Here is a 55,926-nt window from a genome sequence, read left to right on the forward strand (position 1 = left end):
GCCGAGGCCGGGAAAATTCCCAGCCTCGACGTGCTGGTCGGCGAGGGCGATACCGTGACGCTCGGCGATCACGTCGCACGGGTGATGCAGGTGCCGGGGCACACCCAGGGCCACATCGCCTTCCACTTTGCCGATGATCGCGCGATCTTCACCGGCGACACCTTGTTTGCGATGGGCTGCGGCCGCTTGTTCGAGGGCACGCCGGCTGACATGTTCGCCAACATGCAGCGCTATGCGGCGCTACCCGATGACACCCGTGTCTATTGCGGGCACGAATATACCCAGTCGAACGGCCGCTACGCCCTGGTCGCGGAGCCCGAAAACCAGGCGATCATCGATCGCATGGCGGAGGTGGACACCGCACGTGCTCGCGGTGATGCCACGATCCCCACCACCATCGGGCTGGAGCGGACCACCAATCCGTTTCTCCGCGCCACGACGGTCGATCGACTTGCCGAGTACCGCCGCGCCAAGGATAATTTCCGCGGCTAAACCGGCGATCGTGCGTTACGCCACTGGAGGTCGACCATGCGCTACCTGATTGTCCCCTTGCTCGCGATGTTGGGCGCTTGCACGCTGACGCCGGCGCAGCAGGCCGCCGTCGCCCGGTCGGACGCTGCCAGCCAGCAGGGCCTGGCCAAGGAGCTCGCCGGGCTGGAGCCCGGCCAGCCGGTATCGTGCCTGACCAACTACCGCTCGCGGCAGCTCAAAGGCTATGGCTCGACCTTGGTCTATGTCGAAGGTCGCAACCTCAAATATCGCGTCGAGGCGCCGGGCTGCGAGGACGTCACGCGCGGCGACATCCTCGTCACCGTGTCGCCGACCGGCCAGTTGTGCAGTGGCGACATTGCACGCACTGTCTCGCAAACCTCGCGCATCCCGAGTGGCGGCTGCGGGCTGGGTGAATTCACCCCCTATCGCAAGCCGCGCTCGTGAGCCCGCTTCTCAAGCGGGGCCTGACCCTCGCCGTGCTGGCGCTGGCGCTCGCCGCCAACAAGTCGGATCCGCTCGCCGGCCGCGTTTCCGGCGCGCCGGTCGAATGCATCAGCCTGGCTCCCGGCGCCACCAATGGCCCGCAGATCGTCGACGATCACACCATCCTTTATCGGCAGTCTGGCAAGCGGATCTGGCGTACCGGCCCGGTCGGCACGTGTCCCGGGCTGCGCCCGCTCGCCACCATGATCGTCGATGTCTACGGCAGCCAATTGTGCCACAATGATCGCTTCCGCACGATCGAACCGGGGATGAGCATCCCCTCGGCCTCTTGCCGGCTCGATCGCTTCACGCCCTACGACAAAAAATAGCAGGTATCCCGCATCCGTCATCCCGGCGGACGCTGGGATGACAGTCGACAGCTACAGGCCTACAGCACGAACCGGCTGAGATCGGTGTTCTTGGCGATGCTCGCGAGCTGCCGGTCGACATAGGCCGCATCTACCGTCACCGGGTCCGTACGGTCCTCGGCATCGAAGCTCACTTCTTCGAGCAGTTTTTCCATCACCGTCTGCAGCCGCCGCGCGCCGATGTTCTCGACCTGCCCGTTCACCTCGGCGGCGATCCGCGCGATCGCGGCGATGCCATCGGTGGTGAAGTCAATGTCGACGCCCTCGGTGGCGATCAGCGCCTTATACTGCGCCGGCAGTGACGCCTTGGTATCGGACAGGATGGCGATGAAATCCTCCTCGGTGAGGCCCTTCAGCTCGACGCGGATCGGCAGCCGCCCCTGTAGCTCGGGCAGCAGGTCCGACGGCTTGGCGACATGGAAGGCGCCGCTGGCGATGAACAGGATATGGTCGGTCTTCATCGGCCCATATTTGGTCGCCACCGTGGTGCCCTCGATCAGCGGCAGCAGGTCTCGCTGCACGCCTTCGCGGCTCACCGAACCGCCGCGCACGTCGCTGACGGCAATCTTGTCGATCTCGTCGAGGAACACGATGCCATTGGCTTCGGCATCGGCCAGCGCAGTGCGGCTCACCTCGTCCTGGTCGAGCCGCTTGTCCGCTTCTTCCTCAACGAGCTTGTCCCACGCCGCGCGTACCGTCACCTTGCGCCGCTTGAGCTGCTGGCCGCCGCCGAACGACTTCATCATCTCGGAGATGTTGATCATCTGCGCGCCGCCGCCGGGCACCTCGAACGGCGTCTGCGGCGCCTGCTCCAGCTCGATCTCGATCTCGGTCTGATCGAGATGGCCGTCGCGGAACCGCTGCTTGAACGATTCGCGGGTCGCCTGGCTCGAATCCTTGCCGACCAGCGCATCGAGCAGCCGTGCCATCGCCGCCTCTTCGGCCTTGTCCTTCACCGCCAGGCGCCGGCGTTCCTTCTCCAGCCGAATGGCCTCTTCGACCAGGTCGCGCGCGATCTGCTCGACATCGCGGCCGACATAGCCGACCTCGGTGAACTTGGTCGCCTCGACCTTGACGAACGGCGCGTCGGCGAGCTTCGCCAGCCGCCGGCTGATCTCGGTCTTGCCGCAACCGGTGGGCCCGATCATCAGGATGTTCTTGGGCGTCACCTCGTCGCGCAGGTCGGCGGACAGCTGCTGCCGCCGCCAGCGGTTGCGCATCGCCACCGCCACCGCCCGCTTGGCGTCACGCTGGCCGATGATGTGCGCGTCGAGCGCGGCGACGATTGCCTTGGGAGTCAAATTCTCGTTCATTCTACCTCTTATCCCGGTCACACCGAGATCAATGTTCGTCATCCCAGCGAAAGCTGGGATCTCGTGCCACAGGGGTCCGTAACAACATGGAGGCCCTAGCTTTCGCTAGGGCGACGGTTCAGTTCACCGAATCCAGCGTCTCGATCGTCAGCCGGTCGTTGGTGTAGACGCACACCTCCGCCGCGATCCCCATCGCCTTGCGGCACAGCGTCTCGGCGTCTGGTTCATAGTCGACCAGCGCGCGCGCTGCGGCGAGCGCGTAATTGCCGCCCGATCCAATCGCGGCAATGCCCGCCTCGGGCTCGAGCACGTCGCCATTGCCGGTGAGAATCAGCGTCACCTCCTTGTCGGCGACGATCATCATCGCCTCGAGGTTGCGGAGGTATTTGTCGGTGCGCCAGTCTTTGGCGAGCTCCACCGCGGCGCGCATCAGCTGGCCGTGGTGGCGCTCGAGCTTGGCCTCGAGCCGCTCGAACAGGGTGAACGCATCGGCGGTGGCGCCCGCGAAGCCGCCGATCACCGAGCCGTCACCCAGCCGTCGCACCTTGCGGGCATTAGGCTTCATCACCGTCTGCCCCATCGATACCTGGCCGTCACCGGCGATGACGACCTTGCCGCCGCGCCGGACCGAAAGAATGGTGGTGCCATGCCAGACGGGCATGGCGTGTGGATCATTTCCGTGCATGCGCGGCATATGGGTGGCGCCCCGCGCAGTTGCAAAGCCCCTCGCCGTTACAACGCAAGCACGCTCAGCGCTCCACGCCGCGCGCCTTGCCCCAGCTGCGCGCCACCGTATAGCCGAGATAGCCGGTCCCGAAGAGCGCATAGAGCGGCTCGGGGATACCGTTGAGATAGGCGGTCATCCCCTGCGCGATCGCCGCCGCCGCCGCCGGCCGCACCGCGGCGATCAGCCCCATCGGGATCGACCACAAGAGCAATGCATACATCACGTAAAGGAACGCCGGCCGCGCCCGCCGCGTCCAGGCATCGGTATCGGCTTTCGGCGCCGCTATTTTGAGCAGTTCGATCTTGGCCGCCTCACGTGCCGCCGGATCCGCCACCACCCGATCGATCAGCGCCGCCGCCGCCCTCGTGCCCCCAGGCATGATGATCATCGTCTCATCCTCCGCGTCGATGCCCATTAACCGATCCGGTTGGCCAGCCAGCCATAAAGGAATGCCTCGTTTGCCGGCCGCCGCTCGGCCAACGCGAGGTATCGCTCGCCCTGCAGCGCCTCCATCGCCTTGACCAACACCCGGCCGGCCCCCGCTCCACGGCGATCCATGAACGCGTCCAAAGCAGCCAGCGTGCGCGTGCCCACCGCACCGTCCAGCGGCACGTCGGGATAATCCGCGGCGCCGCGGTTAAGCGCGTTCAGCGCGCGCTGCAGGAAGGACGCCGCCACCGCCGGGCCCATGTTGACGCCGGTGTCGAACAGCTCGGCGGCAATCTGGAACGAGCGCCGCGCCACCTGGTCGAACCCCGGTCGCAACCAGTACATCCGCCGGTAGATCGCCACCGCCTCGCCGCGCGACAAGGTGCGCATCGCACCGGCATAACCTTGTGCCCGCGCCACCGCGACGGTGATCCCCCAATTGGTCTCGCCGCCCTTGTCCGCGGGATGGTCGACATAGCCGCCCTCCCGGTCGATCACCTCGTCGATCAGTTGCTCGATGGTCATGCCAGCCTCCCAGATCAGGAGGCGAGCGAACCATAGAGGTTCGCTGTAGGACAGCACTAAATGCCCGTGGGCGTCGCATTCGCGTCGCCTCAGGCGGCGCGGCTCACCGCATCCTGCTCGGTGCAGCGGTCGAACAGCGCCTCGATCCGATCCTCGGCAAGCGGGCGGCTGAACAGATAGCCCTGGATGCTGCTGCATCCCTGCCCGCGCAGCCGGGCGAGCTGGTCGTCGCTCTCCACGCCCTCGGCGGTGGTTTCCATGTGCAGCGCCTCGGCAAGCTGCACGATCGCCCGCACGATCGCCGCGGCGCTGTCGTCATAGGCCACCGCGGTGACGAACGAGCGATCGATCTTGATCTTGTCGAACGGAAATTTGCGCAGGTAGCTCAGCGACGAATAGCCGGTGCCGAAATCGTCCAGCGCCACCCGCACGCCCATGTCGCGCAACCGGTGCAGCATCGCCACTACCGGCCCCTCGCCGTCGAGGAACACCGATTCGGTGATCTCGATCTCGAGCCGACCCGGCGCCAGCCCGCTCTGCGCCAGCGCCTGAAGCACGATGGTCTGGAAGCCGGTGTTGCGGAACTGCAGCGGCGAGACGTTGACCGCGATGCGCACGTGATCGGGCCATTCGACGGCGGCACGGCAGGCCTGGTGGAGCACCCACTCGCCGATCGCGACAATCAGCCCCGTCTCTTCGGCGACCGGGATGAACTCGGTCGGAGACACGCGACCGCGACTCGGGTGGTTCCACCGCAGCAGCGCCTCAAAGCCGCTGATCGCATCGTCCTTCAGCGCCACGATCGGCTGAAAGTTGAGCTGGAACTCGTTGTTCTTGAGCGCCTTGCGCAGGTCGAGCTCGAGCTGGCGGCGCTTGCGCGCGGCCTCGTCGAGCGCCGGCTCGAAGAAGCGGAAGGTGCCGCGGCCGTCCTGCTTGGCGCGGTACAGCGCGAGATCGGCGTTCTTGAGCAGCAGGTCGGCGTCGTCGCCATCAACCGGACCGATCGCGATGCCGATGCTGGTGCCGCTGGCGATCACATGGCCTGCCGCCTGCAACGGCTCCTGCAAGGCGTCGACGATCTGCTGCGCGAGCACACGAGGTCGATCGGCAAGGAAGCCGTTGGCGAGCACGATGGCATATTCGTCGCCGCCCAGCCGCGTGACCATGCCGTCCGGCACCATCTCCACCAGCAATGCGCCGATCTGCCGCAGCAGCGCATCGCCCACTGGATGGCCGAGCGTGTCGTTGACGCCCTTGAAACCGTCGAGGTCGAGGCACAGCACCGCCACCTCGCCCCCGGTCCGCGCCGCGCGCGCGATCGCCTGCTCCAGCGCCTGGCGGAACGACACGCGGTTGGGGAGCCCGGTCAGCGAATCGTGGAAGGCCAAGTGAGTGATGCGATGCTCGCGCTCGACGATCCCCGCCGACATCCGGTTGAAGCTGTCCGCCAGCCGGCCAATTTCATCCGCGCCTTCCACCGGCACCTCGGTATGCTCGCCGGCCTCCAGCGCCTTGGCGGCCCGATCGAGCACCGCGATCGGGCGAGCGATGCTGCTGGCGAGCCGACCGCTGCCGAGCAGGACCAGGATCAGCCCCATCAGCCCGGCGAGCCCGATGCCGATCTGCAGCGGGCGGTATTGGGCCAGGGCGGCGCCATGCGGGTAGCGGATCAGCAACGCCGCAGAGGCGTCCCCGGCCGGCCCATGAAGCGGCTTTGCCAGCGCAAAGGCGGCGCCGCCAGGCAGGTCGAGCGTCGTCAGCGTTCGCTTGCCCATCGATTCGCGAACCAGCCGGTCGAGCTGGAGATTGGCCGGTACCGAACCGTCCGCCGCCGACCAATGGCCGTCGGCCGTGCGCTGCAGGATCGTCGCGGTGAGCGGGATCGCCGATAATCGTTCGAGGCTGCGCATCTCGCCGCCGTCGAGCCGGATCGCGAAGGCCACCCAGCCGATCTCGGTCGGTGCTAGGATCGGTGATAGGATGATCCGATACACCGCACCGTCGACCGTGATCACCGCATCGCGACGCCCGTCGGCGAGGACGAACGGCAATTGCCCCACGGCTGCGGCGAGCGGCCCGTGGACGCCGATCACCGCGCCATCCTGGTCCACCACCATCGCCAGCGGCACGCCCGCCCGGTTGCGCAGGCTGACCAGCGCACTGTCGATGGTCGATCGGTCTCCGCTGGCGATCGCGCTGCGGAAGCCGAAGTCATGCGCCAGCACGTCGGCCGCGCTCGCCAGCGATCGCTCGCGTAACGCCCACAGCCGGTCATACACCGTTCCGCTCGCGGCCAGTTCCGCCATCACCGAGGTTCGCGCCGCATCCTGGACGATGACCTGGGTGACCCCGGCAATGCCGATCAGCGCGACCCCGAACAAGGCGGCATAGAGCACCGCCAGCCGCGTCCGCAGCGAGCGGAAGCGCAACCGCGACCAGAAGGGCGGCATCGTCAACGCTGGATCGCGACGGTGGTCGCCAGCCCGGCGGCGGCGACGATCTTGGGCTGCGCGAGCGTGTTGCCCGCGGCGCGAATCGATGGATGCCAGACCCGCAAGGTCACCGCACCGGCCGGCACCCCGGTAAGCGCCACCCGCCCGGCAGCGTCGGTCACCGCCGCGAACGGCGTCGCCGTGACATAGACGAAGCCGCTCATCTGGTCGTGGATGTTGCAGCCGAGCGCGACCACCCCGGGCTTGTCGAACGTCACCGCGCGCTGGTCGTCGCGGCCGTAGAGCTTGAGGTCGAACTTGCGCGGCTTTGAGAAGGAATAGACGTGGTGGCGCACCTTGTCGCGATTGGGAAAGCCCACCGACGCGCCAACCGGCACCACCAGCACGTGCGGCTCGAAGGCAATATCGCGCTGCTGGACCATGTAGGGACCCCGTGGCACCGCGGCGGCTCCGCCCGGCACCTCCACCGAGACCACCGCATCGGCGAGCGGGCGTCCGTCCGGTCCCTTGACAATCACCGTCACCGGCGCCGCCGCCGCGATCGCCGGCATCAGGAGCCCTCCGGCAGCGAACCAGCGGAGGGCGACGAAGGGGGCAAGGAAGCGCGACATCGCCTGCCTGTAGCTCAACGTCGTTTACCGTTCGTAAAGGTGGGTTTTACCGGCTGGCAACCACAGCGCGGCTAATCAGGTCGGCAATGATACGGATCCTAACCCACGATAGAATCATGGCAATTTCGCTGCTGGTGGCGGCGGTGACGGCCGCGCCGGCACTGGCCGAGGAGCATCGCGCCGGCGGCAAGCTACTGCTCACCAACGGCGTCTCCACGGTAGACGGCGCCGCCGGCGGCGGGCTGGCCAGCTGGGCGGTGATCGCCGGTAACGAGACCCGCGACGGCATCGGCGGCAGCGCCCATGCGACGCTCGTCGCACTGCCCGATTTCACCCTCAAGAGCTATGGCGCCGCGGTCGGCGTGTTCGATCGGCTGGAGGTTTCATACGCTCACCAGAGCTTCGACACCCGCGCCGCCGGCGCCGCTCTCGGGCTGGGCCGCGGCTTTACCTTCGCGCAGGACGTGGTCGGCGCCAAGCTGCGGATTGCAGGCGACGCGGTCTGGGCGCAGGACCGCCTGCTGCCGCAGATCAGCATCGGCGTTCAGCACCATATCGCCGAGAAGGCGGCGGTGATCCATGCGGTTGGTGGCCGCGAGAGCGAGGGCACCGACCTGTATGTCGCCGCCACCAAGCTGCTGCTCGCGCAAAGCCTCGTCCTCAACGGCACCGTCCGTTTCACCAAGGCCAACCAGTTCGGCCTGCTCGGCTTCGGCACCGACGGCCGCAACGCCCGCACCGCGCAATTTGAAGGCTCGGCGGGCTACATGCTGTCGTCGCGGCTGGTGGTCGGCGGCGAGTATCGCACCAAGCCCGATCGGCTCGGCTTCGCGCAGGAAGATGACGCGTACGATTTGTTCGCCGCCTGGGCGGTGCAGCGCCACGTGTCGCTCACCGCCGCCTATGTCGATCTCGGCGACATCGCCACCGTCAAGGATCAGCGCGGGCTGTTCCTGTCGCTCCAGACCGCCTTCTGAAGGAATGTTCGTGTCGATCCTGCTCGCCCTCGCCCTCGCCGCCCAGGTGGCAACCCCGCCCGGCGAGGAGGCGGTTGCACCCTACGCGCATGGCAACGCCAATGCCGGCGCCACGCCGTTCGCGGGCAACGGCATGTGGCATGCCTTTCACGGCAGCGACGGCGTCAACCGGCTGATCGATCGCTTCGTCGCCCGCAACGTCGCCGACCCGCGCATCGCCGACATCTTCCGCAACCAGGATCTGGTACGCCTGCGCCGCACGCTGAAGGAGCAATTCTGCTACATCCTCAATGGCGGCTGCGAGTATTCGGGGCGAACCATGAAGGACGCGCACACCAACATGGGGCTGCAGATGGCCGACATGGGCGCGCTGGTGGAAAATCTGCAATGGGCGATGCGCCAGGAGCATGTGCCGTTCGCCGCGCAGAACCGTCTACTCGCGAAACTTGCGCCGATGAAGCGCGACGTCGTCCAGCGCTGACTGCGCCGCTAGCGACACCCTGTTCGACCGTCATGCTGAACTCGTTTCAGCATCCATCGCCCATCCCGCGTCGCAAGCCCGCGGGCAGTGCAGGTCATGGATCCTGAACCAAGTTCAGGATGACAGCAGCGTCGGATTATTGGGAGCAGTCGCCCGAACATCTACGCCCCGCCAGCAAAAAGGCTCAACGGGACGTCAGTCCGAGAAGATGAATTGGTCGGGGCGACAGGATTCGAACCTGCGACCCCCACACCCCCAGTGTGATGCGCTACCAGGCTGCGCTACGCCCCGACCGGCTGGAAACCCGCGAGCAGCTCGCCGGTCATCCAGAACGCGGGCCTCTAGGCCGGTGTCGGCAGCGATGCAAGCGCGGATCGGCGAAGCGCCCGCAATTGGCGGAATGATTGCGCGCGCGGCCCACCAATGCTAGCGCGCGACGCTTCACGGGCGGGGACATTTTTCCTGCCGATCAGCCATGCACGGACAAGATGATCATCTCCCCAGCTTATGCCCAGGTCGCAGGCGCCACCGGTGAATCGAGCGGTTTCGCCTCGATCATCAGCCTTGCGCCGCTGTTCCTGATCTTCATCGTCTTCTACTTCCTCATGATCCGCCCGCAGCAGCGGCGCATGAAGCTGCTCCAGCAGTCGGTCGAGGCGGTGAAGAAAAACGACACCGTGGTCACCGCTGGCGGCATCGTCGGCAAGGTCACCAAGGTCGAGGACGGCTTCGTCGAGGTCGAGATCGCCCCCAACACCCGGGTCCGCGTGGTCAAATCCACCCTCACTGAGGTGACCAGCCCCAATTCGAAGCCGGCGAACGACTGATGCTCGATTTTCCTCGCTGGAAGGTCGTCTCGATCTGGACGCTGCTCGCGGTGCTCTGCGCGTTGGCGGTTCCGAGCTTCCTGCCCGAAAGCATCACCAACAGCTGGCCGGTGCACCCGCGGATCAACAAGGGGCTCGATCTCGCCGGCGGCAGCTACCTGCTGCTCGAAGCGGACACCCAGGATCTCGCCAACAGCCGTATCGAGGCGATGCGCGAGCAGATACAGGGCTCGATGCGCAACGGCACGCCGCGCATCGCGATCGGCGACATATCCACCCGCGACAACCAGCTGACCTTCCTGCTGCGCGACCCAAGCCAGGTCGACGCCGCGCGCGAGCGCCTGCTCGGCATCACCGGCGGTGGCGCGGGCATGACCGGTCAGCGCGAGTGGGACATCACGGTGGTCGACACCAGCCGTTTCGTCGTCACCCCCACCAAGGCAGGCCTCACCCAGGCGGTGAAGACCGCGATGGACGATGCGCGCGACGTCGTCCGCCGCCGTATCGACGAGCTCGGCACCCGAGAGCCGACCGTCGTCGGCCAAGGCGACAACCGCATCGTCGTCCAGGTCCCCGGCCTGCAGAACCCGCAGGCGCTGAAAGACCTGCTCGGCAAGACCGCCAAGCTCGAGTTCAAGCTGGTCGATACCAACGCCAACCCGGCGGATCTCGCCAAGGGCATCGCCCCGATCGGCAGCCAGGTGCTGCCCTATCCGGGCAACCCTGCCGGCCCGCCGTTCATCGCGGTCAAGCGCGGCGTGATCATCTCGGGCGACCAGCTCGCCGATGCGCGCCAGGCCTACGATCCGCAGACCAACCTTCCCAACATCACCATCAACTTCAACGCCGATGGCGGCAACCGCTTCGCGCGGGTGACGCAGCAGAACGTCAACAAGCCGTTCGCGATCATCATCGATAACAGCGTGATTTCGGCGCCCAATATCAACGAGCCGATCCTTGGCGGCTCCGCCTCCATCTCGGGCAACTTCACGGTCGAGAGCGCCAACCAGCTCGCGATCGCGCTACGCTCGGGCAAGCTGTCGGTCGGCCTCAAGGTCATCGAGGAATCGACCGTCGGCCCGGATCTCGGCAAGGACTCGATCCGCGCCGGCATCCTCGCCTGCGCGGTCGCAGTCGCGCTGGTGGTCGCCTTCATGTTCCTGACCTACGGCCGGTTCGGCCTTTATGCGAACCTCGCCGTGATCATCAACGTGTTCGTGATCCTCGGCGTGCTCGCGGTGCTCCACGGCACCCTCACCCTCCCTGGTATCGCCGGCTTTGTGCTCACCATCGGCACCGCGGTCGATGCCAACGTGCTGATCAACGAGCGCATCCGTGAGGAACGCCGCCGCGGCCGCTCGGTCGTCCAGGCGGTCGAGCTCGGCTATAAGGAAGCGAGCCGGACGATCTTCGAGGCCAACATGACCCACGGCATCTCCGGCGTGATCATGTTCGTGCTCGGGTCGGGCCCGGTGAAGGGCTTTGCGGTGGTGCTGCTGATCGGCATCGTCACTTCGGTGTTCACCGCGGTCACCTTCACCCGCATGCTCGTGGCCCTGTGGATCCGCCGCAACAAGCCGAAGACGATCAACATATGATCCGGCCCGCGTCGTCCCTTACCCAGCATACGTCACCCCGGCGCGCGCCGGGGTCTCCCCGTGACAACGAGACCCCGGCGCATGCCGGGGTGACGGAGTGAACCGATGAAACTGCTCAAGATCGTCCCCGACAACACCAACATCGATTTCGTCCGCTTGCGCGGGGTGGCCTTCGGCCTGACCCTGCTGCTCAGCGTGCTCGCGATCGGCCTGGTCGCGGTGAAGCACCTCAATTTTGGCGTCGATTTCGTCGGCGGCCTGATGATCGAGGAAAAGTTCGCCACCCCGCCGAGCCAGGATGCGGTGCGCAGCGCCGTCGACCGCCTCAATGTCGGTGAAGCCTCGCTCCAGCAGTTCGGCGATCCGCGGACGCTGACCATCCGCCTCCCCGTCCAGCAGGGGGCCGACGAGGGCGCCACCAACGCCGTCGTCAAGAAGGTGGAAACCGCGCTCGGCCAGCAGTTCCCCGGCGCCACCTTCTCGCGCTACTCCACCGTCTCGGGCAAGGTCTCGGGCGAGCTGATCGAGCATGGCGCGCTCGCGGTGATCCTCGCCATCCTCGGCATTGGCCTGTTCGCCGTGGTGCGCTTCGAATGGCAGTTCGGCGTCTCCACCATCGTTGCCATCGTCCACGATCTGCTGATGACGCTCGGTTTCTTCGCGCTGACGGGGTTCGAGGTCGATCTCAACATCGTCGCCGCGGTGCTCACCATCATCGGCTATTCGATCAACGACAAGATCGTAATCGACGACCGTATCCGCGAGAACATGCGCCGCTATCGCAAGATGGAGATGCGCGAGATCATCAACCTCTCGGTCAACGAGACGCTCCCGCGTACCGTGATGACCTCGGTGACAATCCTGCTCGCGCTGGTGGCGATGCTGTTCCTGGGAGGTCACGTGCTGCGCGGCTTCACCGCGGCGATGATCCTCGGCATCGTCGTCGGCACCTATTCGTCGATCTACGTGTCGTCGTCGCTGCTGATCACCCTCGGCCTCCGTGCCGATCCGCGCCCCGCCAAGGGCGCCGACCGGTCGATCGACAATGCCGAGCGGGTCGGGCCGCGGGACCGCTGAGGTGCGGATGAGTGAGGACTCGCCTCCCTCGGGCGGCCCGATCATCCGCGCCTTCGCCGGCACCGGCTTCCGGGTCGGTGAGACCGCGCACCGCGCACTGCTGATGACGGTTGAGGCCGCGACTGACTGGACGCCGCCCGCGTTCAGCGATCTCGCGATCGAGCATCTGCAATCGCTGGTCGCAATGCAGCCCGAGTTTATCCTGATCGGCACCGGCGCCACGCTGGTGCGGCCACCGGCCGCGCTGGTGAAGGCACTGGAGGCTCGGCACATCGGCATCGAGGCGATGGATAGCCGCGCCGCCGCCCGCGCCTGGGGCGTGTTGCGCAGCGAAGGCCGCCCCATTGCCGCGGCGCTCTACCCGCTCGACGCCTGACCGCCCGCCACCAGCCGGGCGAGATGCGCGGCCAGCGCCGTGGCATTCGCCTCCCAGCTGAACCCCGTCACGGTCGCCCGGACCGCATCGGGCGCCGGCGGCATGGCCAGCAAGTCGGCGATGCCGCCGGCGAAGGCGATCGGCGCGCGGTCGGCCACCCGGCCGGCCGCCTCGCTCGTCACCACCTCGCGCGCGCCCCCCGCATCGGTGATCACGATCGGCGTCCCGCAGCTCAGCGCTTCCACCCAGGCGTTGGCCAGCCCTTCTGATGCCGACGCCAACGCCATCACGTCCGCCGCCGCCAACAGTTCAGGCAGGGCCGCATGCGGCACCGCGCCGATCAGCCGCACCCGATCGGCGACACCCAGCCGCGCTGCCAGCGACGCCAGCCGGCCGTGCTCGGGCCCCTGTCCGGCCACGATCAGCGTCACGCCCGCGAGCCTCGCCACCGCCTCGATAACCACGTCATGCCCTTTGCGCGGGATCAGCGCCCCGAGCGACAGCACCAGCGGCCCGGCAACGCCCAGCCCCTGCTTGAGCGCCGCCCGGTCCCCCGGACAAAAGCGATCGCGGTCGATCCCTGTATGATGCACCCTGATCCTAGGGCCCGGCATGCCGAGAGCGACCATATCCGCCCGCATCGCCTCGCTCACCGCGAGCAACCCGTCGGCGGCTTGCCCCGCCGCGAGCACCTGACGCCGCGTCGCCGCCGCCCGCCCCCAATGATGAATATCCGCTCCGCGCGCCTTGATCGACACCGGCACGCCATAGCGCCGCCCGAGCGCCACCGCGGCGGGCCCATCGGGGAAGAAGAAGGAGGCGTCGATCACGTCGAAGCCGGCGTCGTCGCGGATCGCATCCAGCACCGGCACCAGCGCGCGTGCGAGCAGGCGGGCATGCCAGCGCCCGCCGGTTCCCGGCAACGCGATAAAACGCGGCCGATGAACGTCGAGCCCTTTCCAGCGCTCGCGTGCCGGCACGTCCAGGAACGCAGGACGCAGCAACCGCGTCAGCGGCGGTGGCAGCACGCCGATCGGCGCCACCACCGTGACCGCGACGCCCGGTTGCGCGGCGAAGCCGAGCGTCTGGCGCTCGACGAATACGCCAAAATTGGGTCGGGTCGCGTCGGGAAACAGCGTCGACAGGGTCAGGATGCGCAACATGGCGCGCATCATAGCTCCTGCCGGTTAACGCCCGCCCCTGCCCGCCCCGGCACGCCGCATCATCCGGCAGGGGCGGCCCGAATCAGACCCGCGTCACGCCCGGATAGGCGAACAGCACATCGGCGTCGGCGCTGGTCGTCACCGTCTCGCTGCCGGTCATCGTCACGCACTCGCCCGCCTTGAACGCAACGCCCCCGACCTCGCCCGATCCGGTGATCGGCACGATCCACGCCGTCTTGCCCTCAGGCAGCGTCACCGCATGGGTGCCCGCAGTCCAGCGCTCGAGCACGAACTTAGGGCCCTCGACCAGGATCTTACGGTCGTCGCTCACCACGCCGGGCGAGGTGATCGGCTGGTACGGCGTCAGATGCGACACCGCGACGCCGTCCTTGAGGTGCAACTCGCGATCGCTGCCGTAATCGTACAGCCGATAGGTCGTCTCGGAGTTCTGCTGCACCTCGATCAGCGTCAGTCCGCCGCCGATCGCATGAATCGTCCCCGAGGGCGCGTAATAGAAGTCGCCGGCCTTCACCGGCACCCAATCGAGATCCTCCTCGATCGAGCCGTCCTGCGCGTCGGCGCGCAACTTGTCCTGCGTGATCGGTGCCTTGGGGCCCAGCGCGATCGTCGAATCGTCGGCGGCCGACAGGATCGTCCAGCACTCGTCCTTGCCGCGCGGCAGCCCGCGGGCGTGCGCTTCTTCGTCGTTGGGATGCACCTGCACAGACAGTTTCTGGCCGGTGAACAGATATTTGATCAGCAGGTCCGGCGTGGTGTCGCCCGGCTCCTGAAACCAGATCTCGCCGATCGGGTCGCCGCCGGCGGGCGCGTCCTCGAAGCCGAAGCCAAGGTCATGCCGCCCCCAGGGTTTTTCGACGCGATGGGTGTGGAGCAGCTTGGCAGGCATGGGAATCCTTTCGTGGGTCGCGAACGCCGAACGCGTAACGCGGGGGATTGTTCGCCGCCACCCCCTTACGCTAAGAGCAAGGCCGATGCGTATCCCCCAGTCCAAGGCGCTGTCTCTCGCGCTGATCGCCGCCGTCGCGTTTCCCATCGCCGGCTGCGCCCGCAACCGTGCCAAGGGGGACACGCCCTATGTCGCTCGCGATGTCGGCACGCTGTACTCGACGGCGCGGCGCCGGCTGGATCAGGGCCGCTACAAGGAGGCTGCGATCCTGTTCGACGAGGTCGAGCGCCAGCATCCCTATTCGGTCTGGGCCCGCCGCGCGCAGCTGATGAGCGCGTTCAGCTATTATCTTGGCAACGATTACACCCAGTCGATCCAGTCCGCGCAACGCTTCCTCTCGGTCCACCCGGGCAATCGCGATGCGCCTTATGCCTATTACCTGGTCGCCTTGAGCTATTACGAGCAGATCAAGGACGTCACCCGCGACCAGAAGATCACCCGCCAGGCGCTCGACGCGCTCGGCGAGCTCACCCGCCGCTACCCGAACACGCGCTACGCCTCGGACGCGCGGCTGAAGATCGATCTCGTCAACGATCACCTCGCCGGCAAGGAGATGGAGATCGGGCGCTTCTACGAGACGCGCGGTCAGTGGCTCGCCGCGTCGATGCGCTTCCGCACCGTGATCGACCAGTATCAGCAGACCACCCACACGCCCGAGGCGCTGATGCGCCTCACCGAGACCTATCTCGAGCTCGGCGTGCCGCAGGAGGCTCAGCGCGCTACCGCGGTGCTCGGCCACAATTATCCCGGCAGCGATTGGTATGCCCACGCCTACAAGCTGATGCAGGAGCATCCGCCCAAGGCCGTCGCCGCGCTTGCCCCCGGGCAGGAAGCGGTCCCGCGCGGCACGCCCGGCTCGCTCGGCACTCAGGGCAATGCGCTGCCGGGATCGTCGGGCACCGCGACGCCGACGGCCGAGGCCCCCGGCGCGCCGACTCCGGCAAGCCCCAGCGGCGGCGCCGGCAGCACGGCGCCGATCACGCCCGCCGGCACGCCCACGACCTGATCCGCCCGGAACGAGCGGCCAAACACAACTTTCGTCGTAAGCCGGCACCGTTTAACGATCATCATTCCGCACGATCGGAACGTTTAGGGATCAACATTGCCGCGCGGCACGCTATATCGGCGGCGATGCTGACCGCGCTGGCCATTCGCGACGTCGTCCTGATCGAGGCGTTGGACCTTGAGTTCAGGGCCGGACTCGACGTGCTCACCGGGGAAACCGGCGCCGGGAAATCGATCCTGCTCGATGCGCTGGGCCTCGCGCTCGGCGGCCGCGGCGAAACCGGACTGGTGCGCCATGGCGCCACCCAGGCGGTGGTAACCGCCACCTTCGATCCGCCCGCCGGCCCGATCGCTGCCTTGCTCGAGGACAATGGCATCGAGCTCGAGTTCGGCGAGCCACTGCTGATCCGCCGCATCGTCAAGGCCGACGGCGGCAGCCGCGGCTTCGTCAACAATCAGCCTGCCGGCGCCGCGCTGCTACGCGAGATGGCGCCGATGCTGGTCGAAATCCACGGCCAGCATGACGATCGCGGCCTGCTCAACCCCCGCGGCCATCGCGCGCTGCTCGACAGCTTCGGCCGGGTGGATCCCGGCGACACCGCACGCGCCTGGACCACGCTGCGCGCCGCCGAGGCCAGGCTGGCGGACGCCCGCGCCGACATCGACACCGCCGCGCGCGACCGTGAGTGGCTCGAGCACGCCGTCGGCGAACTCACCGCGCTCGCCGCCGAGCCCGGCGAGGAGGAGGCGCTCGCCGACAAGCGCCGCTCGATGCAACGCGCCGAGAAGATCGCGTCCGAGCTCGAGGCGATCGACGACTATCTCGAAGGCTCCGACGGCGGCTTGGCCCAGTTGCGGCAGGCGGCGCGGGTGCTCGAGCGGATTGCCGAGGACCATGCAGCGCTCGGCGAAGCGCTCGCCGCGGTCGATCGCGCGGTGATCGAGGCCACCGCCGCCGAGGACAGCCTGCGCGAGGCGCGCCGCGACCTTAATTACGACCCCCGCGCACTCGAGGACGACGAGACACGCCTGTTTGAGCTGCGCGCGATGGCGCGCAAGCACCGCGTCCAGCCCGACGATCTCGCAGCGCTCGCCGAGGAACTGACCGCGCGACTCGAGCGCCTAGAGGCCGGCGAAGGCGGCATCGCCGTGCTCGAGACCGCGGTCGCCGCCGCTCGCGCCGACTATGACGCCGCGGCGTCGATTCTTTCCGCCCGTCGCCACGCCGCCGCCAAACGGCTCGATGTTGCGGTTGCCGGTGAGCTCGCGCCGCTCAAGCTCGATGCCGCGCGCTTCCGCACCACCGTGGTCGACGTTGGCACCGAGGGCTGGTCGGGCGCGGGCAAGGACCGCGTCGAGTTCGAGATCGCGACCAACCCCGGCGCCCCATTCGCGCCGCTCGCCAAGATTGCCTCAGGCGGCGAGCTGTCGCGCTTCATCCTCGCGCTCAAGGTCGCGCTCGCCGAAGTCGGCGGCGCGGCGACGATGATCTTCGACGAGATCGACCGCGGTGTCGGCGGCGCGGTCGCGAGCGCCATTGGCGAGCGCCTCGCGCGACTGGCCGAGCGCACCCAGCTGCTCGTCGTCACCCACTCGCCCCAGGTCGCCGCCCGCGGCGCCGAGCATTTGCTCATCGCCAAGAGCCACGACGGCACCGTTACCCGCACCGGCGTCCGCGTCCTCGCCGAGGCCGAACGTCGCGAGGAGATCGCGCGGATGCTGTCCGGTGCGACGGTGACGGACGAGGCCCGGGCCCAAGCGGATCGGCTGCTGGAGACGGCCTGACGCGCAGTCACGATCCGTCACCCCAGCCTTCGCTGGGATGACGGTGAATAGATCGAGGGTACAGGCCTATGCCACCCCAGTTCCGCCGGTCGCGCCGAACAGGCTGCCGCTAGTGAAGCTCATCGCCGGATCCGCCAGTGTCACATACAGCCCGGCGAGCTCCGCCGGCTGCCCGGCGCGGCCGAGCGGCGTGTCCTGGCCGAACTTGCCCATCTCGCCCGGCAGCTGGCCCCCGGCGACCTGCAATGGCGTCCAGATCGGCCCCGGCGCCACCGCGTTGACGCGAATACCCTTCTCGGCGAGCTGCTTGGCGAGCGCCTTGGTGAAGATCAGGATGCCGCCCTTGGTGGTGGCATAATCCAGCAGCTCCTTTTCCGGGCTCACCGAATTGACCGAGGCGGTGTTGATGATCGACGCGCCCGGCTTCATCAGCGGGATCGCCGCCTTGCACAGGTGGAACATAGCATAGAGATTGGTCTTCATCGTCCGGTCGAACTGCTCGAAGCTGATCTCGAAGATCGACGCCTTGGACTGCTGATAGGCGGCGTTGTTGACGAGGATGTCGAGCCCGCCGAGCTCGCGGTTGGCGCGCGCCACCAGGTCGCGGCAGAACTTCTCGTCGGTGAGATCGCCCGGGATCAGCACCACCTTCCGCCCCTCGGCGCGCAGCAGCTTGGCGACGTCCTGCGCGTCCGGCTCCTCGGTCGGATAATAGTTGATCGCGACGTCGGCGCCCTCGCGCGCGAACGCGATCACCGCGGCGCGACCAATGCCCGAATCACCGCCGGTGACGAGCGCCTTGCGCCCGGTCAGCCGACCCGATCCCTTGTAGCTGCGCTCACCGCTATCCGGCACCGGGTTCATGTCGCGCTGCAAGGCGGGCCATTTCTGGCGCTGCTCGGCGAACGGCTGCGAGGGATATTTGGTTGTCGGATCGGCGAGTGGCTGGGCGGTCTGGGCAAATGCGGGTGCCGCGGCGGCGGCCATCCCGGTCACGGCGGCAACCTTCATCACGTCGCGGCGGCTGGCTCCATCGGTCATGCGCATTCTCCATCTGTTTGCAGGGAAAAGCGATGAGACGGGCCAAATATCCCCGCTGGCGCGTATTACTCATTGATCCAGGTCAACGAGGTCCGTTGAGGAGATACGCATGATCAGCACGACGAGCCCGCCCCCGATGCTACGTCAGGGCCACCACTCGCGCACGGCGCGAGCGATGCGGCCGCTGGGCGGCGCGATGATGCTGGTTTCTGCCGGCGCCTTTGTCCTGATCACGCTGCTCGCGGTCGATACGCTGCTGCGCCATGCGAGCGCCGCCGGGCTGTTGCTCGCCTGGTGCCTTGCCGCTCTGGTCGCCGCCGGGCGCAACACCCTGAAGTCGATCGAGGCGATGACCACCTTCGCGTGCCGACCGATGATGGAGGTGATGATCCTCTCCGCGGTAATTGTCGCCGCTTACCCGGGCTGGTGGCTGCACCGCTAACGCGCCCCTTGCCGACCCTGCCATGCCTACCCTACCCCGCTGAACGATGACCGCCGCGCTCCCTCCCGCCGATCAGGCCGCCGCTGAACTTGAAGCGCTTGCCGCCGAGATCGCGCACCACAACCGCCGCTACCATCAGGACGACGCCCCCGAGATCAGCGACGCCGACTATGACGCCCTCGTCCGCCGCAACGCCGCGCTGGAGGCGGCCTACCCCGATCTGGTCCGCGCCGATTCGCCGAGCCGCCAAGTTGGCGCCGCGCCGGCCGGCCACCTCGCCAAGGTCGCCCATGCCCGCGCGATGATGAGCCTCGATAACGCCTTCTCCGACGAGGAGGTGGAGGAATTCGTCGCCCGCGTCCGTCGCTTCCTGCGCCTCGCTGATGACGAGCCGGTCGCGCTCACCGCCGAAACCAAGATCGACGGCTTGTCCTGCTCGCTGCGCTACGAGGCCGGCGTGCTAGTCCAGGCGCTCACCCGCGGCGACGGCCAAGTCGGCGAGGATGTCACCGAGAATGTCCGCACCATCGCCGACATCCCGGGCCGCCTCGCCGGCGACGCCCCCGCCGTGTTCGAGATCCGCGGCGAGGTCTACATGGCCAAGGCCGATTTCGCCGCGCTCAACGCGCGCCTGCTCGCCGAAGCCGCCGATCCCGCCAAGGCCCGCCAGTTCGCCAACCCGCGCAACGCCGCCGCCGGCTCGCTGCGCCAGAAGGATGCGCGCGTCACCGCCAGCCGCCCGTTGCGTTTCTTCGCCCACGGCTGGGGCGAGACCTCGGCGATGCCTGCCGACACCCAGGCCGGCGTCGTCGCCCAGATCCAGGCCTGGGGCCTGCCGATCGCCGAAGGCTTCGCGCGTGCCGCAACCGCCGCCGATGCGCTCGCCGCCTATCGCGCCATCGAAGCTCGCCGCGCCGATCTGCCCTTCGACATCGACGGCGTCGTCTACAAGGTCGATCGGCTCGACTGGCAGGCCCGGCTCGGCCAGGTCGCCAAGGCACCGCGCTGGGCGATCGCGCACAAATTCCCCGCCGAGCAGGCGCAGACCACCTTGCGCGCGATCGACATTCAAGTCGGTCGCACCGGCAAGCTGACGCCGGTCGCGCGGCTCGAGCCGGTCACCGTCGGCGGGGTCGTCGTCACCAACGCCACCCTCCACAATGCCGACGAGATCGTCCGTCTCGGCGTCCACCCCGGCGACCGCGTCGTCATCCAGCGCGCCGGCGACGTCATCCCGCAGATCGCCGAGAATCTCAGCCGCGACGATGCGCGCGAGCCCTGGCCCTTCCCCATTCATTGCCCCGAATGCAACTCGGCCGCCGAGCGCGAGCCCGGCGAGGTCGACTGGCGCTGCTCGGGCGGGCTGATCTGCCCGGCGCAGCGCGTCGAGCGCCTCCGCCACTTCGCGTCGCGCCACGCACTCGACATCGAAGGGCTCGGCATTACCAACATCGAGAGCTTCTTCCGCGACGGCCTGATCGCAACACCGGCCGACATTTTCCGCGTCACCGAAGCCGCGCTGCTCGCCCGCGAACGCTGGGCCGCGGTGTCCGCGCGCAACCTGGTCGCGGCGATCGACGCCAAGCGCGCACCATCGCTCGACCGCTTCCTGTTCGCGCTCGGTATCCGCCACATCGGCGAGATCACCGCGCGCGACCTGGCCCGCCGCTGGACGACTTGGACCGCGCTCACCGAGATGGTCAGCCGCGCGATCGAGGTCCGCGACGCCACCCCGCCCGCGCTCGGCGAGACGGAGGACAAGCATCTCGCCCGCATGGCCAAGCTGCTCGCCGCGGTGGTCGACACCAAGCAGGTCGGCCCCGAGGTCGCGCTCGCCCTGGTCGATTTCTTCGCCGAGCCGCACAACCAGGAAGCTGTCGCGGACCTGCTCAGCCAGGTGACCCCGTCCGACCTGTTGTTCGAGACCCGCGCATCCGAAGTCAGCGGCAAGACGCTGGTGTTCACCGGCACGCTCGAGACCCTTAGCCGCGACGAGGCCAAGGCGCAGGCCGAGGCCCTGGGTGCCCGCGTCTCTGGCTCGGTATCGGCCAAGACCGACCTGGTCATCGCTGGCGCCAACGCTGGCTCGAAGCTGAAAAAGGCGGCCGATCTCGGCGTGCGGGTGATCAGCGAGGTCGATTGGGCGGGGATTGTTGCCGCCTGTAGCTGATCTCACCCATTCGCTGGTATGTGCAGGGTGCCTTTGACAACCGTTGCGATTTTACAACGCTTGTGAACTAACGTTTCCAATCATTACGCATGGCCTCGCCACTGTCACGGACCCGCAATATTGGGCGCACATGGGCTCGGAGACGGCGCGCAGCCGATCGAGATTCCAGAGCACAATGCTCAAAGGGGACTGAACTACATGCGTATGAAGCTTGCCTGTGGCGTGGCCTTTGCCGCGCTTATGATCCCAGGCGCGGCCTTCGCGCAGTCGACCGGTACGGTCGACGCCGAGGCCAAGGATATCGTCGTCACCGGCACCAACGGTGATGGCAGCGTTGGCGGGATCCAGAATCCCGACACGCCGAAGACGCGCGTCGTGATCACGCAGGAACTCATCCAGCGCAGCACGCCGGGCCAGTCGGTCAACGACATCATCAATCTGGTGCCGGGTGTCAGCTTCCAGAACAACGATCCGTACGGCTCGTCGGGCGGTACGCTCACGATCCGCGGCTTCGATTCGAGCCGCATCAGCCAGACGTTCGACGGCATTCCGCTGAACGACACCGGCAATTACGCCATCTATTCGAACCAGCAGCTCGACCCCGAGCTGATCGACCGCGTGTCGGTCAACCTCGGCACCACCGACGTCGACAGCCCCACCGCCGCAGCGACCGGCTCGACCGTGAACTACCTCAGCCGCACCCCGACCGAGGACTTCCACGTCCGCATGCAGGGCTCCGTTGGCAGCTACGACATGTTCCGCATCTTCGGCATGATCGACACCGGCACGTTCACCCCGTTCGGCACGCGCGCCTGGTTTGCGGCGAGCAAGCAGGATTACCGCAATCCGTTCAACCATGCTGCGCGCGTCAACAAGCAGCAGTATAACGCCAAGCTCTACCAGCCGATCGGCAGCAACGGCGACTTCGTGTCGCTCGCGGGCCACTATAACGGCAACCGCAACAACAACCTGTCGTCCGAGTATCTGCGCTACGACACCACGCAGCGCAGTGCTACGACCGGCGCGGTGACCGGCCCGCGGGTCGTTGGTACAGCGGCAACCGACCGCTTCCCGCTGTTCCGCGGTGAGCGCGACTATAATCAGGGTGGCTGCCGCACCGACACTCCACAGGCTGGCGTTGCCGACGTGCCCAACACCTGTGGCACCGCCTATGATTACAGCTACAATCCTTCGAACACGGCCAATGTTCGCGCCGCATCGAAGTTCACGCTGGCCGACGGCCTCGTGCTGACGGTGGACCCGAGCTATACCTACACAAAGGCCAATGGCGGCTCGAGCTCGGTAACGGGCTATGAATATGCCACGCCCGCCGGCTCCGCCACGCTCCCGCGCGGCTTGACCGGCTATGTCGGTGGTCCTTACTTCGGCGGGGTCGACCTCAACGGTGACGGCGATCTGCTCGATCAGGTAAAGCTGTATGCGCCGAGCCATACCGAAACCAACCGCTACATCCTGATCTCGTCGCTGCGCTACGACCTGAACCAGGACAACACGGTCCGCATCGCCTACACCCACGATTACGGCGTCCACCGTCAGACGGGTGAGGTCGGCTATCTCAAGGCGAACGGCTACGCACAGTCGTTCTTCCCGATCGACAATCCGATCACGAGCGCCACGGGCGCCGTGCTCGAGAAGCGCAATCGCCAGTCACGCGCCATTCTGGACCAGGTGTCGGGCGAGTATCGTGGCAAGTTCTTCGACCAGCGCTTGACCGTCAACGCCGGCATCCGCGCGCCATTCTTCAAGCGTGAACTCAACAACGCCTGCGTCACCACCTCGGCGAGCGGCGGCGTGTCGTGCTTCCCCGATGCGGCCTCGCAGACGGCTTACCTGGCGGCCAACCCGACCTTCTCGGCGCCGCAGGAGCGTGATTTCAGCTACAATGCGGTCTTGCCGAGTGCTGGCTTCGTGTTCGAAATCGCCCCGAAGCTGACGTTCAACGCCAACTTCTCCGAAGGCCTGCAGGTCCCCGGGACCGACAACCTGTACAGCTCCTTCTATTATGCGAACACCGATGACCGCGCGAAGCCGGATCCGGAGAAGAGCTACAATTACGACGCGAGCTTCCGCTACACCACCGGCAAGGTTCAGGTGATGCTCGCGGGCTGGTACACGCTGTACAAGAACCGCCTTGCCTCGGCCTATGATCCCGAGCTGGACGTGACGATCTACCGCAACCTCGGCACAGTGGATAAGTATGGCTTCGACGCCGATGTCTCCTACCAGCCGTTCCGTCAGCTCACGCTCTACGCCTTCGGATCGTATCTGAAGTCGAAGATCCGCGACAACGTGGCGGCGGGTAGCTGCTCGGCGCTGTATGTTGTCCAGGGGCTATATGGCTGCACCACCGCCGGCGCAGACTTCTTCGCCAATACGGACGGCAAGCGCGAATCTGGTGCGCCGACCTACACCGTTGGTGGCCGCGCCCAGGTGGATCTGGATTACTTCCAGATCGGCATCCAGGCGAAGCGCACCGGCCCGCGCTACCTGAATGACATGAACCAGGCCGTGATCCAGACGTTCAGCCCCACCACCGGGACCGTCACGGCGGCCAATTCGGGTGTTTACCAGGTGTATGGCGCCAAGGCGCCGGCCTACACGCTGGTCGACCTGGACGTTCGGGTGCCGCTGAAGGCACTGGGCCTCAATGACACGACCTATCTGCAGCTCAACGTCACCAACCTGTTCGACAAGCTCTATGTCGGCGGCCTCAGCGGTACGCTGCTCACCAACAGCGTGCGCACCGCCTATGTCGGCGCACCGCGCGCCGTGTCGGGGACGCTGGTGTTCGGCTTCTAAGCCGCGGCTACCATTTAGGATGAACGTCGGGCCGTCGCTCTCTCGGGAGCGGCGGCCCTTCGTCGTTGAGGGCTAGCGCGCGTAAACCGATCGTTGGCCTCTTCCCACCACCCGTGTAGAGCCCGCATGATCATGGCGACGCCTCCCCCCGCCCCGCGCCCCGCGCTCTCGCCCGGGCAAAGCACCGCGCTCAACGTGCGGCCGTTCTTCGAAAATAAGAGCCGCGCCTTCTGGACGCTGCAGGCGGTCGGCTGGAGCGGATATCTCACGCTGCGCGGCGTCGGCGCGATCGCCAACGGTTTCTCGCTCGATGGGATCATTCCGGTGATCGTCGAATCGATCCTCGGCTATTGCATCACCATGCTGCTCTCGACGCTGTACGGCACCTATCGCCGTCTGCCCCGCGTCGCCGGCATCCTGCTCACCGTCGCGACGCTGCTCGCCGCCACCGCGATCTACGCCTTTCTCGACGCCTTCACCTTCTCGTTCATCCGCATGCAGCCGGGGATCTCGCTCACCCTGCTGATCGGCAGCATCTACGTCAGCTTCACCGTGCTCGCGGGCTGGTCGGCGCTCTATTTCGGGATCAACTTCTATCTGATCGTCGAGCAGCAGATCGACCAGATGGAGCATCTCACCAATCAGGCGAGTTCGGCGCAACTGGCGATGCTGCGCTACCAGCTCAACCCGCATTTCCTGTTCAACACGCTCAACTCGATCTCCACCCTGGTGCTGCTCAAGCAGACCGAGCGCGCCAATGCGATGCTCAGCCGGCTGTCGTCATTCCTGCGCTACACGCTCGCCAACGAGCCGACCGCGCACGTCACGGTGGCGCAGGAGATCGACCAGCTGAAGCTCTATCTCGAGATCGAGAAGATGCGCTTCGAAGAGCGGCTGCGCCCGGAATTTGACATCGATCCCCGCGTCGAGCGCGCGCGGCTGCCGTCGCTGCTGCTCCAGCCGCTGGTCGAAAACGCCATCAAATATGCCGTCACCCCGCAGGAGGAAGGCGCCGAAATCTGCGTGCGCGTGCGGCTCGCCGGGGATCGCGTGCAGATCGGCGTATCCGACACCGGTCCGGGCTTGAACGAAAGCCGCGCCATGCCAAGCCTTTCAACCGGCGTGGGTCTCACCAATATAAGGGAGAGGCTGGTCCAGGCTTATGGCCCCGATCAGCGCTTCGAGACGCGTACCACGCCGGCTGGGGGGTTTTCGGTAGAGATCGACATCCCCTACCAGCTCGACGATGTGAGTAGAGAGGCCGCATGACGATCAGAACCATCCTGGTGGACGACGAACCGCTCGCGATTCAGGGATTGGAGCTCAGGCTCCAGGCGCACGATGATGTCGAGATCATCGAGAAATGCTCCAACGGCCGCGAGGCGATCCGCGCGATCAAGACCCACAAGCCCGATCTTGTCTTCCTCGATATCCAGATGCCCGGGTTCGACGGCTTCTCGGTGGTCCAGGGTCTGATGGAGGTCGAGCCGCCGCTGTTCGTCTTCGTCACCGCTTATTCGGATCACGCGTTGCGTGCCTTCGAGGCGCAGGCGGTGGATTATCTGATGAAGCCGGTCGAGGAATCGCGCCTCGCCGACACGCTCGATCGCGTCCGCCAGCGCCTCAGCGAGAAGCGCGGCGTCGAGGAGGTGGAGAAGCTCAAGGAGGTGCTCGCCGAGCATGCGCCGGAGGCGGCGGCCGACATGGCCGACGGCGGCGGCACCGCCGACGGGGTCAGCGCCAACCGCTTCGAGAAGCTCATCAACATCAAGGATCGCGGCCAGATCTTCCGGGTCGACGTCGACACGATCGAGCGCATCGACGCGGCCGGCGATTACATGTGCATCTACACCGGCGACAACACGCTGATCCTGCGCGAGACGATGAAGGATCTGGAGAAGCGCCTCGATCCGCGCCGCTTCCAGCGCGTCCATCGCTCGACGATCGTCAACCTCGATCTGGTCAAGCAGGTCAAGCCGCACACCAACGGCGAATGCTTCCTGGTGCTCAATTCGGGCGCTTCGGTGAAGGTAAGCCGCAGCTACCGCGACGTCGTCGCCCGCTTCGTCCACTAGGCGTATCCGACGCCGCCCGTCCCACGTTTATGGGCGGGCGGCGCCGGGTGAGGGCTAGACCGCGCGGCGGCCGCTGAACAGCTGGATCAGGCCGACGATCAGCGCGACGACGAGCAGGATGTGGATCAGGCCGCCCGCGATGTGGAGCGAGAAGCCCAGCAGCCAGAGCACGAGAAGAATGACGGCGATGGTCCACAACATATAAGCTCTCCAAGCAGGCGACGGCCACGGCAGCCATCGTTGAGCAACAAACGTAGGTAAACGCCAAAGCGTTCCGCCTCCGCAACGGCCAGTCATAGGTCAGCGCTTTGGACACACCGCACGGCACCAGAAGAATGCCGGTGACGGGGTCTCTCCGGATCGCACCGTCAGCAAGCCGACGCTACAGCTCGTAGCGAGGCACGTCGTCGTCATACGGCCACGGAGGATAGAAGATCGGCTTGTCGCCAAAGTGTCGCTTCACGATCCGGTCGCGCCGGTCCATCTGATCCTCGTCACGGTCGATCTCTTCCGGATAGGTGAAGGTGGCGTCGAACTTGCCGTCGTTGACGACATATTCGATTTCCTCCCAACGCGCGTTGCCGGTCTGCGCCTGCCAAAGATCGAGCAGCGCGTCCCCGAGATCGCGGAGATCCGGCTGCCGATAGACGATCTGGTCCGGCGTGTTCTTGTAGATGGAGGGTGCGACGAAATTATCGTCCACCACAGCGTACAGCAGGGTTCCATCCAGCGGGTAATCGGTGTCCCGCGCCAGTAGTTGACCGATCTCGTTAAGAAGTGGTCCAATTTCATCGTTTGCCACGGCTCACCTCCGTTGGCTCGTTCGGGAACTTCAACTTTTTGGGTGGTCGTCGACGGAGAAGTAAACGTCCAGCTCATACGGACGCTTCGACATGCCATGATAGTGCGGCACAATCGCTATCGTCACCCTCTTGTGCTGTTTCTTGGCGGTCGCCAACTGCTCCTCAAACGCCCGATAGCGACTGCGGTTGAAGTTGGCGTCCTGCGCGAAATGGTTGAAGGCTTCCGTCGGCCCGTTGAAGCGCGCCGCGATATAATGTCCGCCATCATCGGTCTTCCGCCGATCCGCACCGCCGGCCGCTGCCTGGTGTGACCGCGACCGCACGGGCGTGGCCGTGAGCGACACCTCTCCCCCTACGTGTCTCATCCGGTCGCCGGCTTCTAGTTCATAATTGTAGCCGTTGGCGACGATGACGCGCCGCCGTTCGCCGACCATAGCGGTGGCCGGCCGGGCCAGCGCGGTCGCCGAGGTGGCCGAAGTGGCCGGAGTGGCCGGAGTGGCCGGAGTGGTCGAACGAGAAATCCTGGCCGTCGGCGTGGCGGAAGCAGCCGGCGTCGATCGAAGCATCTGCGCGTCCGGCCAGATGGCCTTTCCGGTCGCCCCAGCGCCACCACCGCGACCGCCACCGCCGCCGGTGAAAGCATCGCTCGGTGATCGCTTCGCGGATCGCGCAGCTGGATCGCGGGGTGGCGCCCCCGGCGCCGGCGTTGTTGTCGACGAACCGCGGCCCGGAGCCGCGGCGCCGGGGGCGCCGCTCCTGGGTCTGCCGTCAGCACCGCGCGCGGAACCGCCCTGGCCGACATACCTGCCCGCCCCCACGAAGGTGAACTGCCCGTTCCGCTCGTCATGCCACGGGCTTGACTTGCATTCGAGGTTGTCCGGATCGGCCGCAGCAGGCCTGATCCCCGTGCGCAGCCACATCTCGAATGGTCGCTTTCGGGCCTCGTAAGGCATCAAAATTACGCCACCCTCCCCCCAAAGTATGGCAGGAACATTTCGGCAACATTTTCCAACAAGTCAAGCATCGTGGCTAACGTCAGGCGGCCTTCACTCAGGCAAGTCTACGCCTGTGTCGCATGACATTGATTGATCTATATGTTTTGCCACCGCGAACTTGCGTTGATCAACGAAAGGCTGTCGCGGTTGACTATGACATAGCCGATTGGCGATGGTGTATCACCCAAGCGAGTCGACGATCGTTCCGCCGACGCCACGCCCGCCCGCCGCATTGTCAGCTGCCCAGGATCACCCTGGCGCGATCCGCCAGCCGCGCCACCGCAGCATCATGGATCCCTGGCGCCGAAACGATCACCCCGAACGCCTGCGGATCGCGCTTGTTGAACCCTAGCACGCCACCCACCGCGTCACTCACCCCCGCGCCGGCCTCGGCTGCGATCAGCGCCGCGGCGGCGATGTCCCATTCGTTGCCCCAGCGCAGCGTCGCCACCAGATCGGCCTCGTCGGCAGCGACCATGGCGATCCGCAGCGCGATCGAGTTGGGCTTGTGCACCGCGACCAGGTCGCGATCCGCCTTGGGCAGCGCATCGGTCGGCACCCGTGCGCCCGGCAGCGCGTCGCGCGTCCCCGCCTGCAGCCGCACCCCGTTGCGCCACGCCCCTTGGCCCAGCGCGGCACACCAGCGCTCGCGCCGCGCCGGGGCGTCGAGCACGCCGATCGTCACCGCGCCGCGCTCGACCAGCGCCACCGAGATCGCCCAACCCTCGCGGCCGCGGATGTAATCACGGGTGCCGTCGATCGAATCGACCACCCAGATCCGCTCGTGATCCAGCCGGACGAGATCGTCGGCACGCTCCTCGGAGAGCCAACCCGCGTCCGGCAGCAGTGCCGACAGCCGCGCGCGCAGCATCGCATCGACGTCGAGGTCGACCTCGCACACCGGGCTGCCGGCTTCCTTTTCCCATTGGCGAAAGTCGGTCCGCCAGCGGGCAAGCGCCATCTGCCCCGCTTCCGCGGCGATTCCCGCAACCGCGGTGGCGAGATCGCGCCCCGGTTCAGCCACCCGCGACGGTCATCCCGTCGATGCGGCAGGTCGGCACGTTGATGCCATAGCGAAACTCGAGATCATTGGCGGGGGTGAGATGGAGGAACATCTCCTTGAGATTGCCCGCGATCGTGAACTCGGCGACCGGCTCGGTCAGCACGCCATTCTCGATCCTGAAGCCTGCCGCGCCGCGGCTGTAATCGCCGGTGACGCCGTTGACGCCCTGGCCGATCAGCTCGGTGACATAGACGCCCTGCGCGATGTCGGCGATCAGCGTCGCCACCGGTACCGCGCCGGCCTCGAGGTAGAGGTTGCTGGTCGATACGCCCGGGGCGCCGCCGACGCCGCGCGCGGCATGCCCGGTCGGCTCCAGCCCGAGCTGGCGCGCTGCGGCGCTGTCGAGCAGCCAGGTCTCGAGCATGCCCTGCTCGACCAGCGCGACCGGCGATACCGGCAGCCCCTCGCCGTCGAACGGCCGCGAGCGTAGACCGTGGGGGCGGTGCGGATCGTCGCGGATGGTGACGCCGCTGGCGAACACCTGGGTACCGAGCGCATCGAGCAGGAAGCTGGTCTTGCGGGTGATCGCCTGGCCCGAGATCGCGCCGGCGAGATGGCCGAGCAACGACGACCCTACGCGCGGATCGAACACCACCGGCATCGCGCCGCTGGCGACTCGCCCGGGGTTGAGCCGCGCCACCGCGCGCTCGCCGGCGCGCCGACCGATCGCGTCGGCCGCCTCGAGATGTGCGCGGCGCCGCGCGGTGTGATGCGCATAATCGCGTTCCATGCCGCCCTCGTTGCTGCCCGCGAGCACGCTCGCCGACAGGCTGTAGCCGGTCGCCGCATAGGCGCCGGCGAAGCCGTGGCTGGTCGCCAGGCCCCAGACCGAACGCGAGGCGCTCGCGCCGCCGCCTTCGCTGTTGGTGACGCCGGGCACCGCGCGCGCCGCCTCTTCCGCTTCCTGCGCCAGCGCGCGCAGTTCGACCGGCGACACCTCGCCGCCGTCATCCAAGTCGAGCATCGGTGGTGCGCCGTGCATCAGCCGCTCGGCGGGCGCCAGCCCCGCCCAGCGATCCTCCGGCGCCTCGCGCGCCATCGCCACCGCACGCTCGACGAGCGCCGTCACCGCAGCGTCGGAGAGATCGGAGGTCGAGACGCTCGCCGAGCGCTGGCCGACGAACACCCGCAGCCCCAGTTCCTCGCTCTCGGAGCGGCCGACATCCTCGAGCGCGCCGAGCCGCACCGATATCTCGAGCGAGGAATCGGCGGCAAACACGGCATCGGCCGCATCGGCGCCAGCCTTGGCCGCACGGGCCACGATATCGGCCGCACGATCGCGCGCCTGGTCAGGGGTAAGCATCGGCCGGACTTAGGGATGCCCGTGAGACGATGCTAGGGCCGATGTTCTCTCGACACCGTCATCCCAGCGAAAGCTGGAATCTCCTTGGGGAGAGGACATCGCGCCGACGCAGGAGACCCCAGCTTCCGCTGGGGTGACGGCTACACAAGACGGCGCCCCTACAGCGACGTCCCCACCACCACGCACGCCAGGAACATCAGCAACCCGGCGAAGCGATTGCTCCGGAACCGCCGCAGCGCATTGGTGCCGTCGTCCGGCACCAGCGTCGCCACCTGCCAGAAAAGGTGCCCGGCCACCGGCACCAGCGCGGCCAACGCCAGCGGGTCCGGCCGCACCAGCCACATCGCCCCCGCCCAGCACAACACCGCGACCGCGTAGAACGCCGCCGTGCCGCCCTTCACATGCGCGCCCATCCGCAGCGCCGACGAGCGCACGCCGATCAGCGCATCGTCCTCGCGATCCTGCAGCGCATAAATGGTGTCATAGCCGATCACCCAGGCGATCGCGCCGGCATAGAGCAGCCACATCGGTGCCGAGAGATCTTCCGCCACCTCACTCCAGCCGACCAGCGCCGCCCAGGAAAAGACCAGCCCGAGCCACGCCTGCGGCCACCAGGTGATCCGCTTCATGAACGGATAGGCGGCGACCGGCGCGATGCTTGCCACCGCCACGATCGCCGCCAGCCCGTGCAGCTGGAGCAGCACCACCAGACCGAGCGCGCACAGCACCAACAGCCAGCCCCAGGCGAGCTTGATCGAGACCAGCCCGCTCGGGATCGGCCGCGCCCGCGTCCGCGCCACCTTCGCGTCGAGATCACGGTCGACAATGTCGTTGTAGACGCAGCCGGCGCCGCGCATTGCGATGCTCCCGAGCAGAATCCACGCGATCAGCCCCCAGCGCGACACCGTGCCGCCGGCGAGCGCGACGCCCCAGGCGCCGGGCCAGAACAGCAACCACCAGCCAATTGGCCGGTCGAACCGCGCCAGCAGCGCCAGCCCGCGCCAGATGGGCGGCAGCCGGCCGACCAGACCCTTGTGTTCGCTGTCGGGGACGATCTCGGGTGAACTTGCCATGCCGCTCCCTGCCCTCCCGGCGCCACCCGCGGCAAGCCCCCCGCCGGCAAGGCCTCCGACGCGCACGACATTCTTTGCCCACCCGCCTCGCCACCGCCGCAAATCTCGGGCAGGCCGCTCGGCATGATCGGATTGTCCGTCGCCGTTGGTCGTTTCGTGGAAGCCCTGTTCTGGGCGATCATGCAGGCTGCCGGCGTGGTATCGCTCGCGGTCGGTGCGGTCGCCGCCGCCGCGATCCTTGCCGCGGTGGTCGCGCGCAAGCTGTGGGTGCGGCAGCGCGGCCGGCGTTGAAGCCGCCCCTGCCCGCCTGTAAGCCCGCGCACATGACCGCCACTCCCGCCTGGCCCCCGCAATCCACCCCGCGCCTGTTCGTCGACCAGTCGATCGTCCCCGGCGCGCTGCGGCTCGACGGCCCGGCGGCGCATTATCTCATCGCGGTGATGCGCTTCGCGCCCGGCGATCCGGTCAAGCTGTTCGACGATGTCACCGGCGAGTGGCTCGCGATCGCAAGCGAGATCAACAAGCGCGACCTCACGCTCGACGTCACCCAGCAGCTCCGCCCGCGCGAACCCGTCCCCGATCTGTGGCTGTGCGCCGCGCCGCTCAAGAAGGGCCGGGTCGACTGGCTTGCCGAGAAGGCCTGCGAGCTCGGCGTCGACCGCCTCGTCCCCGTGATCACCGCGCGCACGGTGGTCGATCGGCCCAAGCTCGATCGGCTGCGCGCGCACATGATCGAGGCTGCCGAGCAATGCGCCCGCACCGCGCTGCCGAGCCTCGCCGAGCCGGCAAAGCTCGCCGCCTGCCTGCGCGACTGGCCGGCGGACCGCGCCTTGTTCTTCGCCGACGAGGCCGGCGGCGCCCCCGCGCTCGAGGCGATGCGAGCCCACGCCGGGCCGGCCGCGATCCTGGTGGGCCCCGAAGGCGGCTTTACCGACGAGGAACGCGCCGCGATCAAGGCGTTGCCACAGGCGGTCGGCATCACGCTTGGCCCCCGCATCCTGCGCGCCGACACCGCCGCCGCCGCCGCCGTCTCGCTCTGGATGGCGGCGGCCGGCGACTGGTGATCAGTCAGGCTAGCGCCGCTGTTCAACCCCGCGTAAGGCGCCGCCATGACTACCAAGACGAACGAGCCCAAGGCTTCGCCGCGCATAGAATCGCGTGACCAGCTGATCGCCAGCTTCGCCCGCGGCGAGAAGCCGGCGGAACGCTGGCGGATCGGTACCGAGCATGAGAAATTCGTCTTTTCCACCAAGGATCATCACGCTCCCTCCTATGACGAGGCCGGCGGCATCCGCGCGCTGCTCGGCGAACTCGAGCAGTACGGCTGGCAGCCGGTCGAGGAGAAGGGCCCTGACGGCGCTAACGTGATCGCCATGGCCGGCGCCGACGGCAGCATCAGCCTCGAGCCTGCCGGCCAGTTCGAGCTGTCGGGCGCGCCGCTCGACAATCTCCACCAGACCTGCGCCGAGACCGGCCGCCACCTCGAGCAGGTCAAGGCCGCCGGCGAGAAGCTCGGCATCGGCTTCCTCGGGCTCGGCATGTGGCCCGACAAGACCCGCGCCGAGCTGCCGATCATGCCCAAGGGTCGCTATGCGATCATGCTCCGCCACATGCCGCGGGTCGGCACCATGGGGCTCGACATGATGCTGCGCACCTGCACGATCCAGGTGAACCTCGATTACGCGTCGGAAGCCGATATGGCGCAGAAGTTCCGCGTCGGCCTGGCGCTGCAGCCGCTCGCCACCGCGCTGTTCGCCAACTCGCCGTTCACGGAAGGCAAGCCCAACGGCATGCTCTCCTACCGCAGCCACATCTGGTCCGACACCGATCCGGCGCGCACCGGCATGCTGCCGTTCGTGTTCGAGGACGGCTTCGGTTACGAGCGCTACGCCGACTATATGCTCGATGTGCCGATGTACTTCGTCTACCGCGACGGCCGCTACATCGATGCCGCGGGCCTCAGCTTCCGCGATTTCCTTAAAGGCAAGCTCAGCGTTCTCCCTGGCGAGCTGCCGACGCTCGACGACTGGACCGACCATCTCTCCACCGCCTTCCCTGAGGTGCGGCTCAAGACCTTCCTCGAGATGCGCGGCGCCGACGGCGGCCCGTGGAACAAGATCTGTGCGCTGCCCGCCTTCTGGGTCGGCCTGCTCTACAGCCAGGGCTCGCTCGATGCCGCCTGGGACCTCGTCAAGGACTGGTCGCTCGAAGACCGCCAGGCGCTGCGCGACGCGGTGCCCCGCCTCGCGCTCGATGCACCGCTGCCCGGCGGCGGCAAGCTCCGCGACATCGCCGGGCAGGTGCTCGACATCGCGCACGCCGGCCTCGCCGATCGCGCGCGCTGCAACGGCATCGGCGACAATGAGACCGGCTTCCTCGATCCGCTCCGCGAAATCGTCCGCACCGGCAAGGTCCCCGCCGAGGTGCTGCTCGAGCGCTACCACGGCATCTGGGGCGGTGATCTCAGCCGCGTCTACGCCGAGGCCAGCTTCTAGGCTTTGCCCGCCAAGCTGGCCTAGAAGGCAGAGCCGTCCTTCCGACGGAAGCCATGCCCCGCCGCCAGGTGCAGGTCGATGTCAGGGTAATGGCAGTCCGTCTCGCTCGGCCGGCCGACGGCAATGAACAGGCAATCCACGTCGCTGCGGTTCTGGAGCACATGGCCGTTGGCCTCGCCCGCCGGAAACGAGGCGCAGTCGCCCGGGTTCATCACATGCTCGCCATCGTCGTCGACCAGATAGGCCTGGCCGTCGAGGATCACGACGAACTCGTCCTCGCCCTCGTGCCAATGCCGCTGCGACGACCAGGCGCCCGGCGCCAGCGTGACGTGGCTGACGCCGAACTGCGACAGGCCGCTGCCCGGTCCGAGCCGGCGATACCAGCGCCCCTCCACCGCCGCCGCATAGGCCGGTGGATAACCGGTGGCATTGGTGGCGGGAAAGGCGTCGATCACCAGCTTCGGCATTGGCAAGCTCCGTGAGAGGGTTCGGCCGAGGGTCCGCGATCGCGCGGCCGGGCGCAAGTGCCCCGCCAGGTACCACCGGCCGCGAGGCGCCTGCCGAGCGGGCGCGCCAGGGTGACAGGTCAGCGCACGTCGATGTCGACGATCACGCGCCTGATCCGGCCCTCCGAGGTGGCGTTGCGGAACACCATCTTGTCATGCCCGTGGAAGCCCGCGGCGGCGGTGTAGAACAATTGCTTGCCCGGCACCTTGCGCGCGTCGCACGCCGCGCGCGGATCGGGCTGGAGGAAGTTGGGGTAGAAGGGATCGTCGGAGAGCATCGCGTCGCCATGCTGCGGCGGCGTCAGCACCTCGGTCGTCATCGTGCCGGCCGCAGTGCGATCGGGGTTCACCAGCGTTGCCCACCACAGCCTGATCCGCCCGCCATCCTGCCCCCGTCGTGATCATCATGTCGCCGCCTCACACCGGTTGATCGTGCGGATGATGCTATCGGCAATTGGCGGGCGATGGCGTGACAAATACGTCATCGCTGATGCGCCGCCTCACGACTCAGGCGGTGCGCCCGCCCAGCCAGCGGAACAGCCGCGGCACCGCTCCGTGCCGGCTCATCCACGCGCTATAGAGCTGGTAATCCGGGTCGAGCAGCAGGTGGCGCTCCTCGGTGCGCGCGCGCCAGTAATAGACGCCGCTCACCACCGCGAGCAGCAGCGTCGCCCGCACCGCATCGCTGAGGCTGCCCAGCGTCAGCACCGGGATCGTCGACAGCCACCAGAACAGGTTCTTGGCGAGATAGGCGGGATGCCGCGACCAGGCATAGGGCCCATGGGTAAGGATGCCGCGGTTGGTGAGATTGGAGAAGCGCGGCCCGAACGCCACCGTCGCCCAGGCGTAAAGGCCGGTCAGCACCACCAGCATCGCTCCCCAGGCGCCGAGCAGCAGCGGCTGGCCGGCGAACCACACGAACCAGCTCTGTGTGCCGACATGATAATCGAGCGGGCCGTTGTTATCCATCAGGATGCTTGGCGGGTAGCAGATCAGCGCCGCCACCCAGGCGGCCGCGAACGGGTTAGCGCTGCGGATATGCGCGTCGAGCGGGCGGAAGGTGAGGATATAGCCCACCGTCGCCATCCCCATGTCGATCAGGAACATGAAGGTGATCAGCCAGTTGGCGACGCCCGCCGGATCGGTGATGCTCCGCCAGTCCCAGCGGATGAACTCGCCGAAATTGCCTGGCGTCCCCGCCAGCATGAACGCGAGGAAGAACGCCTTGACCGCCCAGCTGCGCAGATGGCCGTAGATCGCCTGGTGATCCACCCCCGCCTGCCCGGTCAGCCAGGCGCCGAGGTGCCAGCTGCCGTCGTGCGGCGCCACCAGATAGCGGTCGAGCCACAGCACATAGGGAATGGAGGCGACGAACAGCACCGGCGCCGCCCAGCCGAAGCACCACATCGCAAAGGCGAAATTGCCCTGCCAGTAGAAGCGCTCGACGCCGTAGATCAGCGCGATTCCCGCCCAGGTCACCCACAGGCCGGCAAGCTTGGTGATGCTGACGTCGAGCGTCTCGCGCCACGGCTGCGCGCGGCTCCAGTCGATCCCGGTGCTGGCGTGGCGGTGGACCTTGTCCACCAGCAGCGACCAGCCGATCATCGGCACTCCGCAGCAGACCAGCGCGACCAGCGCCGCATAGGGTCCGTCCATACCCCAATGGCGCGCAACCGCAACCCAGGCGACCAGCCCTGCCAGCCCAGCCAGGCCGACGCCGGTGCTCACCGCCGAGCGCGGGCGCGGATCGGCAAGGGCGGGCGCGGCGGCGCATGGCATGGCGACAGGAAGGGCTTCGGGCGACATCGCGCCTGCCTATACCGCGATTGGTAAGCAAGCCGTGAACCATCCACGCTTGCACCCGCGGGCCCGCGCCGCTAGTCCAGCCGCAGCACGCCCGCGGCGGCGATGCGGGTGTAGCTCAATGGTAGAGCAGAAGCCTTCCAAGCTTACGACGAGGGTTCGATTCCCTTCACCCGCTCCACCGCAGCGGTGGCGAACATGTCCGAATCGGATGTGGTTCACGCCCCCGTCATGCTAAGGTCATGCCACAATCCGGATAGCCCGGCCCCTGTCGCCCTCCGGCGAGACGCGGTCGTTGTTGAAAGGATCGGTGCCGATGAATCTGATGTGGTTGGGCCTTGCGGTGCTCGCCATCGCCATTGCGGCGGCAGGGATCGCCTATCGCCGCCAGCATGAACGCCGCACCCGCCGCGCCGAACGCCAGCGCCGCCGGCTCGAGGAACAACGCGCGTGGGAAGCCGCGCAGGCCAGGAGCGCACAGCCCAAAGGCAGTTCGGCGCGCTAGCCAGGGCCAGCGCCTACTAATGCGTCATGCTGAACTCGTTTCAGCATCCATGGCCCGCCCGCGCCGTACAGGACGGGCCCGTCCGCATAAGGCCGCCGGCCGGAGCACCCACCCCAGCCGACGCCCCCTACCGCCGTCAGTCCTTGCCCGTCCCCGGTTCGGCCATCTTGCGATGCTGCTCGGCGAGCACCGCCGCCGGCGTCACATTGGCCACCGCCACCTGGATCTTGTTCTTCCAGCCCGAGACGATGCTCGCCTGGCCGCTCATCAGCGCGTCCCAGCCGTCCTTGGCGACGTCAACCGGATCGCTCTTGCTCTCCGACTGACCGACCGAGGTATCCATCATCTCGGCGCGGTCGAAGAACTCGGTCTCGACCGGGCCGGGCTTGAGCGTCGTGATGGTGACGCCGTCGGCGTCCTTGATCTCGTTGCGCAGCGCATCGGTGAAGAAGTCGATGAACGACTTGGTGCCGTTGTACACCGCCTGGAACGAGCCTGGGATATAGCCCGCGATCGAGCCCGTCACCAGCACCTTGCCGGCGTTGCGCGCGACCATCGGCTTCAGCACCTTCTGCAGCAGGTAGAGCGTCCCGGTGATATTGGTGTCGACCACCCGGCGCCAGTCGCTGACGTCCTGCTCGAGGAAGCCATGACCCAGCCCGCGCCCGGCATTGGCGCACAGCAGGTCGATCTGCCGCCCACCGGCCGCGGCGAGCAGGGTATCGACCCCGTCGATCGTTGACAGGTCCGCCTGCACCGATTGCACCTCGGTGCCGAACTGCTTGAAGTCGGCGGCGGCGGCATCGATCAGCGGCTCGTCGGCGACGACGAGGATGTCATAGCCGTCCTTGGCCGCCAGCGTGGCGAGTTCGAAGCCGATGCCGGTCGAGGCGCCGGTGATGATCGCGAATTTATTGGCCATGGTGTCTCTCTCCTCAGGCGGCCGTGGTCATGCCGGGTTTCAGCACGATCTTGGTCGTCTCATTCTGGTGGTTCTTGAACAGGTCGTAGCCCTTGGGCGCGTCGGTCAGCGGCATGCGGTGGGAGATCAGGAACTCGGTGTCGATCTTGTCTTCCATGATCGCGTTGAGAAGCGCCGGCATGTAGTGCTGGACGTGGGTCTGGCCGGTCTTGAGCGTCAGCCCCTTTTCCATGAACGCACCGAGCGGGAATTTGTCGACGAAGCCGCCGTACACCGCCGGCATCGAGACGCGGCCGCCCTTGCGGCAGGCGATGATCGCCTGGCGGATCGAGTGCGGGCGATCGGTGCCGAGGAAGGTCGAGGCCTTGATCTGGTCGATGATATTATCGGCGAACATGCCGTGCGCCTCAAGGCCCACCGCGTCGATCACCGCATCCGGGCCGATCCCGCCGGTCATCTCCATCAGCGCCTCATAGGTCGCCGATTCCTCGAAGTTGATCGTCTCGGCGCCGAACCGCTTGGCGAGTTCCAGCCGGTGCGGGAAATGATCGATCGCAATCACCCGCTCGGCGCCCATCAGGAACGCCGACTGCACCGCGAACAGCCCGACCGGGCCGCAACCCCACACCGCGACGGTATCGCCGGGTTCGATCTGGGCATATTCCGCCGCCTGCCAGCCGGTCGGCAGGATGTCGGACAGGAACAGCACCTTGTCGTCGGATACGCCGTCCGGGATCACGATCGGGCCGACGTCGCTGAACGGCACGCGGACATATTCCGCCTGGCCGCCGGCATAACCGCCGGTCATGTGGCTGTAGCCGAACAGGCCGCTCATCTCGTGGCCGTACAGCTCCTGCGCGATGTCCTGGTTGTCCGCCGGCAGGCCGTTGGGGCAGGCCGAATATTGGTGCTTGCTGCAGTGAAAGCAGCTGCCGCAGGCGATGGTGAACGGCACCACCACGCGCTGGCCCTTCTTCAGCGTCGATTTGGCGCCGACCTCGACCACCTCGCCCATGAACTCATGGCCGAGGATGTCGCCGGCCTGCATGGTCGGGATATAGCCGTCGTAGAGGTGGAGGTCCGAGCCGCAGATCGCGGTCGACGTCACCTTGATGATGCAGTCGCGGTCGTTGACGATCTCGGGGTCGTCCACCGTGTCGATGCGGACGTCATGCTTGCCGTGCCATGCCAGTGCTTTCACAGGCCCATCTCCTCGAACTGCTTGGGGTTCATCGCGGGCGTGGCGATCTCGCCGGTTTCCATCAGCTGCTTGAAGCGACGCAGGTCTCGGCGCGCCTGGATCGCGGGCTCGCGCTGGAACATCTTGGCGATAAGCTTGCCGACCGCGCCGCCCGGCGGATCATAAGCGATCGTCGCCGTCACCACCGTGCCGCGCGCGCCGACGTCCTTGAACTCGATCCGGCCGCTGTTCGCCACGTCGGCGCCCGGCTCGGAGGTCCATTCGATGAACCGGCCCTCCTCCTCGGCGGTGACGCGCGCGTCCCATTCCACCGTGCGGTCGGCGGGCGCCTTCACCACCCAGTGCGAGCGGGTGCCGTCCAGCACGTCGATCCGCACCACATTTTCCATGAAGCTCGGAAGATTGGCGAAGTCGCGGAAATAGCTGAACAGCTCGGCGGCGGGGCGGTTGATTGTCACGGCGCGGCCGACGATCGAGGAGCCCTGGCCCTCGCTCAGCCCGGCAATCGCCTCATCGGTCGCCCCGCTGCGCTTGGAGGTGCTCAGCGGCGCGTCGTCGCGGGTGTCATCGCGTTCGGCAGTCATTGGAATCTCCCTTGGGAAGACCGCCTCAACCGACCAGAATCGCGGCCGTTCCCGTCGTTACGGCCCCGACCATAATAGCGTCTTCACGGCACGGCCGGCGGCTCGATCCGCGGGCTCACGCGTTCACGTCTCACCCCATTGGAAAGGCAAGATCATGGCCGACACGCCCGAGCATCAGGAAATCACCGCCGCGATCACCGACGGTCCCCAGGCGCAGGCGATGGCGCCCGACGACGGCGCCGCGACCACCGGCGTGCCGATCGTCGAGCCCGAGATGAACACGGGAGACGATCGCACCACCGCCACCCCGCCGCTCGCCGATGGCGACGACGACGAAACGGACGAGGTGCTCGCCGAGGATCTCTCCGTCCAAGGCGGCGAATAACCGCTCAAAGGAGTACGGCGTCTATTGCACCCTTGGTCATGCTGAACTTGTTTCAGCATCCATGGCCCGTCGCCAGCCGCAAGCCTGCGGGCAATGCAGCCCATGGATCCTGAACCAGTTCAGGATGACGCAGTGCCTAGGAGAGCCGACCAATTGCCCTCAAGACCCCGTCCCGCGGTCCTGCAGCACCTCCTCGGCAGCATCCCCAGTGCGGCGCAGCGCCTCGAACTCCTCCGTGAATTGCGCCTCGATCCCCGCGACCTCGTTGCGCGCGCCCTGCACCGCATAGACCAGCTCGTCCATCTTGAGGTGGAGCGCTTGCTCGCTGCGCCGCTGGCCGTTGAGCACCATCTGCGTCAGCGTGATCGACGCCACCGACAGGATCAGCGTCAGCATATTCTCGCCGGCCGCGCCGGCCTTGATGAACCAGCCCGCGCAGAACATCGCCACCAGCAGAATGGCAAGCGGCGCGCCGGCGAAATCCGCGGTGCGGCCGGCGATCCGGCTTCCCAGCTCATTCAGTCGCTTCACCATGCCGACCCCGCCTTTCACGCGCGGGCAGCAATTAAGGCAGGACCGGCCGCGGCGCCATCAGCCAACATGGACCCGCGCCAGCATCGACTGAAGCGCCGCGCGCGGCACCGCCGGCGCCCGGCTGCCCGACGCCGCCACCAGCATGTTTACCTCGCGGCTGATCGCGACGCCGACCCGCGGCGGGTGGTCGATCATTGCCCACGAGGGATGCGCATCGGATAGGATCAGCGCGGAGCAGGCAGAAAGCGTGCCGGCAAGCCCCAGCGCAAAGGTGGAGCGAGCGCCGGCCAGCGCGTGGAGCACCACCGCGATCACCGCCGCCGCCATCGCCACGCCAGTGACGATCAGCCCCCAGGCGAGGATCAGCTGCGGCACGCCGGCGAGATGCCCGGCGCCGAGCGCCGCGACTGCCATCGCCAGCACCGATGGCCCGTCGCGCCGCAGCATTGCCAGCCCGGCGGCTGCCGTGAAGGCCAGCGTCAGCATCAGATACACGGGCACGCCATTTATCAAGGTCATCGTCACAGCTCCTGCCGTGCTCATAACGCCCGCCAAGCAACGTGGGTGTGCCGATCCTCGTTAACCAAGTCCCGCTTTGGTTCATTTTCGTGAAGCGATGTCGCGGTAATTGTCACTACCGGCAATTAGATCAATTCCGACGCAACTTAGACCCGGACTGGCGTATTCATGCAGCTCGCCTGCACTACCGTGTTTATACTGGGTGCGACTCCAGCCATCCCACAGAGGTTGTCCCGATGAAGCCCAGCAACGGCGCTTATATCGATCCCCGCGCGCCTGAATCCCTGCGTCTCGCACCCCGCCGCTTGGTTAACGCGCCGGCCGAGATCGTCAGCTCGGCCGTCGGCCATCTGCACGCCACCGTCACCGATATTTCACGCCTGGGCTGCCGCGCCGAGCTGTTCTGCCGCTTTGCCGAGGGCGATATGCTGCTCGTCAACCTGCCGGACAAGGTGTTGACCTCCGGCCGCGTGATCTGGAGCACCAGCACCGCGGTGGGCCTCAAGTTCATTTCCCCGATCGCCACCGGCGTGCTCAACCAGCTGATCGCCCGCTTCCCGCACACGCCGCCGCCCACCGGCGCCCAGCCGCTCGCCGCCTGGTCCGCGCCCCGCCGCACCGGCCGCGGCTGATGGGCCGGGCCACGCAGCCGGGATCGGCGTCCCCGAAGGGAACGGCATCACTGGCATCGGTCTGAAAGGATGGTGGACAGGGCTGGATTCGAACCAGCGTACGCTTGCACGGGCAGATTTACAGTCTGCTGCCTTTAACCACTCGGCCACCTGTCCAGATGGGCCGCTTTAGAAGCGAGGCGGCTCCATGGCGAAGCGGAACCGGCCTGTCAACGCAGCAAAGTGCCTCCGGGCCACCAAAGCGCCGCCTGCCGGAGCAATCCGTCTTGCGCCGTGCCTTACCCGCGCATAGCACCGTCGCATCGTCATCGGGGGGAAAACCATGCGTCATCTGCTGTTCGCCGCCACCGCGCTCGTCGCGCTCTCGCCCGCCACCGCGCGCGAGGCCAAGCCGACGCCGCCGGTCAACCGCGCGCCCGACCGCACCAGCGTCAACACGATCATCGATCAGGGCACCAACCACAGCGAGGTGATGGTCACCGCCGAATACCTCGCCGACGTGATCGGCCCGCGGATGACCAACTCGCCGGCGATGCGCAAGGCAGAGGCGTGGACCCAGGCGAAGTTCAGCGAATGGGGGCTGCGCAACGTCCACAAGGAAGGCTTCGCCTTCGGCCGCGGCTGGTGGATCGAGCGCTCGAGCGTGCGCATGGTCACGCCGCGCGCGATCCAGCTCACCGCTATTCCCGTCGCCTGGACGCCCGCGACCCGTGGCGCGCTCACCGCGCCGGTGATCGTCGCGCCGATCAGGCGCGAACGCGATTTCGACAAATATCGCGGCCAGCTCCGCGGCAAGATCGTCATGACCAGCTTCCCCGAGGCCGCAAAGGATCCCACCGATCCGGCGTTCAAGCGGCTCGGCAGCGACGATCTTGCCAAGCTTGATCAGTTCCAGCAGCCGAGCTACGATCCCGCCGCCGCCGACCGCCGCCTCAAGCGGCTCGATTTTGCCAAGAAGCTCGATGCCTTTCTCCAAAGCGAGGGCGCGGTGGCGATGGCGACCATGGCCTATCGCGACGGCAAGCTGGTGAGCGGCGAAGGCTATCAGTTCGGCACCGGTGAGACGCCCGTGATCCCGGCGGTGCAGATCGCGCAGGAGGATTACCTGCGCCTCGCCCGCCTCGCCAAGGCCGGCCCCGCGCCGACGCTCGAGATCGACAGCGACGTCCGCTTCGACGACAGCGACGCCAACGCCTACAACATCATCGCCGAGATCCCCGGCACCGATCCCAGGGCCGGATACGTGATGGCCGGCGCCCATCTCGATTCGTGGGTGGCGGGCGACGGCGCCGCCGACAATGGCGCCGGCAGCGCCGAGATCATGGAGGCCGCGCGCATCCTCGCCGCGAGCGGCGTGCGGCCGAAACGCACCATCCGCTTTGCGCTGTGGGCCGGCGAGGAACAGGGCATCCTCGGCTCGATGGCCTATGTCGAGCAGCATCTCGCCCACCGCGGCTCGCCGAACGATCCGCCGCAGGCCGGGATGAAGGCCTATTACGGCTTCGCCAATCGCTGGCCGATCACGCCGCTGCCCGGCTACGGCGACCTTGCCGCCTATTTCAACATCGACAATGGCTCGGGCAAGCTGCGCGGCCTTTATGCCGAGAGCAACCCGGCGGTGGTCGCCACCTTCCGCGACTGGCTGAGCCCGTTTGCGTCGATGGGCGCCAACACCGTGGTCGTCCGCCCCACCGGCGGCACCGATCACGTGTTCCTGCAGCAGGTCGGCGTGCCGGGTTTCCAGTTCATCCAGGACCCGCTCGATTACGACAGCCGCGTCCACCACAGCGCGATCGACACCTATGATCATCTGAAAGCCGCGGACATGCGCCAGGGCTCGATCATTCTTGCATCGGTGTTGCTCAGCGCGGCAAATGCGGACAAGGCGCTGCCACGCCCGCCGTTGCCCACCAAGCCGGCGGTGACCGACCCCTTCGCTTATTCGGACGACGACGACTGATGGCCAAACGTGGACACCGCCCCAGCACCGGCACCGCCGGCCGGCCCCGCATGTGGGGACGCCACCCGATCATGGCGGCGCTTGCCAACCCCAATCGCGTCGTGCGCAAATTGTGGGGCACGCGCGAGGCGCTGGCGGCGCTCGATCTGCCCGCAGACCTGCAGGTGACCTTCGCCGAGGCACCCGATCTTGGCCGCATGGTGCCCGCGGATGCGCCGCACCAGGGTCTGGTGGCCGAGGTCGACCCGCTCGACGACATGTGGCTTGCCGACCTGCTGATGGCGGGCCGCGAGGATCCCGACGACCAGCGTCCGCTGGTGGTGCTCGATCAGGTCACCGATCCGCACAATGTCGGCGCCATCCTGCGCTCCGCAGCGGCGTTCAACGCGCTCGGCATCGTCACCCAGGATCGCCACTCGCCGCCCGAATCGGGCACGGTTGCGCGCGCCGCATCGGGCGCACTGGAGACGGTGCCGTGGATCCGGGTGGTCAACCTCGCCCGCGCGCTCGAGGAGATCGCCGAGGCCGGCTTCTGGCGGATCGGCCTCACCGGCCATGCCACGCAGACCCTCGCCGAGGCGATGGGCAGCCAGCGCATCTGCATCGTCCTCGGCGCCGAGGGCGAAGGCATGCGCCAGAATACCGAGGCGCATTGCGACGAGCTCGCCAAGCTGCCGATCTCGGGCAAGATCGAAAGCCTCAACGTCTCCAACGCCGCCGCCATCGCGCTCTACGCGGTCGCGGCGCGCTGAGCGGGCGCGCCGTTCGCACCACGCCGACACGCCCCCCCCACTCCTCCGTTCGTGCCGAGCCTGTCGAAGCACCCGAGACTCAAGCCCTTCGACACGCTCAGGGCAAACGGAGGGGCGTCCCTGCATCGATTAGACGGGATATACCCCGCTGCCCAAGGGCCCAGCGGAACGCTGAGCAGGAGGGCCGTTCGCACCACGCCAACACGCCCCCCCCCACTCCTCCGTTCGTGCTGAGCCTGTCGAAGCACCTGAGACTCAGGCCCTTCGACAGGCCAGGGCGAACGAGGGCGTCCTTCCATCGGTTATACGCGCTGCCATGGCGCCCGGCGGCGAGATCAGAACTCCTCGCCGATCCTGACCCTCAGTCCATCGAGCGCGGGCCCGAACGGCAGCTGGCACGACAGCCGCGAGGTCGCATCCCGCCCATCGACCCCGTCGAGCAAATCGTCCTCATCCTCGTCGATCGGCGGCAGTTTGGCAGCAAATTCCGGGTCGACATGGACATGGCAGGTGCCGCAACTGCAACCGCCGCCACACAGCGCCAGCAACTCGTCCACCCCGCCCTCGCGGATCACCTCCATCACCGAAAGCCCGGTCTCGCCAATGATCTCGCGCTCTTCCCCCTCGCGGGTCACGACGATAAGCTTGGGCATGATGGTCTCCACTCGATTGGCCGCATGCCTTGCCGCGTGCCCGCTACGGGATCAAGCACGGTGGGGCTGACCGCCGAGCAGCTGCGCAGCTCGCTCGATGCACTGGCCGCGATCGAACCCGGCTTCGCCGCAGGCCTGGCGCGAGTCGGCTATCCCGAACCTCGTATAAGCGCGCGCGGCTATCCGACGCTGCTGCGCACCATCATGGGCCAGCAGGTCAGCGTCGCTTCCGCTAACGCGGTGTGGCACAAGCTCGAGACGCTGGTCGGCGACGCCAGCGACCCCCATGCCATCACCGCCGCCAGCGACGAGACGCTGCGTGCCGCCGGCCTGTCGCACCAGAAGGCAGGCTATGCCCGCAGCCTTGCCGAGGAGGTGACCAGCGGCCGGCTCGATCTCGATCGTCTGCCGGCGGACGACGAAGAAGCGGCCGCGCAGCTGATCCGCGTCAAGGGCATCGGCCGCTGGTCGGCGGAAATCTACCTGCTGTTCGCGGAAGGCCGTCCCGACATCTGGCCGGCGGGCGATCTCGCGGTGCAGATCGAGATCGGCCGCCTGCTCGGCCACGATACGCGCCCGCCGGAGCGGCTGGTCCGCGACCTGTCGGCAGCCTGGCGCCCGCACCGCGGCGCACTCGCGGTGTTCACCTGGCATCATTATGGCAGCGACAAGCCAGCCGAGGCGGCACCGCTGTAGCGCCACCGGCATCGTCGCGGTCACGCTGGCCGTTGCCCCGCGGGTCCGCTTCGGCCACAGCTTTCCGCAATGACGCCCCCCGCCTCCTCAGCCCTCACCCCCCCCACCCCGGTCGCCGCCCCATCGCTGGTCGGCAGCCATCGCAGCGTCGCGCTGCCGCAGGGCGGCGCCGGCTGGCAACGGCTGGCGGCGTTCATGGGCCCGGGCTTCCTGGTCGCGGTCGGCTATATGGACCCCGGCAATTGGGCGACCGACATCGCCGGTGGCTCGGCGTTCGGCTACACCCTGCTCTCGGTCATCCTGCTCTCCAACCTGATGGCGATCGTGCTCCAGGCATTGTCGGTGCGGCTCGGCGTCGCCGCGGGGCTCGATCTCGCCCAGGCCTGCCGCGCGCATTACCGTCGCCCGGTGGCGCTGCTGCTGTGGCTGCTCGCCGAAACCGCGATCATCGCCTGCGACCTTGCCGAGGTGCTCGGCACCGCGATCGCGCTCCAGCTGTTGTTCGGCCTGCCGTTGGTCTGGGGCGTGATCATCACCGCGCTCGACGTGTTCCTGATCCTCGCGCTGCAACGCTTCGGCTTCCGCAAGATCGAGGCGTTCATCGTCGCGCTGCTGCTGATCATCGCCGGCTGCTTCTGCTTCGAGCTGATCGCCGCCAAGCCCGATGTCGGCGCGGTGATGGCGGGGCTGATCCCCTCGCCCGGCATCCTCACCGACCCTGCCAAGCTCTATCTCGCGATCGGCATCCTCGGCGCGACGGTGATGCCGCACAACCTCTATCTCCATTCCTCGATCGTCCAGACCCGCGCGTTCGACCATAGCGAGGCCGGCAAGGCGGAGGCGGTCAAGCTCGCGACGTGGGACAGCACCATCGCGCTCGGCCTCGCCTTCTTCATCAACGCCGCGATCCTGATCGTCGCCGCCGCGGTGTTCCACACCGCCGGGCGTACCGAGGTCGCCGAGATCGACGAAGCCTATCGCCTGCTCGCGCCGATGATGGGCGTCGGCGCGGCGAGCGTGATCTTCGGCGTCGCGCTGCTCGCCTCCGGTCAGAACTCAACCGTCACCGGCACGCTGGCGGGGCAGATCGTGATGGAAGGCTTCCTCAACCTGCGCCTGCCGGTGTGGGCACGGCGGATGGTGACGCGGCTGCTCGCGATCGTTCCCGCGGTGCTGGTGGTCGGCAGCGCGGGCGACGGCGGCGCCACCCGGTTGCTGGTATTGAGCCAGGTGGTGCTCAGCCTCCAGCTGCCGTTCGCGGTGGTGCCGCTGGTGAGCTTCACCGGCAATCGCGTCATCATGGGCCGGCTCGTCAGCCCGCTGTGGCTGCGGGTGCTCGCCTGGGGAATCGCCGCGGTGATCATCGCACTCAATCTCACCCTGCTGTGGGGCATGATCTGAGCGCCGAGGCAAGCCAACATTGGCGGTGACTTTTGCCGCGGCGCGGCGTTTATTGCGGGCCCGTTCATCATCACGGACCGCTTGTGACCGACACCCTAGTTGCTGCGACGCCGAACGCGCTCGCCGAGACCATCACCGACACCTTGGTCCACCGCATCGGCAAAGACGCCCAGGCCGCGCGCCCGCACGACTGGCTGGCGGCGACGATCCTCACCCTGCGCAACGAGATCATCGAGCGGTGGATGGAATCGACCAAGCAGGCGCATGCCGCCGGCGCCAAGCGGGTCTATTATCTCAGCCTCGAATTCCTGATCGGTCGGCTGTTGCGCGATGCGCTGTCGAACCTGCGCCATAACGACGAAGTCGCCGAGGCGCTCAAGACGCTCGGGGTCGATCTCGCCGATCTCGAGGAGATCGAGCCCGACGCCGCGCTCGGCAACGGCGGCCTCGGTCGCCTCGCCGCCTGCTTCATGGAGAGCCTCGCGAGCCTCGACCTGCCCGCCTACGGCTATGGCATCCGCTATGTGAACGGCATGTTCCGCCAGCGGATCAACGACGGCTGGCAGACCGAACTGCCCGAGAACTGGCTCGCGCACGGCAATCCCTGGGAGTTCGAGCGGCGCGAGAGCGCCTATTTCGTCGGCTTCGGCGGCGAGGTGGTCGCCGGTGCCAACAATCTGCCGCACTGGGCACCGGCCGAGGCGGTGGAGGCGGTCGCGTTCGACACGCCGATGGTCGGCTGGCGCGGCAAGCGCGTCAACACGCTGCGGCTGTGGAACGCCCGCGCGTTCGATCCGATCAAGCTCGACCGCTTCAACGCCGGCGACTTCCAGGGCGCGCTCGCCGGGCAACTGCGCGCCGAGACGCTCACCCGCGTGCTCTACCCGAACGATTCGACGCCGGCCGGCCAGGAGCTGCGGCTGCGCCAGGAGTATTTCTTCTCCTCCGCCTCGATCCAGGACATCGTCCGCCGTCACGTCCAGTATTTCGGCGACATCCGCACCCTGCCCGACAAGGCGGCGATCCAGCTCAACGACACCCATCCCGCGGTCTCGGTCGCGGAGCTGATGCGGTTGCTCACCGACTTCCACGAGCTCGGTTTCGACGACGCCTGGGATATCACCCGCGCCACCTTCGGCTATACCAACCACACGCTGCTCCCCGAGGCGCTGGAAAGCTGGCCGTTGCCCTTGTTCGAGCGGCTGCTGCCGCGCCACATGCAGATCGTCTATGCGATCAACGCCAAGCTGCTGCGCGAGGCGGCGGGCCGCCCCGGGATCGACGGCCGCGCGATCGCCGCGATCAGCCTGATCGACGAGGGCGGCGAGCGCCGGGTGCGCATGGCCAACCTCGCCTTTGCCGGCAGCCACAGCGTCAACGGCGTCGCCGCGCTCCACACCGAGCTGATGAAGCGCACGGTGTTCGCCGACCTCCACGGGCTCTATCCCGACCGGATCAACAACAAGACCAACGGCATCACCCCGCGGCGCTGGCTGCAGCAGTGCAACCCGGGGCTGACGACCTTGATCGCGAGCGCGATTGGCGAGGATTTCCGCGACGACGCGCAGAAGTTGACCGCGCTGGTTCCTTTCGCCGACGACGCCGCGTTCCGGGAGCGTTTCGCCGCCGTTAAGCGTTCGAACAAAGTGACGCTGTCGAGCCATATCAGGGAAAGCATGGGGCTGACGCTCGATCCGGACGCGATCTTCGATGTCCAGATCAAGCGCATCCACGAATATAAGCGCCAGCTGCTCAACATCATCGAGACGGTGGTGCTCTATGATCAGATCCGCAGCCACCCCGAGCGGCGCTGGACGCCGCGGGTCAAGCTGTTCGCCGGCAAGGCCGCGTCGAGCTATCACAACGCCAAGCTGATCATCAAACTCGCCAATGACGTCGCCAAGCGGGTCAACGCCGATCCCAGCGTCGGCGACCTGCTCAAGGTTGCCTTCCTGCCCAATTACAATGTCAGCCTCGCCGAGAAGATCATCCCCGCCGCCGACCTCAGCGAGCAGATCTCCACCGCGGGGATGGAAGCCTCGGGCACCGGCAACATGAAATTCGCGCTTAACGGCGCGCTCACGATCGGCACGCTCGACGGCGCCAACATCGAGATCAAGGATCACGTCGGCGACGACAATATCTTCATCTTCGGCCTCACCGCCGACGAGGTCGCCGAGCAGCGCAGCCACGGCTACAATCCCCGCGCGCTGATCGAGGGCTCACCCGAGCTCGCCCAGGCGATCTCGGCAATAGCATCGGGCGTGTTCTCGCCCGACGATCCCGACCGCTACAAGGGGCTGATGGACGGTCTCTACGGCAGCGACTGGTTCATGCTCGCCGCCGATTTCGGCGCCTATGCCGCCGCCCAGCGCGACGTCGATGCCCGCTGGAACGACCCCGCCGCCTGGGGCCGCTCGGCGATCCTCAACGTCGCCAACGTCGGCTGGTTCTCGTCGGACCGGACGATCGGCGAATATGCGCGCGATATCTGGAACGTGATGTGACACCGCCGAGTGGCGCCATCTCCGCTCTCCTGGAAGGGCGCCACGACGATCCCTTTTCGTTGCTCGGCGCCTTCGCCGGGCCGGAGGGCACGTTCGCGCGGGTGTGGCTGCCGGGCTCGGAAGTTGCTCAGGCGTTCAGCCTCGCCGGCGACGATCTCGGCGCACTTGAGCAGGTCGACGGCCGCGGCCTCTTCGAGGGGATCATCGAGGGCGCGCCCCAGCCGCTCCGCTACCGCGCCGGCGCCAAGGGCGCCGAATGGTGGGTGACCGACGCCTACAGCTTCGGCCCGGTGCTCGGCCCGACCGACGATTTCCTGATGGCCGAAGGCACCCACTTCCGCCTCTACGACAAGCTCGGCGCGCATCTGATCGAGCATCAGGGCGCATCGGGCATCCACTTCGCGGTCTGGGCGCCCAACGCCCGCCGCGTCTCTGTGGTCGGCGACTTCAACGACTGGAACGGCACCCGCCACGCGATGCGCCACCGCGTCGATGTCGGCGTGTGGGAGATCTTCGTCCCCGACGTCGGCGCCGGCCGCAGCTACAAGTTCGAGATCGTCGGCCCGGACGGCACGCTCCAGCCGCTCAAAGCGGATCCTTACGCCTTCGCTGCCGAACTGCGCCCCGCCACTGCCTCGATCACCACCGCCCCCGCCACCCACGTCTGGGGCGACGAGGATCATCGCGCGAGCTGGGCCGCGACCGATCCGCGCCGGGTGCCGATGAGCATCTACGAGGTCCATGCCGGTTCGTGGGACCGCGACGAGCATGGCTGGTTTCTCACCTGGGACGCGCTTGCCGACCGGCTGATCCCCTACGTGGTCGATCTCGGCTTCACCCACATCGAATTCATGCCGATCAGCGAGCATCCCTACGATCCGAGCTGGGGCTACCAGACAACCGGGCTCTATGCGCCCTCGGCCCGGTTCGGCGATCACGAGGGCTTCGCCCGCTTCGTCGACGGTGCCCATCGCGCCGGCATCGGCGTGCTGCTCGACTGGGTACCCGCGCATTTCCCCACGGACGCGTTCGGCCTCGCGCGGTTCGACGGCACCGCGCTCTACGAGCACGAAGACCCGCGGCTCGGCTACCACCCCGATTGGAACACCGCGATCTACAATTTCGGCCGGCGCGAGGTGAAGGCGTTCCTGGTCAACAACGCGCTGTTCTGGCCCGAACGCTACCATGTCGATGGCCTGCGCGTCGATGCGGTCGCCTCGATGCTGTACCGAGATTATTCGCGCAAGAGCGGCGAGTGGATCCCCAACAAGGAGGGCGGCCGCGAAAATTGGGAAGCGGTGGAGTTCCTGCGCACCGCCAACCGCCAGGTCTATGCCCAGCATCCCGGCACCTTCACCGTCGCCGAGGAATCGACCAGCTGGCCCGGCGTGTCGCTGCCCGCGCACGAGGGCGGCCTCGGTTTCGGCTTCAAGTGGAACATGGGCTGGATGCACGACACGCTCCAATATTTCGCCCGCGAGCCGGTCCACCGCCGCCATCACCATGCCGAGATCACCTTCGGCCTGGTCTATGCCTTTGACGAGAATTTCGTGCTGCCGCTCAGCCATGACGAAGTGGTCCACGGCAAGGGATCGCTGCTCGCCAAGATGGCCGGTGACGACTGGCAGCAATTCGCCAATTTGCGCAGCTATTACGGCTTCATGTGGGGCTATCCCGGCAAGAAGCTGCTGTTCATGGGCCAGGAATTCGCCCAGCGCCGCGAATGGAGCGAGAATCGCGCGCTCGACTGGGATCTGCGCACCAGCCATGCGCACGAAGGTGTGCGCAACCTCGTGCGCGACCTCAACCGCCTCTACCGCGAGCATCCCGCGCTCCACGCGCGCGATTGCGAGGGCGAGGGCTTCGAGTGGCTGATCGGCGACGATTCGACCAACTCGGTGTTCGCCTGGCTGCGCAAGGCGCCGGGCGCCAAGCCGGTTGCGGTGATCGCCAATCTCACGCCCGTCGCGCGTGCGCCCTACCGGGTGCCGCTGCCGCACGCCGGCCGCTGGCGCGAGATCTTCAATTCCGACGCGCAAGGCTATTGGGGCTCGGGCCTCGGCAATCTCGGCGGCGTCGACGCCGAGCAGGGCGGCGCCTGGGTCACCCTGCCGCCGCTCGCCACCATCATGCTGGAATTCGAGGGATGAGCATGCGCGCGGCCCGGCAACGACCAGATAACAACAAGAACACAGGAGCGGGACAATGATCGACAGACACCGGCAGCCACTATCGCGCGACGCGATGGCCTATGTGCTGGCGGGCGGCCGCGGCAGCCGTTTAATGGAACTGACCGATAACCGCGCCAAGCCCGCGGTCTATTTCGGCGGCAAGAGCCGGATCATCGATTTTGCGCTGTCCAACGCGATCAACTCGGGCATCCGCCGCATCGGCGTGGCGACGCAATACAAGGCGCACAGCCTGATCCGCCACCTCCAGCGCGGCTGGAACTTCCTGCGCCCCGAGCGCAACGAGAGCTTCGACATCCTGCCCGCCTCGCAGCGCGTGTCGGAGACGCAATGGTATGAAGGCACCGCCGATGCGGTGTACCAGAACATCGACATCATCGAGAGCTATGGCCCCGAGTTCATGGTCATCCTCGCCGGCGATCACATCTACAAGATGGATTATGAGATCATGCTCCAGCAGCACTGCGACAGCGGTGCGGACGTGACCGTGGCGTGCATGGAGGTGCCGCGGATGGAGGCGGTGGCGTTCGGCGTGATGCACGTCGACGAGACCGACCTGATCATCGATTTCGTCGAAAAACCGGCCGATCCGCCGTCGATCCCCGGCAGCCCGGACATCGCGCTCGCCAGCCTCGGCATCTATGTGTTCTCCACCAAGTTCCTGTTCGAGGAACTGCGCCGCGACGCCGCCACCGAAGGCTCGAGCCGCGATTTTGGCAAGGACATCATCCCCTACCTCGTCAAGCACGGCAAGGCGCAGGCACACCGCTTCTCGGCAAGCTGCGTCCGCTCCAGCGGCGAGCCCGCCGCCTATTGGCGCGATGTCGGCACCATCGATGCCTATTGGGAAGCCAATGTCGATCTCACCGATGTCATTCCCCAGCTCGACCTCTACGAGCACGAATGGCCCCTGTGGACCTATTCGGAGATCACCCCGCCCGCCAAGTTCGTCCATGACGAGGATGGCCGCCGCGGCTCCGCCGTATCAAGCCTGGTGTCGGGCGACTGCATCGTTTCGGGCTCGACGATCCACCGCAGCCTGCTGTCCACCGGCGTGCGCGCGCACAGCTTCTCGTCGCTCGAGGAAGCGGTGGTGCTGCCGCAATGCCATATCGGCCGCGGCGCGCGGCTGCGGAAGGTGGTGGTCGATCGCGGCGTGATCATCCCGGACGGGCTGATCGTCGGCGAGGATCCGGTGTTCGACGGCCAGCGCTTCCGCCGGACCGACAAGGGCGTGTGCCTGATCACCCAGCCGATGATCGATCGCCTGACCGCGTGAGAACCATGTGTTCCTATCTGCCTTGCGGCGGCGACGCCCGATGATCGAAGCGCTGTCGGTCGCCTCCGAGGCGTTTCCGCTGATCAAGACCGGCGGGCTCGCCGACGTCGTCGGCGCGCTGCCAGCCGCGCTGGCGCCGCACGGCGTGGCCACCACCACGCTGATCCCCGGCTATCCGGCGGTCGGCAAGGCGATCAAGGGCGCCAAGGTGGTGCATCGCTGGCCCAAGCTGATGGACGCCGAGGCGCGACTGCTCTCGGGCAGGATCGGCGATCATCCGCTGCTGGTGCTCGACGCGCCGGCCTTGTTCGCGCGCAGCGCGGGGCTCTACGGCCATGCCGACGACTGGCGTCGCTTTGCCGCGCTGTCGCGCGCGGCCGCCGATCTCGCCACCGGCGCCGTGCCGCGGCTGCGCTTCGACATACTCCACGCCCATGACTGGCAGGCGGCGATGGCGCCCGCCTATGTCCGCTACATGCCCGACGGCGGGGTGAAGCCGCCAACCGTGATCACCGTCCACAACATCGCGTTCCAGGGCCAGTTTGGTGCCGACATATTCCCCACGCTGGGGTTGCCGGACGGCGCCTTCTCGCTTGGCGGCGTCGAATATTATGGCGGCGTCGGCTTCCTCAAGGCCGGGCTCGAGGCCGCCGATGCGATCACCACCGTCAGCCCGACCTATGCCGCCGAGATCCGCGAGAACCGCTTCGGCATGGGGCTCGAAGGGTTGATCTCGGCGCGCCGCCATCGGGTGAGCGGCATCGTCAACGGCATCGACCCCGCGGTGTGGAGCCCCGAAACGGATACCGCGCTTCCCCAGCGCTACACGGTGCGCGGGCTTGGCCGCCGCCGCGCCAACAAGCGCGCGATCGAAAAGCTGTTCGGGCTGGAGCCGGGCGACGGGCCGCTGTTCACCGTGATCAGTCGCCTAACCTGGCAGAAGGGCATGGACGTGCTCGCCGAATGCCTCGACGAACTCGTCGCGCTCGGGGGCCGGCTGGCGCTGCTCGGCTCGGGCGATGCGCCGCTTGAATCGGCCTTCCTCGCCGCCGCCGCGCGCCACCCCGGCCGGATCGCGGTCAAGATCGGCTATGACGAGCCGATGTCGCACCTGCTCCAGGGTGGCGCCGACGCGATCCTGATCCCGTCGCGGTTCGAGCCGTGCGGGCTTACCCAGCTTTACGGCCTCGCCTACGGCTGCGTGCCCGTGGTCGCGCGCACCGGCGGGCTCGCCGATACGGTGATCGATGCCAACGAAGCCGCACTCGCCGCCGGCGTCGCTACCGGTTTCCAGCATGGTGACACCAGCTACCACACGCTCGCCCATGCCATCCGCCGCGCGGTCGCAGCCTATGCCCGGCCCGATCTGTGGTGCACCATCCAGCGCAACGGCATGCGCGCCGATTTTTCGTGGAACGAGAGCGGCCGCCGCTATGCTGATCTCTACAAGACCCTCATAGGACAAGCATGACCCAGACCATCGCCAGCATAGCCTATCTGGACCAGAAGCCCGGCACCTCGGGGCTGCGCAAGAAGGTCAAGGTCTTCCAGCAGCCCAATTATGCCGAGAACTTCATTCAGTCGGTGTTCGACGCGATCGACGGCAAGGATGGCGCGACGCTGGTGATCGGCGGCGACGGCCGCTTCCTCAACCGCGAGGTGATCCAGAAGGCGATCCGCATCGCCGCCGCCAATGGCTTCGCCAAGGTGGTGGTCGGCCGCGGCGGCATCCTCTCGACGCCGGCTGCCAGCAACATGATCCGCATCCGCAAGGCGTTGGGCGGGCTGGTGCTGTCGGCAAGCCACAACCCCGGCGGCCCCGACGAGGATTTCGGCATCAAGTACAATATCGCCAACGGCGGCCCGGCCCCCGAAGGCGTCACCGAGGCGATCTACCAGCGCACCAAAGTGATCGATCGCTGGCTCACGGTTGAGGCCGCCGATGTCGATCTCGACAGCGACGGCACGGTCGACGTCGGCGGCATGACCGTCGAGATCGTCGATCCCGTCACCGATTACGCCGCGCTGATGGAAACGCTGTTCGACTTCCCGGCGATCCGCGCCGCCGGGCTGACGATGGCGTTCGACGCGATGAGCGCGGTTACCGGCCCCTATGCCACCGAGATTCTCGAGCGCCGGCTCGGCTTCGCCCCCGGCACGGTCAGGAACGGCACGCCGCTCGAGGATTTCGGCGGCCACCATCCCGATCCCAACCTCGTCCATGCGCATGAACTGTACGAGACGATGATGGCGGCCGACGCGCCCGATTTCGGCGCGGCCTCCGATGGCGATGGCGATCGCAATCTGATCATCGGCCGTGGCCGGTTCATCACCCCGTCGGACAGCCTGGCGATGCTTGCCGCCAACGCGCATCTCGCCCCCGGCTACCAGGGCGGGCTCAAGGGCATCGCCCGCTCGATGCCGACCAGCGCCGCCGCCGACCGTGTCGCCGCCAAGCTTGGCGTGCCGGTGTTCGAGACCCCCACGGGGTGGAAGTTCTTCGGCAATCTGCTCGACGCCGGCATGGCGACGATCTGCGGCGAGGAAAGCGCCGGCACCGGCTCCGACCACGTCCGCGAGAAGGATGGCCTGTGGGCGGTGCTGCTGTGGCTCAACATCCTCGCGGTGCGCGGCCAGTCGGTCGACGCCATCGCGCGCGAGCATTGGGCGACCTATGGCCGCAACTATTACGCCCGCCACGATTATGAGGCGGTCGAGAGCGAACGCGCCGATGCGCTGATGGCCGAGCTCCGCGGCAAGCTTGCCGCGCTGCCCGGCGAGACGGTCGCCGGCCTCACCATCGAGACGGCGGACGACTTCGCCTATACCGATCCCACCGATGGCTCGGTAAGCCGCAACCAGGGCGTGCGCATCCTGTTCGTCGGCGGCAGCCGCGTGGTGTTCCGCCTGTCCGGCACCGGCACCTCCGGCGCCACCCTGCGCGTCTATCTCGAGCGCTAC

The 55,926-nt window shown here is 67.3% G+C and carries 55 protein-coding genes and 3 tRNA genes (2 of these 58 running past the window's edge); 32 read left to right on the forward strand and 26 right to left on the reverse strand.

Translation table 11 applies throughout. The features are described 5' to 3' along the window. The 3 genes in view from gloB to AC07M8_RS08360 are tightly spaced (at most 36 nt apart) and all read left to right on the forward strand, a layout consistent with a single transcriptional unit that may run on beyond the window. On the forward strand, positions 1-492 hold the 3' portion of the coding sequence (gene gloB / locus AC07M8_RS08350; protein WP_495173889.1) for a hydroxyacylglutathione hydrolase. Its footprint begins 234 nt before the window's first position; the window shows 492 of its 726 coding nt (coding positions 235-726); its start codon lies off the left edge, out of view; the stop codon is at positions 490-492. Positions 493-528: 36 nt separating this feature from the next. Then, positions 529-936, forward strand: a complete 408-nt coding sequence (locus AC07M8_RS08355) for a hypothetical protein (protein WP_495173890.1) — start codon at positions 529-531, stop codon at positions 934-936. Between the two features lie 32 nt (positions 937-968). Further along, on the forward strand, positions 969-1,304 hold the full coding sequence (locus AC07M8_RS08360) for a hypothetical protein (protein WP_495173891.1): 336 nt from the start codon (positions 969-971) through the stop codon (positions 1,302-1,304). A 59-nt stretch (positions 1,305-1,363) separates the two neighbouring features. Here AC07M8_RS08360 and hslU read toward each other — a convergent pair whose 3' ends face one another. From hslU to AC07M8_RS08390, 6 genes are all read right to left on the reverse strand, one after another. Then, complete coding sequence (gene hslU, locus AC07M8_RS08365) at positions 1,364-2,656, reverse strand: ATP-dependent protease ATPase subunit HslU (protein ID WP_495173892.1); 1,293 nt, start codon at positions 2,654-2,656, stop codon at positions 1,364-1,366. A gap of 118 nt (positions 2,657-2,774) precedes the next feature. Further along, a complete protein-coding gene (hslV, locus tag AC07M8_RS08370; protein ID WP_495174266.1) occupies positions 2,775-3,317 on the reverse strand; it encodes an ATP-dependent protease subunit HslV in 543 nt (180 codons plus the stop codon). 88 nt (positions 3,318-3,405) lie between these two features. After that, positions 3,406-3,771 (reverse strand): 3TM-type holin, encoded by a 366-nt coding sequence (locus tag AC07M8_RS08375; RefSeq protein ID WP_495173893.1) that lies wholly within the window; start codon positions 3,769-3,771, stop codon positions 3,406-3,408. A gap of 26 nt (positions 3,772-3,797) precedes the next feature. After that, entirely contained in the window at positions 3,798-4,337 is a 540-nt protein-coding gene (locus AC07M8_RS08380; protein ID WP_495173894.1) for a glycoside hydrolase family 108 protein, read from the reverse strand. A gap of 89 nt (positions 4,338-4,426) precedes the next feature. After that, complete coding sequence (locus tag AC07M8_RS08385; protein WP_495174267.1) at positions 4,427-6,787, reverse strand: putative bifunctional diguanylate cyclase/phosphodiesterase; 2,361 nt, start codon at positions 6,785-6,787, stop codon at positions 4,427-4,429. 2 nt (positions 6,788-6,789) lie between these two features. Next, positions 6,790-7,401: a methylamine utilization protein gene (locus AC07M8_RS08390; RefSeq protein WP_495173895.1), complete on the reverse strand. Its 612-nt coding sequence runs from the start codon at positions 7,399-7,401 to the stop codon at positions 6,790-6,792. Positions 7,402-7,517: 116 nt separating this feature from the next. Between AC07M8_RS08390 and AC07M8_RS08395 the strand changes: the two genes are divergently transcribed. After that, on the forward strand, positions 7,518-8,378 hold the full coding sequence (locus tag AC07M8_RS08395) for a DUF3034 family protein (RefSeq protein WP_495173896.1): 861 nt from the start codon (positions 7,518-7,520) through the stop codon (positions 8,376-8,378). A gap of 4 nt (positions 8,379-8,382) precedes the next feature. After that, positions 8,383-8,859 (forward strand): group I truncated hemoglobin, encoded by a 477-nt coding sequence (locus AC07M8_RS08400; protein ID WP_495173897.1) that lies wholly within the window; start codon positions 8,383-8,385, stop codon positions 8,857-8,859. 214 nt (positions 8,860-9,073) lie between these two features. On the opposite strand, the gene AC07M8_RS08405 is transcribed toward AC07M8_RS08400, so the two are convergent. Then, positions 9,074-9,150 (reverse strand) — tRNA-Pro (locus AC07M8_RS08405). 197 nt (positions 9,151-9,347) lie between these two features. Here AC07M8_RS08405 and yajC point away from each other — a divergent pair. The 4 genes from yajC to AC07M8_RS08425 all read left to right on the forward strand — a co-directional run bounded on the left by yajC (position 9,348) and on the right by AC07M8_RS08425 (position 12,737). Beyond that, positions 9,348-9,686, forward strand: coding sequence for a preprotein translocase subunit YajC (gene yajC, locus AC07M8_RS08410; protein ID WP_495173898.1), 339 nt, complete (start codon positions 9,348-9,350; stop codon positions 9,684-9,686). Then, positions 9,686-11,284, forward strand: a complete 1,599-nt coding sequence (secD, locus tag AC07M8_RS08415) for a protein translocase subunit SecD (RefSeq protein ID WP_495173899.1) — start codon at positions 9,686-9,688, stop codon at positions 11,282-11,284. Before yajC ends, secD begins: the two co-directional genes overlap by 1 nt. 105 nt (positions 11,285-11,389) lie before the next feature. Beyond that, a complete protein-coding gene (gene secF, locus AC07M8_RS08420; RefSeq protein ID WP_495173900.1) occupies positions 11,390-12,361 on the forward strand; it encodes a protein translocase subunit SecF in 972 nt (323 codons plus the stop codon). Between the two features lie 7 nt (positions 12,362-12,368). Further along, on the forward strand, positions 12,369-12,737 hold the full coding sequence (locus AC07M8_RS08425; RefSeq protein WP_495173901.1) for an Mth938-like domain-containing protein: 369 nt from the start codon (positions 12,369-12,371) through the stop codon (positions 12,735-12,737). Here the strand turns inward: AC07M8_RS08425 and AC07M8_RS08430 are convergent. Both AC07M8_RS08430 and AC07M8_RS08435 read right to left on the reverse strand, forming a co-directional pair. Then, entirely contained in the window at positions 12,719-13,900 is a 1,182-nt protein-coding gene (locus tag AC07M8_RS08430) for a glycosyltransferase (RefSeq protein WP_495174268.1), read from the reverse strand. The two genes, AC07M8_RS08425 and AC07M8_RS08430, sit on opposite strands and share 19 nt — an antisense overlap. 82 nt (positions 13,901-13,982) lie before the next feature. Beyond that, positions 13,983-14,807 carry a class I mannose-6-phosphate isomerase gene (locus tag AC07M8_RS08435; RefSeq protein ID WP_495173902.1) on the reverse strand — a complete coding sequence of 275 codons (825 nt, stop codon included), beginning with the start codon at positions 14,805-14,807 and terminating at the stop codon, positions 13,983-13,985. A gap of 85 nt (positions 14,808-14,892) precedes the next feature. Here AC07M8_RS08435 and AC07M8_RS08440 point away from each other — a divergent pair, with 85 nt between their 5' ends. Together AC07M8_RS08440 and recN are read left to right on the forward strand one after the other, a co-directional pair. Next, positions 14,893-15,873 (forward strand): outer membrane protein assembly factor BamD, encoded by a 981-nt coding sequence (locus AC07M8_RS08440; RefSeq protein ID WP_495173903.1) that lies wholly within the window; start codon positions 14,893-14,895, stop codon positions 15,871-15,873. Positions 15,874-15,998: 125 nt separating this feature from the next. Then, positions 15,999-17,657, forward strand: coding sequence for a DNA repair protein RecN (gene recN / locus AC07M8_RS08445; protein ID WP_495173904.1), 1,659 nt, complete (start codon positions 15,999-16,001; stop codon positions 17,655-17,657). A 66-nt stretch (positions 17,658-17,723) separates the two neighbouring features. On the opposite strand, the gene AC07M8_RS08450 is transcribed toward recN, so the two are convergent. Then, positions 17,724-18,698, reverse strand: coding sequence for an SDR family oxidoreductase (locus AC07M8_RS08450; RefSeq protein WP_495173905.1), 975 nt, complete (start codon positions 18,696-18,698; stop codon positions 17,724-17,726). 109 nt (positions 18,699-18,807) lie between these two features. Between AC07M8_RS08450 and AC07M8_RS08455 the strand changes: the two genes are divergently transcribed. From AC07M8_RS08455 to AC07M8_RS08475, 5 genes are all read left to right on the forward strand, one after another. Further along, positions 18,808-19,140, forward strand: coding sequence for a hypothetical protein (locus AC07M8_RS08455; protein ID WP_495173906.1), 333 nt, complete (start codon positions 18,808-18,810; stop codon positions 19,138-19,140). A 46-nt stretch (positions 19,141-19,186) separates the two neighbouring features. Beyond that, the gene (ligA, locus tag AC07M8_RS08460) at positions 19,187-21,310 is read left to right on the forward strand and encodes an NAD-dependent DNA ligase LigA (RefSeq protein ID WP_495173907.1); all 2,124 of its coding nucleotides are present in this window, start codon (positions 19,187-19,189) and stop codon (positions 21,308-21,310) included. A gap of 240 nt (positions 21,311-21,550) precedes the next feature. After that, positions 21,551-24,130: a TonB-dependent receptor gene (locus AC07M8_RS08465; protein ID WP_495173908.1), complete on the forward strand. Its 2,580-nt coding sequence runs from the start codon at positions 21,551-21,553 to the stop codon at positions 24,128-24,130. Positions 24,131-24,262: 132 nt separating this feature from the next. Then, the gene (locus AC07M8_RS08470; protein WP_495173909.1) at positions 24,263-25,399 is read left to right on the forward strand and encodes a sensor histidine kinase; all 1,137 of its coding nucleotides are present in this window, start codon (positions 24,263-24,265) and stop codon (positions 25,397-25,399) included. Further along, positions 25,396-26,205 (forward strand): LytR/AlgR family response regulator transcription factor, encoded by an 810-nt coding sequence (locus tag AC07M8_RS08475; RefSeq protein WP_495173910.1) that lies wholly within the window; start codon positions 25,396-25,398, stop codon positions 26,203-26,205. The genes AC07M8_RS08470 and AC07M8_RS08475 overlap by 4 nt, the downstream gene beginning before the upstream one ends. A 54-nt stretch (positions 26,206-26,259) precedes the next feature. Here the strand turns inward: AC07M8_RS08475 and AC07M8_RS08480 are convergent, their stop codons facing one another. The 6 genes from AC07M8_RS08480 to ubiA all read right to left on the reverse strand — a co-directional run bounded on the left by AC07M8_RS08480 (position 26,260) and on the right by ubiA (position 31,442). Next, the gene (locus tag AC07M8_RS08480; RefSeq protein ID WP_267395103.1) at positions 26,260-26,406 is read right to left on the reverse strand and encodes a lmo0937 family membrane protein; all 147 of its coding nucleotides are present in this window, start codon (positions 26,404-26,406) and stop codon (positions 26,260-26,262) included. 181 nt (positions 26,407-26,587) lie between these two features. Next, on the reverse strand, positions 26,588-27,007 hold the full coding sequence (locus tag AC07M8_RS08485; RefSeq protein ID WP_495173911.1) for a hypothetical protein: 420 nt from the start codon (positions 27,005-27,007) through the stop codon (positions 26,588-26,590). A 30-nt stretch (positions 27,008-27,037) separates the two neighbouring features. Beyond that, positions 27,038-27,574 carry a DNA/RNA non-specific endonuclease gene (locus tag AC07M8_RS08490; RefSeq protein WP_495173912.1) on the reverse strand — a complete coding sequence of 179 codons (537 nt, stop codon included), beginning with the start codon at positions 27,572-27,574 and terminating at the stop codon, positions 27,038-27,040. A gap of 664 nt (positions 27,575-28,238) precedes the next feature. Then, positions 28,239-29,027 (reverse strand): inositol monophosphatase family protein, encoded by a 789-nt coding sequence (locus AC07M8_RS08495; RefSeq protein WP_495173913.1) that lies wholly within the window; start codon positions 29,025-29,027, stop codon positions 28,239-28,241. Beyond that, positions 29,020-30,369: a TldD/PmbA family protein gene (locus AC07M8_RS08500; RefSeq protein ID WP_495173914.1), complete on the reverse strand. Its 1,350-nt coding sequence runs from the start codon at positions 30,367-30,369 to the stop codon at positions 29,020-29,022. The genes AC07M8_RS08495 and AC07M8_RS08500 overlap by 8 nt, the downstream gene beginning before the upstream one ends. 158 nt (positions 30,370-30,527) lie before the next feature. Next, positions 30,528-31,442, reverse strand: coding sequence for a 4-hydroxybenzoate octaprenyltransferase (ubiA, locus tag AC07M8_RS08505; RefSeq protein WP_495173915.1), 915 nt, complete (start codon positions 31,440-31,442; stop codon positions 30,528-30,530). Positions 31,443-31,565: 123 nt separating this feature from the next. Here ubiA and AC07M8_RS08510 point away from each other — a divergent pair, with 123 nt between their 5' ends. Genes AC07M8_RS08510 through AC07M8_RS08520 form a run of 3 tightly spaced genes read left to right on the forward strand, consistent with a single transcriptional unit; the run spans position 31,566 to position 33,937 of the window. Beyond that, positions 31,566-31,733, forward strand: coding sequence for a hypothetical protein (locus AC07M8_RS08510; protein ID WP_495173916.1), 168 nt, complete (start codon positions 31,566-31,568; stop codon positions 31,731-31,733). Between the two features lie 32 nt (positions 31,734-31,765). Further along, complete coding sequence (locus AC07M8_RS08515; RefSeq protein WP_495173917.1) at positions 31,766-32,506, forward strand: 16S rRNA (uracil(1498)-N(3))-methyltransferase; 741 nt, start codon at positions 31,766-31,768, stop codon at positions 32,504-32,506. 45 nt (positions 32,507-32,551) lie between these two features. Continuing rightward, entirely contained in the window at positions 32,552-33,937 is a 1,386-nt protein-coding gene (locus AC07M8_RS08520; RefSeq protein WP_495173918.1) for a glutamate--cysteine ligase, read from the forward strand. A gap of 20 nt (positions 33,938-33,957) precedes the next feature. Here AC07M8_RS08520 and AC07M8_RS08525 read toward each other — a convergent pair whose 3' ends face one another. The 3 genes from AC07M8_RS08525 to AC07M8_RS08535 form a co-directional block, all read right to left on the reverse strand. Further along, positions 33,958-34,404 (reverse strand): cupin domain-containing protein, encoded by a 447-nt coding sequence (locus tag AC07M8_RS08525; RefSeq protein WP_495173919.1) that lies wholly within the window; start codon positions 34,402-34,404, stop codon positions 33,958-33,960. A 119-nt stretch (positions 34,405-34,523) separates the two neighbouring features. Then, a complete protein-coding gene (locus AC07M8_RS08530; RefSeq protein ID WP_495173920.1) occupies positions 34,524-34,793 on the reverse strand; it encodes a hypothetical protein in 270 nt (89 codons plus the stop codon). Between the two features lie 157 nt (positions 34,794-34,950). Next, a complete protein-coding gene (locus tag AC07M8_RS08535) occupies positions 34,951-36,249 on the reverse strand; it encodes a methyltransferase family protein (RefSeq protein WP_495173921.1) in 1,299 nt (432 codons plus the stop codon). 104 nt (positions 36,250-36,353) lie between these two features. On the opposite strand from AC07M8_RS08535, the gene AC07M8_RS08540 reads away from it, so the two are divergent. After that, positions 36,354-36,427 (forward strand) — tRNA-Gly (locus AC07M8_RS08540). Positions 36,428-36,562: 135 nt separating this feature from the next. Then, complete coding sequence (locus tag AC07M8_RS08545; protein ID WP_495173922.1) at positions 36,563-36,751, forward strand: hypothetical protein; 189 nt, start codon at positions 36,563-36,565, stop codon at positions 36,749-36,751. A gap of 136 nt (positions 36,752-36,887) precedes the next feature. On the opposite strand, the gene AC07M8_RS08550 is transcribed toward AC07M8_RS08545, so the two are convergent. The 3 genes from AC07M8_RS08550 to AC07M8_RS08560 are packed head-to-tail and all read right to left on the reverse strand — an operon-like array spanning position 36,888 to position 39,458. Further along, positions 36,888-37,673: an SDR family NAD(P)-dependent oxidoreductase gene (locus AC07M8_RS08550; RefSeq protein WP_495173923.1), complete on the reverse strand. Its 786-nt coding sequence runs from the start codon at positions 37,671-37,673 to the stop codon at positions 36,888-36,890. Between the two features lie 13 nt (positions 37,674-37,686). Further along, entirely contained in the window at positions 37,687-38,874 is a 1,188-nt protein-coding gene (locus AC07M8_RS08555; protein WP_495173924.1) for a zinc-dependent alcohol dehydrogenase, read from the reverse strand. After that, complete coding sequence (locus AC07M8_RS08560) at positions 38,871-39,458, reverse strand: SRPBCC family protein (RefSeq protein ID WP_495173925.1); 588 nt, start codon at positions 39,456-39,458, stop codon at positions 38,871-38,873. The genes AC07M8_RS08555 and AC07M8_RS08560 overlap by 4 nt, the downstream gene beginning before the upstream one ends. 154 nt (positions 39,459-39,612) lie before the next feature. Between AC07M8_RS08560 and AC07M8_RS08565 the strand changes: the two genes are divergently transcribed. Further along, on the forward strand, positions 39,613-39,843 hold the full coding sequence (locus tag AC07M8_RS08565) for a hypothetical protein (RefSeq protein ID WP_495173926.1): 231 nt from the start codon (positions 39,613-39,615) through the stop codon (positions 39,841-39,843). Positions 39,844-40,002: 159 nt separating this feature from the next. On the opposite strand, the gene AC07M8_RS08570 is transcribed toward AC07M8_RS08565, so the two are convergent. After that, positions 40,003-40,377 (reverse strand): low affinity iron permease family protein, encoded by a 375-nt coding sequence (locus tag AC07M8_RS08570; RefSeq protein ID WP_495173927.1) that lies wholly within the window; start codon positions 40,375-40,377, stop codon positions 40,003-40,005. 57 nt (positions 40,378-40,434) lie between these two features. After that, the gene (locus tag AC07M8_RS08575; protein WP_495173928.1) at positions 40,435-40,896 is read right to left on the reverse strand and encodes a hypothetical protein; all 462 of its coding nucleotides are present in this window, start codon (positions 40,894-40,896) and stop codon (positions 40,435-40,437) included. Between the two features lie 236 nt (positions 40,897-41,132). On the opposite strand from AC07M8_RS08575, the gene AC07M8_RS08580 reads away from it, so the two are divergent. Further along, positions 41,133-41,528 carry a PilZ domain-containing protein gene (locus tag AC07M8_RS08580; RefSeq protein ID WP_495173929.1) on the forward strand — a complete coding sequence of 132 codons (396 nt, stop codon included), beginning with the start codon at positions 41,133-41,135 and terminating at the stop codon, positions 41,526-41,528. 70 nt (positions 41,529-41,598) lie between these two features. Here AC07M8_RS08580 and AC07M8_RS08585 read toward each other — a convergent pair. Further along, positions 41,599-41,684: transfer RNA gene (locus tag AC07M8_RS08585), tRNA-Tyr, on the reverse strand. A gap of 166 nt (positions 41,685-41,850) precedes the next feature. On the opposite strand from AC07M8_RS08585, the gene AC07M8_RS08590 reads away from it, so the two are divergent. After that, positions 41,851-43,488: a M20/M25/M40 family metallo-hydrolase gene (locus AC07M8_RS08590; RefSeq protein WP_495173930.1), complete on the forward strand. Its 1,638-nt coding sequence runs from the start codon at positions 41,851-41,853 to the stop codon at positions 43,486-43,488. Further along, a complete protein-coding gene (rlmB, locus tag AC07M8_RS08595; protein ID WP_267397599.1) occupies positions 43,488-44,240 on the forward strand; it encodes a 23S rRNA (guanosine(2251)-2'-O)-methyltransferase RlmB in 753 nt (250 codons plus the stop codon). Before AC07M8_RS08590 ends, rlmB begins: the two co-directional genes overlap by 1 nt. Positions 44,241-44,575: 335 nt before the next feature. Here rlmB and AC07M8_RS08600 read toward each other — a convergent pair whose 3' ends face one another. After that, entirely contained in the window at positions 44,576-44,893 is a 318-nt protein-coding gene (locus AC07M8_RS08600) for a 2Fe-2S iron-sulfur cluster-binding protein (RefSeq protein WP_495173931.1), read from the reverse strand. 60 nt (positions 44,894-44,953) lie between these two features. Between AC07M8_RS08600 and AC07M8_RS08605 the strand changes: the two genes are divergently transcribed. The 7 genes from AC07M8_RS08605 to AC07M8_RS08635 all read left to right on the forward strand — a co-directional run. Further along, positions 44,954-45,589, forward strand: a complete 636-nt coding sequence (locus AC07M8_RS08605; protein ID WP_495173932.1) for a DNA-3-methyladenine glycosylase family protein — start codon at positions 44,954-44,956, stop codon at positions 45,587-45,589. Between the two features lie 69 nt (positions 45,590-45,658). Then, positions 45,659-46,990, forward strand: a complete 1,332-nt coding sequence (locus AC07M8_RS08610; RefSeq protein WP_495173933.1) for an Nramp family divalent metal transporter — start codon at positions 45,659-45,661, stop codon at positions 46,988-46,990. Positions 46,991-47,073: 83 nt separating this feature from the next. After that, positions 47,074-49,497, forward strand: coding sequence for a glycogen/starch/alpha-glucan phosphorylase (locus AC07M8_RS08615; protein WP_495173934.1), 2,424 nt, complete (start codon positions 47,074-47,076; stop codon positions 49,495-49,497). Then, a complete protein-coding gene (gene glgB / locus AC07M8_RS08620; RefSeq protein WP_495173935.1) occupies positions 49,494-51,647 on the forward strand; it encodes a 1,4-alpha-glucan branching protein GlgB in 2,154 nt (717 codons plus the stop codon). The genes AC07M8_RS08615 and glgB overlap by 4 nt, the downstream gene beginning before the upstream one ends. A gap of 55 nt (positions 51,648-51,702) precedes the next feature. Continuing rightward, entirely contained in the window at positions 51,703-52,965 is a 1,263-nt protein-coding gene (glgC, locus tag AC07M8_RS08625; RefSeq protein ID WP_495173936.1) for a glucose-1-phosphate adenylyltransferase, read from the forward strand. Positions 52,966-53,005: 40 nt separating this feature from the next. Beyond that, positions 53,006-54,436 carry a glycogen synthase GlgA gene (gene glgA, locus AC07M8_RS08630; protein WP_495173937.1) on the forward strand — a complete coding sequence of 477 codons (1,431 nt, stop codon included), beginning with the start codon at positions 53,006-53,008 and terminating at the stop codon, positions 54,434-54,436. Beyond that, positions 54,433-55,926, forward strand: the 5' portion of a protein-coding gene (locus tag AC07M8_RS08635; RefSeq protein WP_495173938.1) for an alpha-D-glucose phosphate-specific phosphoglucomutase. Its footprint extends 120 nt past the window's final position; 1,494 of the gene's 1,614 nt are visible here — the first part of the coding sequence; its start codon is at positions 54,433-54,435; the stop codon falls past the right edge of the window. Before glgA ends, AC07M8_RS08635 begins: the two co-directional genes overlap by 4 nt.

This window comes from Sphingomonas sp. GW821-FHT09E03 (assembly GCF_059416225.1).

Coding starts and splice junctions, on each gene's coding strand:
- AC07M8_RS08510 (WP_495173916.1), top strand. CDS start 31,566: ATGATCGGATTGTCCGTCGCCGTTGGTCGTTTCGTGGAAGCCCTGTTC.
- AC07M8_RS08535 (WP_495173921.1), bottom strand. CDS start 36,249: ATGTCGCCCGAAGCCCTTCCTGTCGCCATGCCATGCGCCGCCGCGCCC.
- AC07M8_RS08400 (WP_495173897.1), top strand. CDS start 8,383: ATGTTCGTGTCGATCCTGCTCGCCCTCGCCCTCGCCGCCCAGGTGGCA.
- AC07M8_RS08470 (WP_495173909.1), top strand. CDS start 24,263: ATGGCGACGCCTCCCCCCGCCCCGCGCCCCGCGCTCTCGCCCGGGCAA.
- glgC (WP_495173936.1), top strand. CDS start 51,703: ATGATCGACAGACACCGGCAGCCACTATCGCGCGACGCGATGGCCTAT.
- AC07M8_RS08440 (WP_495173903.1), top strand. CDS start 14,893: ATGCGTATCCCCCAGTCCAAGGCGCTGTCTCTCGCGCTGATCGCCGCC.
- AC07M8_RS08355 (WP_495173890.1), top strand. CDS start 529: ATGCGCTACCTGATTGTCCCCTTGCTCGCGATGTTGGGCGCTTGCACG.
- AC07M8_RS08610 (WP_495173933.1), top strand. CDS start 45,659: ATGACGCCCCCCGCCTCCTCAGCCCTCACCCCCCCCACCCCGGTCGCC.
- AC07M8_RS08545 (WP_495173922.1), top strand. CDS start 36,563: ATGAATCTGATGTGGTTGGGCCTTGCGGTGCTCGCCATCGCCATTGCG.
- rlmB (WP_267397599.1), top strand. CDS start 43,488: ATGGCCAAACGTGGACACCGCCCCAGCACCGGCACCGCCGGCCGGCCC.
- AC07M8_RS08590 (WP_495173930.1), top strand. CDS start 41,851: ATGCGTCATCTGCTGTTCGCCGCCACCGCGCTCGTCGCGCTCTCGCCC.
- ligA (WP_495173907.1), top strand. CDS start 19,187: ATGACCGCCGCGCTCCCTCCCGCCGATCAGGCCGCCGCTGAACTTGAA.
- hslU (WP_495173892.1), bottom strand. CDS start 2,656: ATGAACGAGAATTTGACTCCCAAGGCAATCGTCGCCGCGCTCGACGCG.
- AC07M8_RS08515 (WP_495173917.1), top strand. CDS start 31,766: ATGACCGCCACTCCCGCCTGGCCCCCGCAATCCACCCCGCGCCTGTTC.
- AC07M8_RS08385 (WP_495174267.1), bottom strand. CDS start 6,787: ATGCCGCCCTTCTGGTCGCGGTTGCGCTTCCGCTCGCTGCGGACGCGG.
- AC07M8_RS08390 (WP_495173895.1), bottom strand. CDS start 7,401: ATGTCGCGCTTCCTTGCCCCCTTCGTCGCCCTCCGCTGGTTCGCTGCC.
- hslV (WP_495174266.1), bottom strand. CDS start 3,317: ATGCCCGTCTGGCATGGCACCACCATTCTTTCGGTCCGGCGCGGCGGC.
- AC07M8_RS08455 (WP_495173906.1), top strand. CDS start 18,808: ATGATCAGCACGACGAGCCCGCCCCCGATGCTACGTCAGGGCCACCAC.
- AC07M8_RS08500 (WP_495173914.1), bottom strand. CDS start 30,369: ATGCTTACCCCTGACCAGGCGCGCGATCGTGCGGCCGATATCGTGGCC.
- AC07M8_RS08580 (WP_495173929.1), top strand. CDS start 41,133: ATGAAGCCCAGCAACGGCGCTTATATCGATCCCCGCGCGCCTGAATCC.
- secF (WP_495173900.1), top strand. CDS start 11,390: ATGAAACTGCTCAAGATCGTCCCCGACAACACCAACATCGATTTCGTC.
- AC07M8_RS08570 (WP_495173927.1), bottom strand. CDS start 40,377: ATGGTGAAGCGACTGAATGAGCTGGGAAGCCGGATCGCCGGCCGCACC.
- ubiA (WP_495173915.1), bottom strand. CDS start 31,442: ATGGCAAGTTCACCCGAGATCGTCCCCGACAGCGAACACAAGGGTCTG.
- AC07M8_RS08435 (WP_495173902.1), bottom strand. CDS start 14,807: ATGCCTGCCAAGCTGCTCCACACCCATCGCGTCGAAAAACCCTGGGGG.
- AC07M8_RS08600 (WP_495173931.1), bottom strand. CDS start 44,893: ATGCCCAAGCTTATCGTCGTGACCCGCGAGGGGGAAGAGCGCGAGATC.
- AC07M8_RS08520 (WP_495173918.1), top strand. CDS start 32,552: ATGACTACCAAGACGAACGAGCCCAAGGCTTCGCCGCGCATAGAATCG.
- AC07M8_RS08430 (WP_495174268.1), bottom strand. CDS start 13,900: ATGTTGCGCATCCTGACCCTGTCGACGCTGTTTCCCGACGCGACCCGA.
- AC07M8_RS08395 (WP_495173896.1), top strand. CDS start 7,518: ATGGCAATTTCGCTGCTGGTGGCGGCGGTGACGGCCGCGCCGGCACTG.
- yajC (WP_495173898.1), top strand. CDS start 9,348: ATGATCATCTCCCCAGCTTATGCCCAGGTCGCAGGCGCCACCGGTGAA.
- AC07M8_RS08480 (WP_267395103.1), bottom strand. CDS start 26,406: ATGTTGTGGACCATCGCCGTCATTCTTCTCGTGCTCTGGCTGCTGGGC.
- AC07M8_RS08560 (WP_495173925.1), bottom strand. CDS start 39,458: ATGACTGCCGAACGCGATGACACCCGCGACGACGCGCCGCTGAGCACC.
- glgA (WP_495173937.1), top strand. CDS start 53,006: ATGATCGAAGCGCTGTCGGTCGCCTCCGAGGCGTTTCCGCTGATCAAG.
- AC07M8_RS08565 (WP_495173926.1), top strand. CDS start 39,613: ATGGCCGACACGCCCGAGCATCAGGAAATCACCGCCGCGATCACCGAC.
- AC07M8_RS08425 (WP_495173901.1), top strand. CDS start 12,369: ATGAGTGAGGACTCGCCTCCCTCGGGCGGCCCGATCATCCGCGCCTTC.
- AC07M8_RS08490 (WP_495173912.1), bottom strand. CDS start 27,574: ATGCTTCGATCGACGCCGGCTGCTTCCGCCACGCCGACGGCCAGGATT.
- AC07M8_RS08550 (WP_495173923.1), bottom strand. CDS start 37,673: ATGGCCAATAAATTCGCGATCATCACCGGCGCCTCGACCGGCATCGGC.
- recN (WP_495173904.1), top strand. CDS start 15,999: ATGCTGACCGCGCTGGCCATTCGCGACGTCGTCCTGATCGAGGCGTTG.
- AC07M8_RS08525 (WP_495173919.1), bottom strand. CDS start 34,404: ATGCCGAAGCTGGTGATCGACGCCTTTCCCGCCACCAATGCCACCGGT.
- AC07M8_RS08475 (WP_495173910.1), top strand. CDS start 25,396: ATGACGATCAGAACCATCCTGGTGGACGACGAACCGCTCGCGATTCAG.
- AC07M8_RS08380 (WP_495173894.1), bottom strand. CDS start 4,337: ATGACCATCGAGCAACTGATCGACGAGGTGATCGACCGGGAGGGCGGC.
- AC07M8_RS08575 (WP_495173928.1), bottom strand. CDS start 40,896: ATGACCTTGATAAATGGCGTGCCCGTGTATCTGATGCTGACGCTGGCC.
- AC07M8_RS08375 (WP_495173893.1), bottom strand. CDS start 3,771: ATGATCATCATGCCTGGGGGCACGAGGGCGGCGGCGGCGCTGATCGAT.
- AC07M8_RS08450 (WP_495173905.1), bottom strand. CDS start 18,698: ATGACCGATGGAGCCAGCCGCCGCGACGTGATGAAGGTTGCCGCCGTG.
- AC07M8_RS08465 (WP_495173908.1), top strand. CDS start 21,551: ATGATCCCAGGCGCGGCCTTCGCGCAGTCGACCGGTACGGTCGACGCC.
- secD (WP_495173899.1), top strand. CDS start 9,686: ATGCTCGATTTTCCTCGCTGGAAGGTCGTCTCGATCTGGACGCTGCTC.